Origin of the sequence: Terribacillus sp. JSM ZJ617 (genome assembly GCF_044383785.1) — a bacterium.
GTDB lineage: Bacteria > Bacillota > Bacilli > Bacillales > Amphibacillaceae > Terribacillus.
In genome coordinates, this window is sequence record NZ_JBISEQ010000001.1 from 1,094,820 (window position 1) to 1,149,900 (window position 55,081).

Here is a 55,081-nt window from a genome sequence, read left to right on the forward strand (position 1 = left end):
ATGATTTCACATTGGAATCCGGTGATAACATGATTACAATTACGGGTACTGGAACTATTGAGTTTGTGTATTACAAGGAGATGTTGTGATGTACAAAGTCACTGCAATTAATGATGGCAAGCCAACGGTTATCCATCATCCAAAAGTAAATGGCATTAAATTACCTACAGGGTCGATCGCAAAGGAACTTAATTTGATCGACTCTTTTAATTTTCAAATTTACCCAGGTAATCCCGGTTACGGAAAGATACGGCCGTTTAAAACATTGATCAATGTATTGAATCTCAAAACAGGTCAGTATGATTTTGAAGGGCGCGTACTACAACCGAATGAGGAAATGGAGGATACTGGTGTCGTCAATGCAGCCTTTACTTGCGAGGGCGAACTTGGGTATTTACATGACAGCCAGCAGAAGCACCGTGAATACCGGGGATCACCTACAGCTTTCTTGCAAGAGATACTAAACTACCATAACAGTCAGGTTGAGGATTACAAGGCCTTCCGGTTGGGTCAGGTAACTGTGACGGATCCCAACGATTACGTCTATTACTACACCAGTGCAGAACAAACCACTTTCGACACCATCAAGGATAAGCTTCTTGATCGTTTGGGTGGTGAACTGCAAATACGTAAAGTGAACGGCGTTCGGTACCTAGATTATTTAGTGCGAATTGGCGAGCTAAAAAAGAATACGCCTATCAGATTATCAAAGAATCTTAAGAACATTACGAAGCAAGTTGACCCTACAAGCATTATTACACGGCTTACTGTACTGGGAGCAAGGATTGAGTCAGAGGACGATTCTGCAACGGATGCTTCTGAAGCAAGGATTACAATTGAATCAGTAAACAACGGACTTCCTTATTTGGATGGGTACGCTCTGATTGATGAGTTTGGGATACAAGGAGGATCTGTAACTTACGACGATATATCTAACCTTACAGTTTTGAAGCGTAGAGGGCAGGAGTACCTGGAAAGTCAAAAGACGCTTTTAGCTCAATACACTCTTAGTGCGGTGGATCTATCATTGATCGGAAAAGCAATTGACAGCTTCGAAGTTGGAAACAGTCACCCAGTATTCAACCCTATAATGAATATAAACGAGGACTTGCGTATCATTGGAAAATCGATTGATATCAATGGTCCTGAAGGTAATGACCTTACCATAGGGGACAAGTTCAAACAGCTGCACCAAATCCAAGCGGATAATGCGAGAGCAGCTAGAAATATTGCTCAGATACAGTCACAGGTAGGAGCTCAGTCACAACGCATCGGTACATTGTCTGTAGAAGTGAAAGCCGTCAACGAAAGTGTTGCACAAATTAACCAAGCTATTATGGATAATGATCTGCCTGGAATGAATCAAGCTATTGTTAATCTCAACGAAGCGATTTATGACCTTAATTCTGCTATTGAGGGTATCCCAATTTATGGTGATGCTACGCCTGAAGTTTCTGGGCTTATGCCTGCCGCAGATAAAGCTAAGCTGAATCTTATATCAACAACTCAAACAATTGATCTTGATCAATTTAAAACACTCGTAGGAGAGCTGCAGAAGAAACTGCAGCTTATTTCAGTTGTGAATCCAGTTGACCTAGACCAGATGGACTCAAGGATAACAGCATTGGAAGGAGGAACAACAAATGGCAATACGTGATTTTTTCAATAGTTTAGCCAAAAAAGTTAGAAATGAAGTGTATGGTGTTAATGTTCGTGATGCTCTCGCTCAGTCAGTAGAGAAATCTGGTGAAATGGCTGAGAAGGCTGTTAACGCAGATAATCGGAGTTACGATGCCCAAGTGCGAAGCGTGGTAGCTGAACAACGAAGTATTGAATCATCTCTAGCTTCTACTGTCACTCAGAAGCAGTTAGACGAAGCTGTTAAAGCGGGAACGCCTATTGAAGAAGTGCAGCAAGCTCATGTAAATGGCATTAATGGTAAAGTGTACGATCTCTTATATCAAAGAATGGATTATGAGTATGCGGAAAAAGAAACTCAATATCAAAATACAAATCAAGAAATACTCGGCATAGGGAACAGAGCAATTGGTGTTCCTGAAAAAACTAACATAAGCATGAAGACAGCGTCGGTAATGATTGGTTTTAAAGTGGCTTCTAGTGAATCTCAAGCATACGACAATTTAGAGTGGTTCGGAAAAGTATTTGATAGATTGCTCCTACAGGGGTTAGGAGCCACTTTTATCACCATCCATAATGTAAAGAGCTCTACAGCTTCCACATTTGAACATTTGTCCAGAGACAAGATACAGGCTGTAATTGATGTGGCAAAGAGCAAAGACCTACCGATACAAATGTTGAAGCCACACATCGGAACTAATTTTGAGGATGGTCTTAACAGAGCTGACTATCTGCCTTCAGATATGAATGCCTTCTTTACGAATTGGACTAATGAACTTCTATTTATGGCTGAAATAGCCGATGCGAATGATATTGAATGGCTATGTATATCATGCGAGCATTACAGAATGACTACTGAGAACGAGTATTACGCGCAGTGGAAGCAGCTGGTTGATACAATTAGAACTCAATACCCCAAATTAAAATTAACTTTAGCTGCAACGCACGGTTTAGATGGAGAGTTACAGAATTCTATTGTGAAACTGAGGAACAACCCTACAATCCAAACCGTATTCGACTTAGTTGATGCCATAGGTGCTAACGTATACAACTCCTATTATTGGGAGTACTACGAAAATGGGAATATATCAGTTCGCGATGTGGAACGCGGCTTATATAAAACACTTCAAAACTACAGTTCGATCCAGGTGCTTACGGATACCTACGATATCTGGAGAAAACCAATTCTAATTACTGAATTTGGCTGCATGAGTAAAACCGGAGGACTTATCCGTCAGATAGCAACTGGAGAAGAGAATTATGATGTACAAGGCTTGTTGTTCAAAGCGATACTAGACAATGTTATTCCTCTGCCTTTTATTGATGGGTTTGCCATTTGGAATGTCTATTTACCATTTAAATATTTTGATTTTGAAGGTGAAACAATCTATCCCGGAGAGCGAGTACTCATTGAATACCACAGGAAGGGGATAATCTGATGTCATTAGAGTATTTCAATGAAGGAAATCACAATGAAGAACCAGGTACCCATTTACAGTATGAATCATACAAAGCTCGGACGCCTAGAAATGGAGTCGATATTGCTCCAACTCAATGGACAAAACTAATTGATCGAGTGCTTTATTTTGATTCCTATTTACAAGCAAATCCTCAGTCAGTTAGACCTCCGGCAGTTAAGAAATTTGTAACTTCATTCTTTCTGAATAGCGCTAACACTGACTCGGGATTTCTTAGTGCAATTGTTACGCTTAGGGTTAATATCTACCAGGGAGACAGTAAGTTTTCATTAGATGTAACGCCCTTAATTAACACAGTTATCAATAATAGAAAGCCTGATTATAACGATCTTTTGAGACTATACGTCCAAGATTTTGGAGACGGAAGATACAATGTGAAATTGTTCCTTAAGTATGCCTTACCATTGTCCACATATCGAATTAAGGTAATTAATACATCACTTAATGACAATGCCTATTACTACGCATATGTAGACAGATTTAATACGGAGTATGGATTAGACCTATACCCAGATACTGAATACAGGATGAATCAGTGGTTGTTCGTAAGAGATGAAGATATGACTTTGGTGCCCGAAACCACATTGCCTAGCGTAGGATCATCGATTAGCCTAATCAAGTCAAATTCAATATTAACTAATATTGATATTCCAATAAAGGATCAGCATTATGTATCAGGTGCTGCAGGCACTACAAGGGGATATCATCTTCAAACGAATGGTGTTGAACGCTTTGCCATCAGAATAGAAGACGGAGCCGAGTCAGGAAGCAATAAGGGCTCAGATTTATCAATTATCAGGAGATCAGACGACGGTTCGTTTGCTGGCCAACCCATGGCGATAAACAGACAAACAGGCGATGTAGCATTTAAAGATGGAATTACATCGGTCAATGGAAGTTATGCGAAACCATTCCTTCTTGGAAATACCTATATTTGGATTAATAATGATGGAGACATGTGGCAAAAAACAGGAAGCAAACCGTCATCCGTCATTGATGGGGAACAAATCTCAAGATTTGTAAGTGTTCCAAGTAGCTCTACTGCAGCCGGAAAACCAGGCGATTGGTCCGCAAACGGTACACACTTATTTATTTGCTATTCAAAAGATATGTGGAGACGCATAACTCTTGAAAACTGGTAAAGGGGAGATAAAATATGGCTCTACAACAAACAATAACATTGGATAACGGTTTGCAGGTGCCTAATGCCTATATTCGTATAAGTACACTAGAAGGGAACAAAGAACAATTAACCATAAAAGTTATGTCTTATGTAAGCCGTCAGGGTTATCTTGATGGAGTTATGTATGTGTTAGTTCAGACATTTACCTTCAAACCATCTGTGGCAATAGGATCTGAAAATTTTATAAGACAAGGATATGAATACATCAAGAAGTTACCTGAGTTTGAAAAATCATCAGACGTATTTGAACCGGGTCAATTAGTCGCATAAGAAGGAATGTCCTCCCAATCTGTCGAATAAAGACGCACAGGGAGGGGGTTTTTGCGTGACTTATAATGGACCGTCAGGTATCAGAGACGATGATGGAAAAAGAGGGAAGTTCGTAGGTAACAGAATTAATGGGTACGATGTAGGTATGTATTTTAATAAGTCTGAGAATCATGAAGTTATCGAAAATCTAATATCTCAATCGAATGCTGATGACCCATCACACTTTGTAAGAGAGATATTAAAAAATCCTGACATAATGGGAGAAATTCAAAAGGCTCAAGAGGGAGAGAAGAAATCAATTACATTCTTAAAGGGTTTAGCAGATAAACTGACAACCGAGAGCGTTTTGATTGCTTATAAACTACTTTTAAAGTCTTACAATATCGAAATTTAAATTTTAAATTTTAAAGTCAAAGCATCCCAATTGGGGTGCTTTTTCTTTTGTAAAGGAGGTGACAGCGGTGAAAAGAATAAAAGGGGGCGAGAAAAGAAATGGAGGAGGAAATAATGTTAAATGATCATGAGCGGAGAATTGTCAGTCTAGAGCAGGGACAAGCAGAGATAAAGCAACAGATGATTGATCTTTCTCAGCAAGTATCTGACGGCAACACGAAAGCCGAGAAAGACAACAGCTATTTACGTGAGCAGAACGATAAAATGTTTAGGACACTGATTGAAATAAACACTAGGTCGCAGGATCGTAAACATGAACTGAGGCTGCTGGATAAGCAGAACTTCTGGAAGTTGGCGATTGGCATCGGAGGTAGTGCAGGTGCCCTTGTTACTTTGGTTCAAGCTTTAATTGGATACTTGACACGTTAAGCCTGCCGGGTCTAGCTGGTGGGCTTTTATTATGCTTAAAAAAGGAGAGGTTCAAATGGAAGATGCAATGACGCAGGTGCTCATTTTGGCAACACTTATCGCACCAATAGCTGCAGCAGTAATGGAATTGGTGAAGAGAACAGTCAATTTGCCGAACAATCTTATCCCGTTGGTAACAGTAATAGTCGGTTTGGTTGTAGGTATTGTTTTCGAACCGTTCACAGAGCTTGATTTGGTATTGAGGCTGTGGGCTGGTGGACTGGCTGGACTAGCAGGTACAGGCTTGTATGAGTTGTTGGTTAAACGTTCTGGATCGTCTAAATAAGGGAGAGATGATGAATGGCTATTAAAGACAAATACTCTATCGAACAGAAATTCATTACAAACAAGGTAACTCGCCCTCGTAAGAAACTTACTGGTGGCAAACCAAGTTTCATCGTAGATCACGAAACAGCAAACAACAGTGCTGATGCCCATGACCATTATTCCTATTTTCAAGGGACTAAGATTTCTGCATCTGCACATGCATTCATCGATGCTGACACTATATTAGAGATTATTCCACTGGACGAGGTTGCATACCATGTCCAATATCAAAAGCCAATTGATAACCAGATGTTTGGTGATGATGCTAATGATGCTGCCATAGGAATCGAGCTGTGCCGTACAGGTAACTTTTCCGAAGCTTACGACCGATACGTTTGGTACAATGCTTATCTGTGTAAGAAGTTTGGTATTAGCACCAGTCGTATTGTCGCTCACAAAACACTTGATCCAGAGCGCCGGAGTGATCCAGAGAGTTGGCTAAATCCGAATGGTGTAAAGTGGTCCGAATTTATCTCTGATGTGAAAACTTACGTCAACGCTTGGGAAGGCGATGCTAACGTTAAAATCAAGCAGCCAACAAAAACAGCATCTGCAGTAGCATCTAATCCAGAGAAGGTATTGCGTAATGGAAGTACAGGCGAGGCCGTTGAGGAATTACAAAAGAAGCTTATCTCCAAAGGATTCTCGCTTCCTAAATACGGAGCAGATGGAGATTATGGCGATGAAACTGTAGCAGCAGTCAAAGTATTGCAGAAAGCAACTGGGATCAGTGTCGATGGCATCTACGGACCCGCATCTGCTAAAGCTCTTGATTCCTATACGAAGCCAACAGCCAAGGAAAGCGGTTCTGCTGTCGTTCCTTATCCAGGTAAACTAATTAGAAAAGGTTCAAAGGGCAAGGACGTTGAACGTATCCAGCGCGCCGTGAATGTGAAAGTAGACGGTATATTTGGAAGTGGTACCGAAGCAGCTGTAAAAGCTTATCAGAAGCGCAAAGGTTTATCAGCTGACGGAGTAGTTGGACCTGCTACGTGGAATAAGATGTTTTAATAAACAAGCGCCCCCTACTTAATTGGAGGGGGTGTTTTCATAATATCCTACAGACATTTCTTGTTTCATCTTTTCTTTTAACTCTTCTAGCTTATTATAAGCATCATCACCATTGTCAGAAGAATCATTGCAAGAATTTTTACTGGTAAATAGTGCCTTAATAGCAATAGAACTTTCCTGAGCTAAGCCTTCAACTTCCGAACTGAAATAAAGTTCATTTTGAAATATATAACTTTCAGCGTTATTGAAATGCACTGAGGCAGGTTCTTTATACTTAACAAGTACTAAATTATCAGTCATGGTTTTTTTAAATTGAAAGTTCTCTCTAGCGTAGATTATTTTATTTATGCTCTCTTTATCCATATCATGTATATGTAAATAATTTAAAAGACTGCGCCAATTGTTGCCGTGCATTTCTAGGTACTCATTAAGGTTTTTAATTTCTACCACTTTGAGTGCAGAAGAATAAGCAATATGTAACAATCGGAATGCCTCGCTGTACTTTTCATGTCTTTTGGTGCTGTACAGCCCAAAATCATGTATCTTTCTTTGTAAATCGTGTTCTTTCTCTCTAGCAATTTTGTCCAGCTCATATTTGTAATTGCTCAAGCTTTTTTGCGTTACAAGGTTAATATATCCTTGTATTCCTTGTCTCCCTAAAAAAGTTAAAATTGCAATAACAGTAGCAGTGCTGCCGATTAACTTAAAAATTTCTTCCCATACTCCCAAGCTTACCCTCTCCTTTCTACCAATTATACAGTACTGAAATAAACAACGCTTCCTCCAATTAAGGAGGAGGCGTTTCAAAAAGATTATCTATTTCTTGAGTTATTTATAATCACTTCCGCAATCGCTTTGTGCAAATCATCAATCTCCTTTTGGGTATCTTTTTTAATGGGAATCCCAAGTACTATGTCTCCGTGCTTACCTTTAATTTCAACTTCTTTATACTTCATATCTTTAGATTCTACATCCATATTTAGCTCTCCTTTACGCTGCTTTACTCTACTTTAACTTATTTAGGTCAGAATAAGAGCATTGAAATCATGCGGAGAGGCTTTCATTTATTTGGTAGTATAGTCACCAAAAATCAAAGCAGCATGATCCATATACATTTCCTCGAACATCTTCCGTTCTTCATCAGTAAACCTCAAAAACCTGTGATCCCATTCTAGTGCCCTTTCCAAGTCGTACCCTTCCTCATGTGCAATAAAGTCGTGAACTACCTTCTGCCGCACGAGTAAATATTCCGAATACATCTCTGGTCTAATCAATCTGATCATCTCCCTTCACCTCTATAATCGGACAAAAGGTTAGAAAGGTGTCAATCATTTTCCAAGCTTTACAATTTCTTAATGCCTTCTTTGTTTTTGAAGCCAATCCTCAAGAAAGTCTCTTGTCTCCTTAGCAGGATAGTACCACTTACTTCCCACTTTGAATTTAGGAAAAGCCTCATCGAAAAAGAATTGCTCCTGGATGAATTTCCAGCTCATCCTAGTCTTTTCGCAAAGGTCTTTCGAGTCCCAGTACACAAGATCACTTTCTAATGCAGATATATACTTTTTTATTTCATCCATAACCAATTTATGAAGTTCTTTAGAGCTTAGCTGCACGTTTATAAAATCGTCTGACATCGGTTGCCTCATCTCTTTTCTTACTAAAGTTCCCTCTTTGAAATAAAAGTATGAGGACAGTTAAGGATCGAGCTCATTGGTTTCGAAATAGTACAAGTCATCAACTTTGCAATTGAGTAGATTAGCTAATTCGAACGCTTTTTTAAGTGATGGTACAGCTTTATTGTTACACCATTTAGATACAGTCTCTCTTGATACTCCGAGCCTTTCAGCCACCAAATCATTCTTTAGTTTTCTTCGTACAATCCATTCTTTAATCCTGCTATCCATATTATCACCCTTGTACTTCTTCTCTTGCTGCCAGTTAAACACCTTTAAAAAAGTGGCTAATTAGTTCAATAAGATGTGCAATACTACAAAGTTATTGCATAGGATATACCATGGCAGCTGCAAAGGTAGATACAAAGGTTTCTACAAAAGTATTGATGCAATAGTAATTAAGTGGTGCAGCCTATGAAACATGAAATTGTAAAAGTGTTCGGAACGAGCGAAGTGAAACAGAGAGAAGTGGAGAGCTAAATCGGAGGAGAGCAACGATGATACTGACAGCATTGGGTTGTGTGATGATTGGCAGCACGGTTGTAGGTGGGGCATATCCCATGTTTGAGCGGTACTGTTTGAAAGGCAGGTATCGTAAACGGAAGCTTCGAGAGAATCTTAAAAAGGCATTTGCGAATGGTGACTTGTACAAAACCAAAGGTGATAAAAGAGAGTACCCAACCATCTTGAGAGTAGCAGAGCAGGGAGAGAAGCTGACACTTGTTTTCAGTGTTCCGAAGGGAATGAATCCTGACGATATCGAAAAGCGCTCCTACGTCCTCAGACAGCATTTTGGTAACAACATTAAATTGGATTTAGATGTGAAACGTGGCATACTGCAGGTGTTTAATGCGGGGCTTCCGGATAAGTGGACGTATCGCTATGAGGATGCCACAACAGCTATTGGAGGGTTACGCGTTCCGGTTGTATGCGGGCAGTCTTTTGACGGTGAATTGAAGGTATATGACATGGTTGAGAATCCACATCTACTTATCAGTGGTGAAACCGGCTCAGGTAAGTCCAGTGAGCTTAGAAGTATACTGACTACGTTGATTAAGAGTAAGCGACCAGAGGACTTGCAGCTTATCCTGGGTGACTTGAAGAGGTCGGAGTTTCATCTGTTCAAGCGTATAAATCATGTTCAAGGCGTGTACCACTCACCAGCAGAATTGATACCAGTATTGCAAAAGGTCAAGCGGGAGATGGAAAAGCGCGGAGATATGCTTGATCAGGAGGAAGTGAACAGCATAGATCAACTAAAAAAGAAGCCGCCCTATCTTGTGGTTTGTATCGATGAGGTAGCCTTGCTCAAAGGTGAAACAGCAGTAACAGACATATTGGAAGAGATATCATCGATTGGCCGGTCATTGGGCGTATTCTTAATTTTGTCCATGCAACGACCCGATGCGAAGCTCCTGGACGGTAAACTGAAAGTGAACCTTACAGTACGTATGGGATTTCGGACAGCTGATGCGATAAACTCTAAGATCATAGGCACTCCGGGCGCGGAGAATATCACAGTACCTGGGCGCATGATCCTAAAGGTAAACTCTGCTGCAGAAGAGATACAATGTCCATGGCTAGAGAATGACAAGGCTATAAAGCTTCTCGCACCGTATAAGAATCGTAAAGAAGAAGTACAGCAACAGGAACAAGAAGACACCTATGACGAATATGCGGGAGTGTTTACCAATGAATAAGCGTGACATGGCTATCATAAAAGACTTGGAGAGGTTTAGGGTTATGGGCAGGGATGACATAGCTGCTATTCACTTTGGTAAATTAAAGAATCCAATTACTAGTGCAAACATGGTCCTTAAACGGCTGGCCAGGGACGGGCAAATAGAAGTCAGCAAGTTCTTCAGTCCGTTTGCGTACTTTCCAGCTGGATCCACAATGAAGCGAAACTCTACTAAGATACCTCACTTTCTGAGCCTAGTCGATGTATACAAACAGATTACTAACTACTACACTCCTCGTACATTCCAGATAGAACCGAAATACAACAAAGGATTAGCGGAGCCGGACATATATACGGAATTCAATGGCACACCTTTCTTCATCGAAGTGCAGCGCAATGTGTACTCACAGAAAGTAATGAACCAGAAGATTGAGCGTTATGCTGCACTCAGATTCTCAGAAGAGTTCAGAGCAAAACCATTCCCCGTTATTCTTATGATTAGCAACACTCGGTATGAAATTAAAAACAAAGATGTTCGTGTATTTCAAATCGAATCTATTCATGAATTCATTCGAAATGTACGAAAGAGTGCGCAGCCGGCTAAGAAACCAGCTCAAGAAACTATTAGATACAAGCTAGGATGAATGTCTATCAAATGGTATGATTTAGAAAAAATGTAGGGGGATACAAGTGAAAAAGATTTTACTATTCATTTTAATCGTCTTTATAGCCGGGTGCGGTGAAATCGATAATGAAGATCTTGCAAAAGAAGCTGCAGAGAATTACATGGAGATGGTAAAGAAAGGGGAAGAGCGCTCTCAAATTTATCTTTTAACATCAGATAATTTTCATGACGTGTTTAGTTATGAATATATAGATACCCTTAATGAAAAATCTGAGAAAGACACACTGTCCCTTAGCTATTCGATGTATGAGAATGTAGGACAAGAAAAATTTTCAACGTACGAAGAGTTCAAAAACTATAATAAAAGTGATTATCAAAAAGAACACGGAAATATAGAAATACTTGAAGACAATGAAAAAAACCTTGAGTTATGGGATGGAAAGACATACAAAGATGTTTACACTCTTTTGTATAACGTTGAAATAGCGAATGAAGAAGGGCAGAAGTCTTACAAAAAGGCGGAAATTACTTTAGAACCTGGATTTATTAAACCAGAAGAAGATGACGAAGAAAAGGACAGTTATATGATATCAAACATTTTTCTTCGATGAACCCCGTGGGGTTCTTTTTAATTTAATATGGGAAATATTACATTTTACTTATGGTATATCATTCCTATATAGTTAAAACATACAAGTTGCCTGTGAGGTAACTCGGCTCCGGAGGAAGAGTGGGAATAACCACTCAATACCGCCTATCCTTCGATCCATTCGTAGAAGTCTTCTGCATGACAACTAAGTAGAAAAGCTGCTTGAACAGCGTGATCATATTTCATGTACCTTTCACCCGCAACCCACCGGGAGACAGTCGGTTTTGATACGCCCATTTTTTCTGCAAATTCTACTTGGCTCATTCTCTTCTGCTCTAAAAGATCGGATAATCGGCACCTCCCTTTACGGAGAGCCATACTGTACCTCCTTAATGAACTGTCTAAATTATAGCTTCTATGAGAATTAATGGGAAGTCGCATAACCGAAACGTGGGAAACAAAAGAGGAGGAGATTGCTGTGGATCTTGGCTGTGCAAATTCAATTGGTGTGAAACAATTTGGCGGAGGGGTCATAGATGCTGAAATGAACAGATGGTTTAACGACCATCCGGATTTAGAAATACTAGACATTAAGTATGCAGCAAGCTCCACCCCGGAAGATTGGGCAGTTGATGCACTTATTATTTATAGAAGGAGTCCTAAGACGGAGATTTTGTGGTAACATATATGGTAACAAACGAATAAATTAATATACTTACTGACACAGAACATAATAAGGAGAAACCCTTATAAATAAGTGTTTCTCCTTATTACTAAGTGCATATCTAATCAGGTTTAGCGACTCCCACCGTCTCCATCCTTACATATTGGATGGAAAAAAGGCTTTGAAATGCTGATTACAGTGTTTCGAAGCCTTTTTGTTTCTATTTAAGTTTAATTCATCATTTTCGTTTCGGTATAGAATACAATGATAAAATGACGATTTTTGTATAAAATTAAAGCGGGATAAAGAAAGTGGGGTAGAAAAAATGATTGCAAAAACAGAAGAAGACTTTAAAGCACTGAAAGAAATTGGCAGAATTGTTGCCTCGATCAGAGACGAATTGGTACAAAGAACGGTTCCAGGAATTACGACCAAAGAACTTGATAATATAGCCGGAGAGATGTTTGAAAAAGAAGGTGCAGTTTCCGCTCCGAAAAGTGAATATGATTTTCCAGGCCATACTTGCATTAGTGTGAATGATGAAGTGGCCCATGGTATTCCGGGAAGTCGCGTTATTTCTGAGGGGGATCTTGTAAATGTGGATGTTTCTGGCTCAAAGAACGGTTACTTCGCAGATACGGGAATCTCTTTTGTAGTAGGCGAAGGAGAAGAAGTATTAACGAAGATATGCGATGTGGCTAAACAAGCATTTGAAGCAGGCCTGAAGAAAGCAAAACCAGGTTCCAAAAAAAGCGGAATTGGAAGAGCAGTATTCCAAACAGCAAGACAGAATGATTTAACTGTTATCACAAACCTTACAGGACATGGTATTGGACGCACCATTCACGAAGCACCAGACCATATTTATAACTACAAGGATACATTTGATGATGAATTATTGAAGGATGGGATGGTTATCGCATTCGAGCCATTTATCTCAACTTCTGAGGAAGAAGTATTCCAAAAAGAAGACGGTTGGACATATGCTACAGAAAAAAGCTATGTTGCTCAAGTGGAGCATACGATTATCCTTACTAAGAATGGTCCGATTATTGTCACGCTATGATGCTTTCAAAAGCATTAGTTAATCCGAAGTTGAAGAGCCTGGAACATTTAAACGTTCCAGGCTCTTTTTTATGCAACAGTAGAAGTGTTACGATCGATATCTGGCTCGATTAATAGGAGAATTAGTTAGCTGTGATATATATGGATACAGCTGGGATAGGAGAAGGGGGGGGGAATTTTTTTCAGGGTCCGTTGCATTAGTTTCTGTATATAAATATGAGTAGAATATGTTTATAAGAAAGGCAATGCGATAAAATAACATTGCCTTACAACAATTTAATGAATTCACTATATGTTTTTGCTTTGATCAGTTTTTGCACAATGGATCTGTTTTCAATTATTTTTAATAGGATATCATAGAGAGACTGCAAGTCCTCCATACTCTTCTTTTTAACACAGAGTAATCCTATAAATTGTATGGGTTTATCATTCCACATGATAGCTTTTTCCAATGTACATACGGCTAAGATTGTTTCATTGGATTGAGGTGAGATAGGATGAGGTATAGCTACTAGATTTTCATATGCAGTAGGAGCGATCTTTTCTCTCTCATAAACTGCTTCGAGAAATGTATCATCAACTAACCCATCTTTCACTAATTTACTGTTTAGAAATTCAAGAACTTCTTCTTTAGATGTGAACTTTTCTCTTAAAAATACAAGATTCTCAGGAAAGTAGATTTGATGTTTTTCCTTTTTTGTGAGGAAGTGTCTCTTTATTTTTTGCAGGTCTTCCTCTCTTAATACTGCGTTAACCTCGATTACCGGGACAGCCAATTTTTGCTGAATAGGAATAGAACTGATAATAAAATCAATATCAGTTAAGTTATATTGATTTAGCTTGTAGTATTCCGTTGTACCAACAACATCAAGAGATTGGCCAAAGTAGTTATTGAGTTTATAAAATATAAGTTTTGCTGTCCCTAACCCGGAAGCACAGACAACTAAACACCGACTCGGACCCTTTTTCAACTTGTTTTTTTCTATGGCAGCTCCTATATGTAAGGCAATATATCCCAACTCATTCTCGTCTATTTTAGATTCTATGGCTGCCTCAATGGCTTTACCTGCTATTACAGCTGCTTCGTAGGATAATAGGTAATTCTTTTTTATATCGTCCAACATTGGATTTCTAATATTCATTCCATATTTAAATCGGTTAATGGCGGGTTTTAAGTGTAATGCTAAGGCCATTCTTAATTCATCATCTTCGTTTATTCCCAGGTTCAGTTCTTGTTCTACTTTTTGAAGGGCATAGTCTACTAGTTGACCGATCCCTTCTTCTATAAGCCCTTTAACTGCCTTATTTCCATGTGAATCTGCAACTATCTTTGTTCCCAGTAAGTGAATTGCAATATAGGCGATTTCCTCCTTTGGGAAAGTAACATCAAACGTATACTCAACGTCTTTTACGATTTCTTTGGCGACAATATACTCATGTTTGTCCAATATGTCATCTAGATCGTTCTTAAATATTTTAACGTAGTTATTAAAGTTAATTCTGTTAATAGCAATAGAAATATGAATCAACAGATTATGAAAGGCTATATCAGATAAAGGAATATGGTGCATATTGATTTTTTCTAAAAGGATTTTCTTAACTGTATGGAGTTCTTCCTCAGACATAAATTGCTCACTCAGTAAATAATGATTGCCTTCTGCTTTTCTGTTGAATAAATACTCAGACATACAAAACCGCATTTTCAATTCGTTTCCTGATAATTTCAAGCCATGATTTGGTCGGGACGTGAGTTGGATATTATATTTTGAAAGGGACTCCTTAACGATTTTCAAATCATTTTGAACAGTGGATTTGCTAACAAATAATAAATCCGCAATCTCGTCAAGTTTCACATAATGTTCGCTCATGAGTAGATGCTTTATTATAAAGGATACACGGTCTTCTGGCTGACTTGGCACATATTGAAGTTCTAGGTCTCCAGTTATAGAACGGATATATTTATAAAATTGCTTCTCGTGAATAATATGAAGCTGATAACCTTTACCCATAATAGATGCGATGGTTGCACCGTGGTCATTGATTAACGAGTTCAATATTTTTACATCTTCCCTTATGGTGCGGATGCTTACTTGATTATGATTGGCCAAATACTTTCCACTTATCGGTGTTTCAAGAGACATCAATTGCTTTAGTATAATTTTGCCTCTTTTTGTTAACATTTTGTAATCACCACTCCTACATTTATGAGAAAGCGCTTTCTATTTTCGTGCTGGAAAGGTTCTGGCTCAAACTGAACCAGAACCGCTTGATAGTATTATCGCTTATGATATTCTGCTTTCTTGGCTAAAATCCATTATTGCGTGAAACTTCGGTAAACCATTGAGCACTTTTCTTTAAAGTGCGTTCCTTTGTTTCAATATCTACGGAAATGAATCCATAACGGTTTTTGTAAGCATTCATCCAAGACCAATTGTCCATGAAAGTCCATAGGTGATAACCCTTTACATTACAGCCTTCTTCAATAGATTTATGCAGCCATTTTAAATGTTCACGAATAAAATCAATTCGATAATCATCTTGAATTTGCTCATTTTGTATAAATCTTTCTTCGTCTTCGACACCCATGCCATTTTCGGAGATAAAGGATTCTATGTTTCCATAGTTTTCTTTTAAGTTAATCAATATATCGAATATGCCTTTTTCATAAATTTCCCAACCGCGGTATTTATTCATTTTTCTGCCAGGCATTTCGTATCTATCAAAAAACCATTCTGGCATAAGTGGGCTTTCTGGATTAACAGTATATTCTTTTGCTTTTACACGGCGAGGTTGATAATAATTCACGCCAAGAATATCCACGGTATTATTTCTTATTAAATCTAAATCTCCATCAAGTATAGTCGGAAGCTCACTATATTCTTTGATAATCTCAATTAATTCTGGAGGATATTTTCCAAGTACTGCCGGATCCAGGAAGCAGCGATTAAAGAATAAATCTGCAATTCCTGCGGCTTTTAAATCTGCAGGATGGCTGCTTCTTGGATAGGAAGGTGTTAAATTAAGTATAATACCTATTTTTCCATTCTCAAATGGAAGGGAACGATAAACTTCGACTGCTTTTGCGCTTGCTACAACTGTATTATAGGCTACTTGTGCTGCTCGTTTGAAATCAACTACATTTGGATAATGCATATTATAGAGATAACCTGCTTCAACCGGGACAATAGGTTCGTTGAAAGTGAACCATTTTTTAACTCGATCACCGAATAAGTCAAAGCATATTTTCGCATAGTCTTTGTATGCTTCAACAACTTCTCGGCTTTCCCAGCCGCCTTCATTTTGCAAATCAAGCGGCATATCGAAATGATAGAGATTAACAAATGGCTCTATACCATTATCAATCAAGTTATCAATTACAGAGTTGTAAAAGCTAACGGCTCTTTGGTTAACTTCTCCGCGACCTGCTGGAATTAAACGTGACCACGAGATGGACATTCGGAATGAATTATGGCCAATTTGCTTCATCAAACGGATGTCTTCTTTATAGCGATGGTAAAAATCAGATGTAGATTCAGGACCGACGTTATTAAAAAAACGGTTTGATTCTAACTCATACCAATGATCCCAGATGTTTTTACCTTTTCCGTCTTTATTTGCAGCACCTTCAATTTGTGTAGAAGAAGTAGCGCTGCCCCACCAAAAGCCCTCGGGGAATGTATAGGATAATTGCATTTATAAACCTCCATCTATTGGCTTCTATTTAAAACGATAAAGTTCTATAAATTCTACTGCCAGGTCCCGAACGGTCATTGCTGTCATTAGATGGTCTTGGGAATGAATCAGCAATACACTAATAATGTTCCCATTGCCGTTTGCTTCTTCTTGTAACAGCTTTGTTTGAACACTGTGAGCTTTACTTAATTCTTCACCAGCTTCTTTGATCAATTCATCTGCACGTTCAAAGTTTCCTTGCTTTGCTTCCTGTATCGCTTCCATTGCATTTGCTTTACCGTTTCCTGCATAAAGAATGATTTGAAATGATATTTCTTCCATCGTTTCCATTCAATAACCTCCAATATAAGACTTATCTACGATGCTCATTAGACTTTAAATAGCCATATACAGCGCCTAACAAATTAGCATGTTGTGCAAATTTACATATAGCAATACTAGGTTTGATTTTAGCTAAGTCGATTTTCCCTATGATAAGATCTAGCTTTTGGTTGATTTTTTCAATCAGGTCTGCTCTTTGGCTGATCCCGCCGCCAATTAATATCACTTCAGGATCATAGATGTATTGCAGGTTATATATTCCGACTGCTAAAAGGTGATAGAAATCCTCCACAATTTTGGATACCTCAACATCACCAGATTCAGCTAATTCAAATACCTGTTCTCCAGATAAAACATACGGATCGATCTGTTTTAAAGTAGCAACTTTTTTTACTAAAGCTTTAGTGGATGCTAGCCTGCTCCAGACATCATCGCTATTTGTTATAGTGTCAGTGAGCAGCATATATCCAAATTCGCCACCATGTAAATTGGCTCCTTTATGTAAACTGCCATTCTTAAAAATAGCTCCGCCAATCCCAGTACCAATTACCATTACTAAAACATCGTTCTTTCCTTTGCCGTTTCCATCCCAAATCTCAGCATAGCCCGCACAATTTGCATCATTCTCGAGATAGACATGCAAACCTGTTTTTTCTTCTATAAGCTGTTTCATATTGGGGCCATGGATGTAAGGAACAGCGCTGGATCCGTAAATGATTCCATCATCAGAAACAGCGCCAGGACAACTAACGGCTATAGCTGAAATATTACTTAATGATTGACTTAAATGCTGGATAAAATCTAATAGAGATTGGAGGGACTCTGGTGTTTTCACTTTATTTATGCGAGAGATTACAGCGTTTTCTGAAACTTCTCCATATTTGACGAATGTTCCACCTATATCAATAGCCAAAAAATTCTTCATAATATCTTCCTTCTTGCATGGAGTCTGTCCGTCACTTATTTATATTCTTCTTCTAAAACTTCAAGCTGTCTCGACTCGATCAGCTCTTTATACCAATAACCCGATTTTTTTAGGCTGCGGTTACGATTTTCATTTAAATTGATTTCTACTAGACCATAACGATTTTTAAATGCATTCATTGGTGAAACATTATCTGTAAATGCCCAGAGCATATAACCTGTGCAGTTGGCTCCTTCATCAACGGCTTTTAATAACCATTGTAAATGTTCATTGATAAACTCAATGCGATAATCATCTTGAATTATATTATCTTCGTTTTTAAAGCGATGTTCATTTTCAACACCCATACCATTTTCAGCAACGAACCATTCGATGTTGCCATATTCCTCTTTCATTCGAAGTGCGATATCATACATTATTTGCGGATAAATTTCCCAACCGCGATATGGGTTCATTTTTTTCCCTGTTAATTCGTGCTTGTCATAATAATATTCCGGATGGAAAGGTGTATCCTCGTTCCATGCTGCAGTTCTTGCTTTCACCCTGTGAGGGAAGTAAAGGTTCAAACCAACATAGTCTACTGTGTTTTCTTTAATAAGTCTTAATTCATCTTCCGTATAATCAAACGTGATATCATGTTTCTCCATTAGTTCAAATAATTCTGATGGAAACTCTCCCTTAATAGAAGGATCTAAAAATACACGATTAAAGAATAAGTCATAGATGCGTGCAGCTTTTTGATCATGTTCTGCAGAAGATCTTGCATATGTTACTTCAGGATTAATGATATTACCAATCTTCGCACCGAATTTCTCTTTTAACTGCATTTGCTTGAATAGCCTTACAACTTTTGCTGTAGCTAAAGATTTATTGTAATTCCATTGCATCCATTTTCTTGTATTTTGCTCAAAGGGCCAGCGAATGGCATCTAAATGAACACGGGTCTGTACAACTATTGGTTCATTGAATGTAAACCAATGTTTGACCCGGCTGCCGTATCGGTTGAAAACCTTTTCTGCATACTTCTCAAATAATTCCACAACATGTTTCGAACCCCAGCCACCGTATTTTTCAAAAAGAACAGCTGGAAGCTCATAATGTTCCAGGCAAATCATCGGTTCAATGCCATTGTTGAGTAATTCATCTATTACGTTTTCATAATGGGAAGCATATTCTTCATCAACTATGGCATTTTCATAATCTGTTAAAAACCTGGCCCAATTTATAGAAGTTCGATAATGAGTAAGCCCAATTTGTTTCATCAATTGAATATCTTCTTTGTAGCGGTTATAAAAATCGGTTGCTACAGCGGGGCCATAGCCATTATGCCAGACATTCTTATTGTTTTTATACCAAAGGTCCAAATAGGAGTCCTGAAAATCCTTTTTACCGGTCCAACCTTCTGTTTGCCAGGCAGAGGAAGCTGCACCAATAATGAAGTTATCAGGTACTTTGATTACTTTGTTAGACAATTTTATCATCCCGTCCTTGTTTTTGATCTTTAGCAGTTGTTTGCTCAGTCTGGAAATATTGTTTATCGAGAATTCTTAAGAATGGCAGCCAGATCAGTACAACAATTACTAGGTTCACTAATTGCATGATTGCGCCGGCAATGGAATTCGTAACCAACATACCGCTAATGAAAATTGGTGTTGTCCAAGGTACATGTACTCCAGTTGAAACCGGAACTAGTCCAGTTGACATTGCAAAGTAAGTGACGATAGTAACAACTACTGGAGAAAGCAGCCAAGGAATGATCACCATAGGATTCATGACAATTGGCAAACCAAAGATGAGAGGTTCGTTTACATTGAAAATTGCTGCTGGTCCACCAAGCTTACCAAGGTTTTTTAATTGTCTGCTCTTGGTGAATAGGAAAATACCTAAAATTACTGCCATTGTCATACCAGTTCCGCCCATTCCTACAATGAATGTATCTATAAACTGGTTGTTAACAATATTTGGACGTTCTAGACCAGCATTAAATGCTTCTAAATTTTCAAGGGATAATGTCATCCATATCGGATCCATGATGGAATTGACAATAATCTGTCCATGAAGTCCAAAGAACCAAAATACCTGTATTAAAAGAACGGCGATAATTGTTGCCACCAAACCGCTTCCTAAAGAAGTTAAGGGTTGTTGAATAAGAGTATAAATAAAATTCTGTAATGTTTCGTAAGGCGTGTAGCTCAAGATAGCGCGGATTGCTAAAAAGAAAGTTAATGTCAAAGTTAGTGGAATTAAGGAACTGAAAGATTTCGACACAGCATCAGGCACACCCTGAGGCATTTTGATAGTCCAATTTCTCTTAACAAAAAATCTGTATAGTTCTACTGATACAAAGGCCGTGAAAATCCCTAAGAATAAACCTTGAGCACCTAACGCTGAAGCAGGAATAACCCCTGCAACCCCTTCTAAAACTTGAGGTGTTAAAATTATGAATGAAGCCAGAGCAGCGAAGCCGCCATACAAAGCTTCCAACTCATAATGCTGAGTCAATTTGTAGGCGATGCCGAAGATGACAAAAAGACCCATAATACTTAAAGTAGAGGCAGAAGCAGGTCCTAAGATACTTTGATATTCTGCTAGAGCATTTTCACTAATTATTTTCTCCAGGAAAGGAATGTTCGCTAATACTACAAATAGAGAACCGAAAATAATAAAAGGTAAAGCAACCATAAAACCATCGCGCAGTGCGCCAAGATACCGGTTATTATTTAACTTATCTGCAATAGGTAATAATATATTTTCTAAAGTCTCGGTAAATTTACTTCCCATAATGGTTCCCCCTCATTACACCTTTTTTTGGATCAATTCTAATGCCTTATCCAAAACAGCTTCACCATCGATGCGTCCATAAGAAATAGGGTCGATCACATCGACTGGTACACCTTTCTCACCAGCAACTTTTGAAATTTTTTTGAAGAGGAACCTCATTTGAGGTCCGATTAACAGTACATCCGCTTTTTCCATGTCGGATTCAGCCTTATCCTGTGCCACTGCCCAAATCTCTGCCTCGATTCCTTTTTCTTGAGCGGCATCTCTCATTTTGGATACTAATAGACTTGTGGACATTCCAGAAGAGCAAGCAAGTAGAATTCTCATCAATATTTCCCCCTGTCACAATAAATGATATCGCTTACAAATTTGATTATATATATTGTTTAGATGAAACTGCACATATTATTTTGCCTCTTTAAGGGTGAAATCTTTAAAATCTATCCGAAGCTAGTTCTTTCATGACTTAGTTTTAAGTAAGGTGAGTTGACTTAATGAATGGAGAAGGGATTTAGTACAGATATAAAAAAAAGGTGGTGCTGAGAAAAATCCCGGCACCACCTTATATTTCTTCGTGTTTCCATGTTGTTTCCTCGCCCTTAGCTGGGCATACAGGAAACACATCATTTTCTTTTATTTCGACTCTTTCACCGGACTGACAGATGTATACACCTGTTTGCGGTACACCTTGTCCTGTACGGTATTCGCGCGTATCATTATTCAACTTGTACACCTCCAGATTTACATATATAGTTTATCCCTTCCCTTTTAAGCTTACTCTAAACAGTTCTGGGAGGTTATCTTATTGTTTGCGAATGCGAAAACAGGCCATATAGTTTCCTTGAGTACCCGTATCGCGATACAATTAAGGCAGCTGTATTATAACGGAGGAAAAGAACGGAGTGACGACTGATGAATGAAACAATTATAACGTTATCAACAGGTGAGAAAATTCGAACTGAAGCACCTGAACAGCAAATACTGGAGCATATAACGAATAACCAAGGCATGATGAATAAAGCTTTTGTCGTGATTGGGGACGTACATATTGCCACTGCGCACATAGTTAAGATTGAATCCACTCTAGATGAATTCGAGAGACCTATACGGTTTGAACGTGCAGATGATGGAGAGGGTCAAGAAGAGCTTGAACAGACGGAAGAGGTATTGAATCCGGATCAGTTTGAACTTTTGGAACAGCAATTCAGGGAAGCTATGCAGACGAGAGATATATTTGCATTGGATACTTTCCTGCATGATGATCTTGTTTTTATCAATCATGAGGGCAGCTATGTGACCAAGGATATGGACTTGGAGGCGCATCGAACACTTGCTGTGCGCTTCACGCAAGTATCTTGTTCCGATTTGCAAATCAAACCGACAAAGGATGGAGCAGTAACAATTTCCCGTATCCACCTGGAAGGACAGGAAGGGGACGAAAAGATCAGCGGTGACTATATTTATACACGTGTGTGGCAGCTGATCGGTGATCAATACCAAGTGATTGCGGGACACTGTTCTAAACTGTAATTGATGCGCAATTGGTCATTTTTTTGCATAAACTATAGGTGTCTGGCCCAACAGGTAAATAAGGGCATTGTCACGTGTGCGAAAAGTGGTATACAATACAGGTTGGGGCACGCTCATTTGCAGCGGCTAATACAGTAATGAGGGATTATATGATGAATGTGAATGCATTGGAGAGAGACATAAAGCAATTTTTAGAGGCTACAGATGTACTTATAGAAGCACCGCTTGCGGATTATACGTATACAAAAGTGGGCGGAAAAGCGGATGTACTTGTTTTCCCGAGAAGTTACACAGAAATTGAACAGGTTGTTGCTTATACAAAAGAAAATGGAGTGCCGCTGACAATCCTCGGTAATGCATCGAATGTGATCATTCAGGATGGCGGATTGCGCGGAGTGGTCATGATACTGACGAAACTCGATGAAGTGAAGGTAGAGGGAAACAGGATCACAGCGCAATCAGGTGCAGCGATAATCGATGTGTCCAGAATTGCGCTGGATGCGGGTTTGACTGGATTAGAATTCGCTTGTGGCATTCCTGGTTCCATCGGCGGGGCATTGTATATGAATGCTGGTGCGTATGGCGGAGAAGTCAAGGATGTTCTGGAGCAAGTAGTGGTCATAACTGATACTGGTGAGCGTAAGGTGATGACAAGTGAAGAATTAGAGCTTAGTTACCGTACCAGCATTCTGCAGAAGAATAATTACATCGCTGTGGAAGCAACATTCGTATTGGAAGATGGTGACCAAACATCGATTAAAGCGAAAATGGATGAACTAACATACCTTCGTGAGTCGAAGCAGCCGCTGGAATATCCATCATGCGGCAGTGTCTTCCAGCGCCCTCCAGGTCACTTTGCCGGTAAGCTGATCATGGATGCAGGGCTGCAGCTGACTCGAATCGGCGGGGTAGAGGTATCAGGTAAGCATGCAGGCTTCATGGTGAATGTAGCCAACGGTACAGCATCAGATTATATCAATCTTATCAAACACGTCCAAGAGACAGTCAAAGAGCAGTTCGGTGTAAGTCTTCACCGGGAAGTGCGAATCATAGGAGATGCTCCTGATAAATGAGGAAAAGTACATCACTTAAGAGTGGTGTACTTTTTTGGTGTTTAATGTAAATCCATAGCCGAATCGAATAAGGCGTAACACAAAAGAAAAAGGATAGATGAACATAATTGTTCATCTATCCTTTGTTTTATCTTTTAGGATTAAACTTCTTGTGGAAGTGCAATGCCTAGACCGTCAGCGACGCGCTGGCCCCATTCTTTATCTGCTTTGTAGATATGACCTACTTGGCGTTCTAGAATGTCTTTTCTTGTAACTGGCTTCATTGCATCAACAAAGTTCTGTACAAGACGAGCTTTTTCATCATCAGTCATAAGACGGTAAAGATCTCCAGGCTGTGTGTAGTGGTCGTTTTCATCGTAACCAACACTGTCAGCTTGTCCGGATACTTCGAATGGTGCCATCTTGCTTGCTGGATCTTCTTTCGGACCGTTGAAGCTGTTCGGCTCATAGTAAACGCTGCTTCCGCCATTGTTATCGAAACGCATTTGTCCATCACGCTGATAGTTGTTCACTTCGTTACGCGCACGGTTGATTGGAAGTGCTTGGTGGTTAGCACCTACACGATAACGGTGTGCATCATGATAAGCGAACAGACGACCTTGAAGCATCTTGTCAGGAGATACTTCGATACCAGGTACAAGAGTTCCTGGAGAGAATGTAGCTTGTTCTACTTCAGCGAAGTAGTTCTCTGGGTTGCGGTTCAATACCATGCGGCCAACTTCGATTAGCGGGTAATCCTTTTGGGACCATACTTTTGTTACATCGAATGGATCAAAGCGGTATGTGTTCGCATCTTCAAGCGGCATGATTTGAACATAAAGCTTCCATTCAGGGAAATCGCCATTTTCGATTGCGTTGAATAAATCTTCTGTATGATAATCTGGATGCTCACCAGCAACTTTCGCTGCAACGGCCGGATCCATGTTTTTAACACCTTGCTGCGTCTTGAAGTGATATTTCACCCAAACGCCTTCGCCTTGTTCGTTCACCCATTTGAATGTGTGGGAACCGAAACCGTGCATATTACGCAATGTTGCCGGAATACCGCGGTCAGACATAAGAATCGTAACTTGGTGCAGGCTCTCAGGAGAAAGAGACCAGAAATCCCAAACCGCGTCAGGGTTTTTCAAATGCGTCTGCGGATGTCTTTTTTGAGTATGGATAAAGTCAGGGAACTTGATTGCATCGCGGATGAAGAATACAGGTGTATTGTTACCGACTAGATCATAGTTGCCTTCTTCTGTATAAAACTTAACAGCGAAACCGCGAGGGTCACGTACTGTGTCAGCAGAACCAAGCTCACCAGCTACAGTAGAGAAACGGATGAACATATCTGTTTTTTTGCCTACTTCAGAAAGGAAGTTTGCTTTTGTATATTTGGAAACATCATTAGTGACTTCAAAGTAACCATGTGCACCGGCACCTTTTGCGTGTACAACACGTTCAGGAACACGTTCACGGTTAAAGTGTGCTAGTTTTTCAAGAAGATGCACATCCTGGATCAGTGTAGGTCCACGTGAGCCAGCAGTTTGGGAATTTTGGTTATCTCCAACTGGAGCACCCCAGCTAGTAGTAAGTTTTTTATCTGCCAAGAAAATCACCTCAGAGTATGTAGTGTTTGTAAATCTATAAACATAGTAACATCTTTTTATTAAAAATCAATACTTATTTATAATAATTATAAAGTTATTATAAGGATAATTAGAAAAAGGGTAGACCAGCCTGAAAGCCAGTTTACCCTCTAATATAGATGATATCGTTTTCAATAAATTTTAAAAAGAAGCAACCCATGTGACTAAAGCACATCCTACTATGCTGCCGCTGATCAATAAGTTTGTTTTCCACATTGGCACCCCTCCTCCTTCGATAAATTAAGTCTATCAAATTATGAAAGGGTTTTCAATATACAAAGAAGCCCAATTATTGGAATGGAGCTTCTTTGTGCTGTTGTTTGGATTTGTACATTTCCTGATCAGCAATATCTATCATTTCTGAAAGAGTCAGCGTAGAGCCTGGGGCATAGTCATGGGTTCCGAAGCTTGCTGCGATCGGGTATCGTTTTATCTTATCTCCATCTAAATAGGTTAATTTGTCCTGTGGTTTTTTAGGCAGCAGAATAATGAATTCGTCGCCGCCATGTCGGAAAAGACATCCATCTCCAGTTAAGGTTGATGCTATAGTGGAGGCAATCAGTTGGATAATCTGATCCCCTTCATTGTGACCGAACTTGTCCTTTACATGCTTCAGGTTATTCGCGTCTACGAAACAGAGGCAGAAGGGATGTTTCCCCTGTTGGAGCAAATCCTCGATAAATTGAATGCCCGCACGGCGGTTGAATAATCCAGTTAGGACATCACGGCTGGCATGCTCCTGCAGTTCCTTTTCAATCCTTTTGAAGCTCGTCACATCCGTCATGCTGATTAAAAGTGCATCTTTTTTATTATAACTGAGCTGCTCAAAATTCAGCATCATACAGGTTGCATGATGTACCAGATTATGGTGATATAATTCTCGATTTTCACTTCGTTCTTTAGCTGTCCTAGCAGTATTTCTTGCTCTTTTTGGTCAGGTAAGAAGGAGGTGAGGGAAAAGCTGCTGACTGTATGTTGACTTATACCAAAAAAGTGTCCAGCTTGTTTATTGTACAGAATAATATTTTTACTATGAAAATCAATAAGTACTATTGGCTGCGGATTGGCAAAGAACAGGCTCTCGAAGTTACGTTTTTCTTCCTCCAGCTGCACTTGGCTTCCGTCGTCTTTTCTCAAGTAGTGATAGAAACTGAGATTGATCACTGCGCTTACTACCAATCCGCCTGTGAAATTGATAAGCATGATAAGCGAAACAGAGCCAGGATGAAAGTCCGAGTAGCATGATATGCGCAATACCTGATATAAGGACATAGAGTATCGGTTGTATTGGTAAAAGTGAAGTGCAGGCAAGCAAGATGATGAGGTATGCATACATATTCCTTCTTGCTGAAAACGATTAAAAGAAGAGAATGCACCTTGGGCAATATACAGACCTATATAACAGCTGCTGAGTATCCTGGAATGAAATGATTTGAGAAAGATAAGGTAAAAGGCAGACATCAGCATGCCAGTCAGGTGGGCAAGTGCGGGAGGAAGTACATAAATTTGGATTCGAAGAAAGTGGAGCAGGAGAGACGCATAATGGTTTTCATTACAAACAAAAAAAGCTGCAATAGCAGCTCTTTACAAATGGTTGTTATAAGCGGTTGTGAGATTTTCCACGATTTCTTCCACGTCATATCCTTCGATTTGTTCGCGAGGGATGAAATGAACCAGTTTACCGTCTTGCATCAATGCGACAGAAGGGGAGGATGGCGGTTGATCTGTGAAGTATTCCCGCATCTTTTCTGTAGCCTCTTTATCCTGTCCTGCAAATACTGTTACAAGATGATCTGGTTTTTTAGCGTTCTGTAAGGATTCGCGAACTGCTGGTCGTGCAAGACCTGCCGCACAGCCGCAAACAGAATTGACAACTATCAGCGTACTGCCTTTTGTCTGTTCTACATAGTTTTCAACCTGCTCGGCGTCAGTCAGTTCCTGGAATCCTGCTTGTGTCAGCTCATCCCGCATTGGCTGGACGATGCCGCGCATATATTCTTCGTATGCGTTCATTTTTCTTATTCCTCCTTTTGTTTGGCTGCTTCCGTCATTTGTTTCCAGACGGAGCCTTTTGCTGCTTCGCCTCCGGCAATCCTCTCGATTGCCATGTTCAGCTGCAGCTTCACTTCGAATTCAGTTTCCTGTCTTGCTGCTTTTTCAAGCATCGGCAGGCTTTCGCTATCCCCAAGTTCATATAGAAACATTGCAGCCCGCCACCTGACTATCCGACTCGGATCGGCAAGTGTTGCTTCCATCGCCGGTGTTGCTTCTTTAAACCCAAGATCGGATAGGCAGTCACCAGCTGTGCGTCTGACTGTTACTACCTTATCCTGCAAAGCACGGTATAACAACGGCAAGACAGCCTTATCTTCTATCATACCGAGATAAGCAGTTGCCAGCCGGCGAATGGAGGCTTTCGGGTCTTGCAGAGCTTTATCCAGGAAAGAAAGATGCTCTTTTTCAGGCTCCAACGCATCAAGGGCACGATAACGTACACGCCAATCATCTTCATCCCACACATCCATTGTAGGCTGTTCTCGCTTTACCGGCGGAGCTTGGGGATTCCTGGCACGTGCTACGAGTTCTTGCAGCCTTTCTGAACTATAGCTTGCGAGCAATTCTTCATATATATCCTGTCCTACCTGATTTGGATCACCGTATCGGGGGTACTGTTCTTCCCATTTACGGGCAAATACAATATTGTCGTCCCCGGCGGCTTCCATTGCTGCTTCCGTAAACAGAGCAGGAAGCCCGATCCGCTTCTCTTGTTCATCAAAAAGAAGCTTGATTTGCATCGGTACACCATAAATCGTCTGAATCTGGACATCTACTTGTCCGTAATGCGGCTCTTGGATGCCAGCTTCTGCAGTCGTATCCTGGCTTTTTTCTCCGAATGCTTCCCGTACAGCAGGAAGTATCGTCTCCCAAGCTGTTTTCGGACTCCGTTCCAGGGCTAGGAAGTCTGCTACACGATAAATCCCTTTGACACCTTCTATTTTGAATAAAGCTTGGATGTAGTCTGGATCGGCAGACGATTGAGCTTCTCGTTTGTAATCGTAACTGCTGCCCATTGGCAGCATGTCATCCACCACGATTTTCATCGAATATGGACTCGGGGTAGGCTCGATAGTCACGATTTTCATCGTATTCCCCCTTACTACATTAATCATTTTTCTTCTATAGACTATATCACAAATAACGTTAAAGGTGCGACAATGTGAACCTAGGACTTCAGCCCAATGAAAACTAAGTCTCTGTTTCTATTAACCTCTTGGGTGTTGTCTGCTAGAATGTTAATTATCCGTAAAAAATTCCACCTTTTCGAGTACAGGATGCTATAATGATTTGGTAAATAATTTACGTTTGGAGTTGTAAAATGGATAATTGGATAACGCAGTTTATGGAACAATTCGGTTACTTTGCAATCGTATTGCTGATGGCAGGCGAAAACGTATTCCCGCCGATCCCCTCAGAGATCATCCTGCTGTTCGGCGGCTTCCTGACAACCACCTCTGATAGTGTCACAGCAGTTGGTGTTATTATCGCGGCGACAATCGGTGCCGTTATTGGAGCTATTATCCTTTATGGCATCGGGCTTCTCTTGGATGTAGAACGTCTGGAGAAAATCGTGGACCGCTGGGGACATATTTTGCGAATAAAAAAAGAAGACATACATAAAGCGGATGCTTGGTTCGATAAGTATGGGGTATGGACAATATTCCTTTGCCGATTTGTACCTGTGATTCGGAGTTTGATTTCCATACCGGCTGGGATGTCCAATATGAATTTCCCGCTGTTCCTCATTTTCACGACATTAGGAACACTCATTTGGAATACAGTATTAGTATTACTCGGTCTATGGCTAGGTGAATCCTGGACAACAGTGGAAACATATCTTGGTTACTACCAGGATGTCGTCATCGTAGTACTGGCGATTCTTATCGTCTTGTTCGTCATTTGGTTCATCAGACGGAATAAAAAGAAAAAAAGTAGCTAGAGGAGTAGAGGCATGAGTATCATTGAATTCTTTTCGGCCTTGATCATGGGGCTGGTCGAAGGGTTGACAGAGTTTGCCCCGGTTTCATCTACAGGCCACTTGATCATCGTCGATGATATGTGGCTGAAGATCCACGAATTATTCAACGATGAAGTAGCAAATACTTTCATTATTGTCATTCAGCTTGGCAGTATTTTGGCTTCTGTTATTGTATTTTGGGACAAGTTCATGCAGATTCTTGGTATTCGCAAGCTGCAGGGAAAAACAGAGTCGATGCCAGGAAAACAAAACAAGTTCAACCTAGGAATCGTTATTGTTGGCTTGCTGCCGGCAGGGATCCTTGGACTATTGTTTGATGATCTGATTGATGAGTATCTGTTTTCCGTATGGTATGTTATCGTAGCATTGGTCGTTGGGGCATTTTTCATGATCTTTGCAGATAAAGTATCATCCAAAAAGACAGAAACAATCGATTCATTAGATGGTCTTACGTATAAAAAAGCTTTTCTGATTGGGTTATTCCAGTGTATCTCTTTATGGCCTGGTTTCTCCCGCTCCGGAGCAACGATTTCCGGCGGTGTCATTCTTGGATTGAATCACCGCGTTGCATCTGACTTCACTTTCATCATGGCAGTGCCTATCATGGCTGGTGCGAGTCTTGTGTCGCTGCGTAATCACTTGCATGCTTTTACACCGGATGTGATTCCATTCTTCATCGTCGGATTCATCAGCGCGTTTATCTTTGCACTGATTGCTATCCGGACGTTCTTGAAAATCATTTCCAAATACAAACTCGTTCCCTTCGCCTACTATCGTATCGCTTTGGCGATTGTGATCGTAATCTTCTTGATCATCAATAACTGATCCCTGTCTTGTACAGGGGTCTTTTTTTTGGCTAGAAGTGCCTTTCATATTATGGCGCCAAAGACAGAAACTAATGCAGAAAGGAGGAGAAGCATCATGAAGAAGAATCGTGTGGATGGCGGTATCTGGATTGACGATACGTATCAGCCAGGCATGGAGGAAGGGCTTACAGCCAATAGGGATGAACAGGATCCAAACAAGAAGCACGTGCGCGCCGACTATGAGGGCGAGACCGGTGATGCACATACGCTTGGTCATTATCGATGACAAGGCGCAATAAAATACTCGTACCTGAGGCGCGGGAAGGTCTTGATCAGTTGAAACATAAAATCATTCAGGATGCCAACCAGTCATACCAGACAGAGCATGCTGATGATTTAGGGAATAGAACGAGCAGAGAAAATGGCAAAACAGGCGGCAGCATTGGCGGTAATATGGTCCGTGAACTTGTACGGATGGCGGAAGAAAATCTGAAGCATCGTTAAGGAGGAAAAGCCCGTGAACGACAAGGATAAATCATTGGAAGAATATTATATGCGTTATACCGATCTTGATGGAGATGGGAGAGATATCTCCTTTTCGCAGGAGGAAGCGGATATCGATGATTTGGAAGCACAGGCACGTTCCGATAAAGCAGATGCGCGTGTCGCGAAAAGGCATAAATAACCGTTCATAAGTCCTCTTATGATACAGCATACTAACAAGGCACGATATTTTATAGGGGGTTATCACATTGGAAAATCAGATGCAGACTGCACAGATGAATCAGCCGACAACTTTGCATGGCAAGCAAAACCATGGTGGTCATGAAATTTTTGATACACATGAAATCCTTACGGGGATGATCAGTGTGATTGATCAATATAAAATTTTTGACCAGTTCATTCAAGATCCAGAACTAAAGACGGTTGCTCAGCGCCAAGGTGATTTCCTTACTCAAACGTATAACACGATGGTGGAAACATTTAAGACTGGCCAGGATCCAACAGTTCCAACCACTTCTTACAGCATGCAGCAAGGAAATGATGTTGTATATGGAATAAAGCCTTCCCAGCCTAAAAAGCCGATTACATCCGTTAACGAACTAACGGACGAATGTGTTTCCACTTATATGCTCACGCAGACAAAGAGTCTTGCTACCATGAGCACACGCGGGGCTTGTGAAATCACTAACCCTGTCTTAAGAAGGATTGTTGCTGATTCGGTACCGAATTTGATCGAAATGAGCTACGAAATCTTCTTGTATCAAAACAAACACCATTATTATCAGGTGGCACAATTACAGCCAAGCGATATGGCTGCCATGATGCAAAGTTACGATTCAGCTCCAATGAATCAAACGCATTAAACAGAAGGTCCGCCACGTGGCGGACCTTCTTATTTATTCTTATTCTGTTGGTAATTTGCTTCTTCTTTTAACTCGTGACGAAGACTATCTACGCTTGCAGCGCGTCGCTCGTTCTTCTCTTTCAAAAATGAGATTTCTTCATCCGTCAAATGCTCACTGTTCGCTTTGACGAAGTCCTCTGTTTGATGCACATTCTGCAGGGTATGCTGGATTGTATCCTCAATCCGTTCGGCATTGTCTGCACGGTTGTCCGGGTTTGGCATAGTAGACCTCCTTTCGAAGCAGATATAAGGTAGTATCCGCTACTGGAAGGAAGTTTATGTATACTTCAGTTCCCTGTGATGGAAAGGACAACCTCCTTGTATTGGCTCCGCATCATCTCCAATGAAATATTGCTTCCATTCATGGTGACTATGATCACCAAAATGACCGATATCCGGATGTTTGGGGAGCTTGTCCCATTTTTCTACCCGATCCCGGACGGAACCCCGTGATTTTGTCCCCGCGGGCTTGTCTCCTTCCAGCCCGTCGAAGATACTGCGTGGCTGCAGTCCAATGACAAGGGAAGGACCCAGGTCGCGTGTGATACGCTGCTTATATGCTGGCGCATTACCAAAAAGGAAGTAAGCCTCACCGCCAATATGATAGTCAAAGAGGAAATGATCCGGATCCCGCGGGCGTTCTGCTGGCCACGGTATGTCGTCCACTTCATGCAGCCGCTGAAGGAAGCGCCAGAAGTAATCGCGGTAATATTCGAGATTTTGTTCCGTTTCTTCAGGCTCAAAGAAAAGGAACAAACCCCGACGCACAGCTTTTTCCTGCGTATGCATCAGTTTTGTGAATTCATTGATAATCTTGAGTGCGTCATCCCAGTTGTCGTGTGGTACGAAGCCATATCGCAAGTCGCCTTTCTTTTGAGCCGCAATTCCGAAGTAGCAGGGGAAATCTCGTCTAGTGACTGTTTCAGCAAAAGGCTTATAGGCATCAAGAGCCCAATTAGGAAGCTGTTGATTTGAGGTGCTGATGTCTTCTTTCTTTAAAAGCGGAAGCATGGATACACTCCTTATGTAGGTTAAATATTGTTATATTTCTTTGTCAGTCCAAAACTCCTATTGACGAGTCTTTTTCCATTTACTATACTAAAGCTAGAATCTAATTGATAATGAATATCAGTATCACTGATGCTGCTGAAGAGGTTTGACGCTTATGAAGTTGTTTTATTTGCTTGTTATTACTTTTATATTAGCTGTCTGTTCCCTGTTTGTCGGGGTGGAAAACGTGTCATTTTCTGCATTGTGGAAGATGGATGAGGAAGCCTGGAATATCGTTATGATCAGCCGGCTGCCGCGCATGCTCAGCATTGTCATGGCTGGTGTAAGTCTCAGCATATGCGGTCTTATCATGCAGCAGCTTACCCAAAATAAATTCGTATCTCCAACAACTGCTGGGACGATGGATTGGGCAAGATTAGGAATTCTTGTTTCCTTGCTGTTCTTCACGGATGCCAGCCCGATATGGAAGATGTGTATCGCTGCAGCTTTTGCTTTATTCGGCACCTTGCTTTTCATGGGAATTCTGCAGAGGCTGAAGCAGAAGGACACAATTTTTATACCGCTGGTTGGAATTATGCTGGGGAATGTGGTCAGTTCGATCGCAACATTTTTTGCTTTAAAGTTTGACTTGGTTCAAAATATGTCCTCATGGCTTCAAGGAGACTTTTCTTTGATCATGGAAGGGCGCTATGAGCTTCTTTACATAAGTGTACCGCTGCTGATCATCGCTTTTCTGTTTGCCAATATGTTCACAGTTGCTGGCATGGGAGAAGACTTCGCAACGAATCTCGGTCTTCCTTATAAATATGTCGTGAATGTAGGATTGATTATTGTCGCAATCATAACTGCAGTTGTCATTTTGACGGTCGGTGTCATTCCGTTTCTCGGTTTGATCGTACCGAATATCGTCAGTATGTACAGGGGCGACAATTTAAAGAACAGTATCTGGCATACAGGTGTGCTTGGTGCAGCATTCCTGCTCATATGTGATATAGCAGGACGTTTGATCATCTATCCATATGAAATCTCGGTAGGTCTCATGGTTGGCGTCATAGGCACAGGTATCTTCCTTTATATGCTGTTAAGGAGAAACGCCTATGCTTAAACGAAAAATCATCTTACTGATTATTATCGCCTTGTCATTGGCTGGCTTGTACCTTTTCATCCATATGAACTTTCAAGCAATGGAGTACCTGCTGCGCACGCGGCTGGAAAAAATCCTGGCTATGATCTTATGTGCTGTTTCGATTGGTATTTCGACTGTCGTGTTCCAGACCATTACGCATAATAGAATCCTGACGCCAAGCATCATGGGACTGGATAGTGTTTATATGTTCATTCAAACCATCGTGGTCTTCCTATTCGGTTCTGGAACATTTGTGATCCTGCAGAGTGATGCGTATTTCTTCCTTACTATCCTATTGATGGTCGGTTTCGCTTTTGGGCTTTATCAGCTGCTGTTCCGCAAGGGACAAAGTAATCTGTTTCTGCTGCTGCTTGTCGGGTTGGTACTGGGGACATTTTTTAGCAGCTTGTCCTCTTTCATGCAGATGATTATCGATCCGAATGAGTTTCTTCTGATTCAGGACAGCATGTTCGCAAGCTTCACGGATGTAAACACGGATCTACTGCTCATTTCAGCAGTAATCATTATAGTGCTTTGTATATACATCTTCCGTTATCGTCACTACTTTGATGTCATGTCCATCGGTCGTGACCATGCAGTGAATCTAGGTGTGCCGTATGAGAAAATCGTCAAACGGATGTTCTTGGTCATTGCAGTACTTGTTGCCGTGTCGACTGCATTAGTTGGACCTATCACTTTCCTAGGATTGCTGACTGCCAATCTGGCACGGGAATTCCTCCAGACATTCCGGCATACGTACCTGCTGATTGCAGCGAGTCTGCTCAGCGTGATTGCATTGCTCGGCGGACAATTAGTTGTCGAAAGGATCTTCTCCTTCTCAACACCAATCAGTGTCATCATCAATTTCGTCGGTGGTATTTACTTCATTTATTTATTAGTAAAGGAGAGTAAGAAGATATGATCGTTGCAGAAAAGCTTTCCAAGTATTTCGGATCCAAGAAAGTCATTCAGGATGTTTCCATAGAGGTGAAACGCGGTGCGATCACTAGCTTCATCGGGCCAAACGGCGCAGGGAAGAGTACCTTGCTTTCCATGGTGAGCCGCTTGTTAAAACAGGATGATGGTATTGTCTATCTTGACGGGAAAGACGTTCATAAACAAAAGAGTAAGGATTTGGCGAAGACAATCGCCATTCTGCGTCAGTCCAATGTCGTCCAAATGAGACTGACTGTCCGTGAGTTAGTAAGCTTTGGCCGTTTTCCTTACTCCAGCGGGCGTCTTACTGCCGAAGACGAACAAAAGGTTAGTGAAGCTATTGCATACGTGGACTTGGAGGAAATGGAAGATAAATATTTGAACGAGCTCAGCGGCGGTCAGAAGCAGCGGGCTTTCATTGCTATGGTGCTGGCGCAGGATACAGATTATATCCTGCTTGATGAACCGCTTAATAACCTCGATATGAAACATGCTGTTCAGATGATGAAGCTGCTGCGGAAGCTGGTGGAGGACTTTGGCAAGACAATTCTTCTGGTTATTCATGATATCAATTTCGCTTCTGTTTATTCCGATCGTATCGTGGCAATGAAGGATGGCCAGATTGTAGCAGAAGGTCCTACTGAAGATATTATCCAATCCGACGTTCTCAAATCCATTTATGATTTGGATATAGACGTCCATAATATCAGCTGTAATCGTATATGTGTCTATTTCTAAAACCCGTACAGGTTAAAGGGGTGATGCCGTTATGAAGCTAACTGCCTTTATTGGCCAGCATGTCATACATCAAACAGAAAAAGGAGACAAGATAAAATGAAGAAACTTACATTATTGATGACAGGTCTATTATTCGTACTTCTGCTAGCAGCATGCGGAAGCAACTCCGATAGTGCAAGCGGTGCAGATAAAGACGAAGAGAAGCTTACAATCGAGCATGAGCTTGGTAAAACAGAAGTTGCAAAAAATCCAGAAAAGATTGTTGCGTTTGATATGGGCGCATTAGACACATTGGATAAACTCGGTGTCGATGTAGCTGGTGTTCCACAAGAGAACCTTCCTGATTATCTTTCCAAATACAGCAGTAACGACTATGAAAATGTCGGCGGTCTGAAAGAGCCGGATTTAGAAAAAATAGCTGAAATGCAGCCGGATGTCATTTTTATCTCTGGCCGTCAAAGCGACTATTATGAACAGCTTAGTGAGTTAGCACCGACTATTTACATCGGCGTTGATACGACAGATTATATGAACTCATTCAAGAAAAACACAGAAACGATTGCACAAATCGTAGGTAAGGAAACAGAAGCGGAAACAGCGCTGGGTGAAATTGATGATGCTATTGCTGATCTGAAGACGAAAACAGAAAGCATGGATGAAAAAGCATTGATCACACTCGTGAATGACGGCAGTGTAAGTGCATACGGCAAAGCTTCCCGTTTCGGAGTCATCCATGATGTTTACGGAGTGCCTGCAGTGGATGATACAATCGAATCTTCTACGCATGGTCAGTCCATCGGCTTTGAATATATTTCTGAGAAGAATCCAGATTATTTGTTTGTAGTGGATCGAGGCGCTGTCGTTGAAGGCGGTTCATCTTCAGCTGAAAAAGTATTGGACAATGAATTAGTTAATGGTACAAATGCAGCCAAGGAAAACCACATCACTTACTTAAGTCCGGATTATTGGTATCTATCTGGTGGCGGACTAGAGTCTGAAATGGAAAAAGTGAAAGAAGTATCCGATGCATTAAATTAAGAAAGAAAAAAAGCGCAGATGCTGAGATGCATTTGCGCTTTTTTAATACATATCTTCTTGATGGAAGTAATTTGGCTTGAGGATTTCATTCTTATAAGGTTTATGGAAGATATGAGTTGCTGCAGGTGACATTGGAGGAATGAGCCAGCTCCACATACCTGTCACATCACGTCCAGCTTTTTGCTCCTGCTTCTCGAAATGGGCGAATTGCTTAGCGGCAGTGTGATGATCTACAATCGTAACACCTGATTTTTGGAAAGATTGAAGCACAGCGATATTCAATTCAACCAATGCGCGATCCTTCCAAAGTGTAGATGCCTTGCTTTGATCAAGTTCAAGAACCTCTGCAACTTTCGGCAGCATATGGTAGCGGTCCTCATCGGCCAGGTTCCGTGCACCGATTTCGGTTCCCATATACCAGCCGTTGAAAGGTGCTGCGTGATAGGTTATACCGCCGATTTCCAATTTCATATCTGATATGATCGGAACTGCATACCAGCGTATATCTAAATCAGCTAGTTTAGGATACTCCTCATGCTCGATTTGGACCTCCTTCACTATATCTGCAGGTATTTCTTGAAGTACAGGCGGTTGGTCACCCACTTGTACGACGAGCGGAAGAATGTCGTGCATCGTTCCTTTGCCTTCCCAGCCAAGGTTTCTGCAAACATTGGTGAAACGTACAGAAGCAGGGTCACCGATTATGCCATGCTCTGACTCGTACCCAGCATACCGAAGTAATTGATGATTCCAAATCCGGATATTAGCATCCGGTGAGAAGATAGTGATCATCGGCTTGACTTTTCCATCATTTGTAGCTTGTTCAATATGATCGAACAGCTTCTCCATTACCTCCTCTGCATTCGTGGCTTCCCGTGCATCTTTTACATGAAGGCCATTCCAGAACAAGCGGCCGATACAGCGGTTCGAATTCCGCCATGCCATTCTAGCTCCGTGCTCAAGCTCTTCAGCCGTATGGTTATATGTAGAGTTTTGGTTTATTTCATTTTCGATCTCGGACAGGCGCAGTTGTATTTCTTTATCTGATTTCCCGAGTTCTTGATAGCTTATCTGGATGAATTCTGTTGCTTCTTCCAATAGTTCTGGCATAGCAGCAGGCCTCCTTTAGTCAGCTTGTAGTATAGCATGTGGGGAGTAAAAAGGCGTTATCAGGCAGAAATTGTAGAAAAAGGTTCATGAACGGCACATATTAGCCGATAAATAAAAAAGAGAGGAAGGGGGAATTATGATGAAAAAAAGACATGCCATTAATGTGCTGAGTGCAGCATATCTTTATGCGATTTTGCTGTTTCTGCAAAATGAAAGGGTTTTCTTGTTCGAGTGGTGGGTAAATCTAATAATCGGACTTATTTTGGCCGGGGGAAGCTTTACTTATGTTTTGCTATCCAATAAAGAAACAGAAGAAACAGCAGCTGAAGCTGCCGCAGAGATTCCATTTCCACAGGAGACAGCAGCGACGGTTGAGCCGGATGTAGAACCAGAAAGAGATTCGGCATCTGATAAGCTGGAACAGACAGGTGAAGCGCTGAATCAAATTGTAATCGCTTTAGAAGAAGTTACGATCGGTTCAGAGAATCAATCCCATGCTTCAGCTGAGTTAGCTGGAACAATGCAGAAGTTCGCTGAGAATGTCATGATGGTGGCGTTAAAAGGGGAAGAAGCCAAGCAGGTTGCTGGTGAGATGGATGCATTGACTAAAGAAGGTGCATCTCATATGGATGATTCCGTCAATCATATGGACACGATAACAAGCAAAATTACATTCTCCTATGAAAAAGTAATCGGCTTGAATGGGAAGACAGATCAAATCAGTGCATTGCTCCAGGCAATCAAGGATATTGCGGAACAGACGAATCTGCTTGCGCTGAATGCTGCCATCGAAGCGGCACGTGCAGGTGACCAGGGTCGCGGATTTGCAGTGGTGGCAGATGAAGTGCGCAAGCTTTCCGATCAAGTCCGTGTTGCTGTAACGGACATAACAGGTGTATTCCAAGCCATCCAGACAGAATCAAAGGAAGCTGTCGATGCTCTTGGTGCAGGAAAGGAAGCAGTTGTTGCCGGATCTGATAAGATCACAACGACCCAAAGCACGTTTGAACAGCTGCAAGCAGAGGTCACCATAACGAGCAATCAAATTGAAGCGATTTCAGCAGCTATGTATGAGGTTCTTGATAACACCCGCGGGGTAACTGACAGTATCAATAGCATCGTATCTGTCGCGGAACAGAATGCAGCAAGTATGCAGGAAGTGACTGCTATTACACAGGATATACAACAAAACTTCACAAAGTAATTCTAAAAGCGGCCAGCGGGTCGCTTTTTTTTATCCCAGCTGATTGCCCTCCTAGCTTTTAAATACTATTTACCTCCTGAAATTACCCCTTCTGCAAAGCGTTAAAACCTGTTAAATTATTTGGATGCGCTTCCTATAATTTTTTTGTTAAATGACCAGGTTATGGTTTGAATAGAGGGCTTTTCTGTTGTATCGTTAGCGGATATTATGTCAGAAAAAAGGAGGAGTTAACATGTCTCTAGCAGGCAGACAATTTAAACCTACGACAGTGATTGCCGTCTTGATGATTTGCGCTTTTTCCATCGGAACAACGGAATATGTTGTCACTGGCGTACTTACCCATATCGCGTCGGATCTCGGTGTGACAATTGCATCAGCGGGTCTTGTTGTCAGCATGTATGCACTTGGTGTGGCAATATTCGGTCCGCTTATGACAACCTTATCTGTCAAATTGCCAAGGAAGCCGATGCTGCTTCTGTTTATGCTGATCTTCATCATCAGTAATATTATTAGCGCGACAGCACCGAATTTTACAGTGCTGCTTGTTTCGCGTGTCGCTTCCGCTTTTATGCACGGTCCATTTTTCGCGCTCGCTTTTGTCATGGCAAGTGACCTTGTGGAACCGCGTAAACGTGTTCAGGCGATTGCCGCCGTCAATGGCGGACTTACTATAGCCATCATGATCGGTGTCCCATTCGGCGCTTATCTTGGCTCACTGATAGAATGGCGTCTCGTATTCTGGCTAATTGCAGTTCTCGGAGTGTTAGGATTAATCGGGCTGCTTATTTGTGCACCGAATACAAAGCCGGCAGAAACGCCGCGTATCAAGCAGGAGCTTAGTGTATTCAAACATAAACAGGTGCTGCTGACGATAGCTATCATCATCTTTGGCTACTCAGGTGTATTTACTGCCTACACGTTCATTGAACCGCTGCTGCGGTCGGTTACTGGCTTCGGAGGAGTCGGAATCATGATCAGTCTCTTCTTCTTCGGAATGGGGAGCGTAATTGGTAATTTTTCAACGCCGCGGCTAGCTGCTGGCAATGTGACTAGAACGTTAATCTATGTATTTGCAACGCTGACTGCCATTCTCCTATTGTTCCCGCTGGCAACACCATATGCGATCACTGCTGTTTTAATTATTGGCCTGTTTGGTGCCGGTGCTTTTGGAACAACCCCTTTATTGCAGTCAAAAATCGTTATGGCAGCAAAAGAGGGCCCGACAATTGCAGCAGCAGCAAGTGTGTCAGCATTCAATCTGGCGAATGCTGGCGGAGCTTATATAGGCGGACTTGTGCTGGATGCAAATCTTGGCTATACATGGCTTTCAGTTATCGGAGCCGGTATTTCTATCATTGGAATTCTATTATCCGCAATATCTTATCGAGAAGAGAAAAAGCAACCAGAAGCAGCCTGAATAGTATTGCAAGGTCCAATACCTTCCTTCATACTAGAATAAATTTCTAGGAGGGGGAGCAGCGATGAATCCAATATTAAGAGATTTCAAGACTACTATTGAGACAGAGCGTCTTATCATCAGGCAGCCTAAAATCGGTGATGGCAAAGCTATGAACGAAGCTATCAAAGCATCTCTGCCGGAGCTGCAGCGCTGGATGCCATTTGCGCAGGAACTGCCGACTCCGGAAGAAACGGAGGAAAATATCCGGCAGTCGGTCGCAAATTGGATCAATCGGACCAATCTGCGGATGCTCATTTTCCGTAAGGATACTGGAGAATTCATTGCATCCAGCGGTTTTCACGGGATAGATTGGGATGTTCCAAAAGTAGAAATCGGATATTGGATGGATACTCGCCATACCGGCCAGGGATTTATGACGGAAGCCGTTGAAGCTCAAACGGAGTATGCCTTTACAGAGCTTGGTGTCCGGCGGGTTCAGATACTATGCGATGAAGAAAACAGTGCAAGCCGGGCTGTTCCGGAACGGCTCGGCTATAAGCTGGAGGGGATACATTATTCTGACAGCCTGCATGTAGATGGTAAGACTGTTCGCAATACGGTGTATTACAGCAAAACCAGATAATGGCTGGTAAACCACAAATAGTTGCAGATTTACATGAAACGTTCAAATTTTGTTCACTACTTATTCTTATTCTCTCTTTTTGCCGGTGTTAGAATGAAAAATGAACTGTTTACTTACCAGGCAAGTCTGGTCTTTTTGGCTGCTTTGTATTACACTAGTTTCTGGATTGTTGTCAGACACTGTCTATTCGACAGTGTGATTGTGTGTTTCCAGCTGAGTTTCTGCTACTCCTGCGGGAATGCGGAAGTTTCATTGTGAAATACTTATCAAAACCCTATTATAGCGGATATGGTTGTTTTCCTATGCAGAGGGAAAACAAGCGTTTCTGTGAATTCAGGTAAAGAAAGGAAGGGAAGCAGGCGCATGCTTAAAAAATTGAAACCCTTAAGTCTTCTATTGTTCCTTGCCCTGCCGCTAATGCTCGCCGGCTGTTCTACACCGGAAGTGCTTGATCCGAAAGGACCAGTGGCAAGTCAGCAGAGTGACCTTATTATTCTATCAATCATCTTTATGCTTACAATCGTTGCGGTTGTATTCGTACTTTTGACGATTATCCTTGTCAAGTACAGAGAAAGAAAGGATCACGACAAGTACAGCCCTGAACTACACGGCAGCATGCTGCTCGAGACTATCTGGACGATCATCCCGATTATCATCGTAGTAATTTTGGCTGTCCCTACTGTCAGAACGATCTATTCACTGGAGGAAGCGCCTCAGCCTAAGACGGCTGAAGCAGCGCAAGAAGACCCTCTAGTAGTACATGCAACATCCATCAACTGGAAATGGGTATTCACCTATCCAGAAGAAGACATCGAAACAGTGAACTATCTGCATATTCCGATTCACCGTCCAGTGGAATTCAAATTGACATCTGCCGATTCCATGGCTGCTCTATGGATACCAAGCCTAGGTGGTCAGAAATATAACATGGCAGGCATGCAGACAACTCTTTATCTGCAAGCAGACCACGTTGGCACGTACGATGGGCGAAACGCTAACTTCACAGGTGAAGGCTTCAACGAACAACGATTCAAAGTCTACGCCGATGAAGAAGCTGATTACCAACAGTGGGTGGAAGACGTACAAAACTCCGCTCCAGAACTGACACAATACGAGTATGACAATCTTCTGATTCCTGGTGTCTACGATAAAACAGATGACGGAACAGCTGAATTCAATGGTACGCACTTGCAATGGATCGACCATTCAAAAAATGCGGACTACACATTGGAAGCATGGGATCGCTTAGGCTATGAGCCGAAGAATCCGCATGCGAAAGACAAATCTCAAAACATCTTGCCTGAAGACGAAATTCCGTACTATCAGCAAGACAATACTGTAGACAACTCGGATGAAGACATGGACTCTGAAGAACATGCACATGCGGGTCATGAGTAACAGAGAGAGGGGGAAGAGTTTTGGACTTAAAATGGAATGAGTTTATCATTACCGGCGATCCATTGATTCTGGGCGCACAGATCAGCATCTTGCTCGGTGGAATCGCCGTTGTAGCTGCCCTTACTTACTTTAAAAAATGGAGTTGGCTATGGAAAGAATGGCTGACTTCCGTTGACCATAAGAAACTGGGTATCATGTATATCCTTAGTGCCCTATTAATGCTTTTCCGCGGCGGTATCGATGGTTTGATGATCCGTACGCAGCTTGCGAAGCCAGGGATGGAATTCCTGGATCCGCAGCATTATAACGAGGTATTCTCGACACACGGTGTTATCATGATCCTTTTCATGGCGATGCCATTCTTGATCGGTTTGATCAACTACATCGTACCGTTGCAAATCGGTGCACGTGACGTTGCATTCCCGTACTTGAACAACTTGAGCTTCTGGACATTCTTTGTCGGTATGGCTCTATTCAATATTTCCTTCATCATCGGTGGTTCACCTGATGCCGGTTGGACTGGTTATACGCCGCTTGCGACGAATGAATTCAGCCCAGGCCCTGGTCAGAACTACTACTTGCTAGCAATCCAGATTGCTGGTATCGGTACATTGATGACAGGTATCAACTTCTTCGTTACCATCCTTAAGATGCGTACGAAAGGTATGACACTAATGAAAATGTCCATGTTCACTTGGACATCATTGATCACAATGCTGATCATCATCTTTGCATTCCCAGTGCTTACAGTTGCATTGGCTATGCAGACATTTGACCGTTTATTCGGTTCCGTGCTCTTCACCTTGCAAGGTGATGGTAACCCGATGCTTTGGGTCAACCTATTCTGGGTATGGGGTCACCCTGAAGTATATATCGTTATCCTTCCTGCGTTCGGGATCTTCTCTGAGATCATCTCGACATTTGCAAGAAAACAGCTATTCGCTTACAAAGCGATGGTTGTGTCCATTGTGACGATTTCTGTATTGAGCTTCCTTGTATGGGTTCACCACTTCTTCACAATGGGTAATAGTGCTGAAGCAAACAGTTTCTTCTCTATTACAACAATGGCTATCTCTATCCCGACCGGGGTTAAGATATTCAACTGGTTATTCACGATGTATCGAGGACGTATTACCTTTACGACTCCGATGCTTTGGTCCCTTGCTTTCATCCCGAACTTCGTAATTGGTGGGGTAACAGGGGTAATGCTTGCGATGGCAGCAGCTGACTATCAGTATCATAATACGTACTTCCTAGTATCTCACTTCCACTATGTGTTGATCTCGGGTACTGTATTTGCTTGTTTCGCAGGTTTGATTTACTGGTATCCAAAAATGTTCGGACATAAATTGAACGAAAAAATCGGTAAATGGGCTTTCTGGATTTTCGTTATCGGCTTCAACGTATGTTTCTTCCCTCAGTATTTCCTAGGGTTGGACGGTATGCCAAGACGTATTTCCACTTATTTGCCAGAAGATGGCTGGACAGGATTGAACATGATTTCCACAATCGGTGCGTTCCTGATGGGTCTTGCATTCCTCATCTTCGTATACAATATCTACTATAGTTGGAGATATTCACCAAGAGAGAAAACTGGTGACGCTTGGGGTCTTGGACGTAACTTGGAATGGGCGACTACATCGTCTATCCCACCGCATTACAACTTCGCTGTCCTTCCTGAAGTAACAGGTCTTGATCCTTACTGGGATATGAAGGAAAAAGGTCTTGATCAACAGAAGAACACGGATTATAAACCAATTCACATGCCTAGTAACTCATCTACACCGGCAATCATGTCTGCATTGATGGGTATGGCAGCATTCGGGCTTGTATTCCATTGGTACTGGATCGGAATCGTAGGTGCTGTCGGTATCTTCATCACTATGATTGTTCGTTCATTCGATTACAATGATGGTTACTATGTCAGCGTGGAAGAAATAAAAGAAACAGAAGCGAAAGCGAATAAATAAAGGAGGTTGTGAAGAAATGGCACATGATCACAATGTGAACCCCAACGCGCCATTGGAATACCAATCAGAAGCCGGCCGGTTGAACATCACCGGTTTCTGGACCTTCCTTGGTGCAGAGATCGCTTTGTTCTCGACACTATTCGCGTCTTATTTCGCGTTACAATCACGTGTAGGCGACGGACCAACATCCATCGAGATGTTCGAAGCCGGCCTAGTCATGATTATGACAATGCTGCTTCTTACAAGTAGCTTCACTTGCGGACTCGCGATTCACGAAATGCGTGCGAACAATGTAAAAGGTGTTATTGGCTGGATGATCATTACACTTATCCTAGGTGCAGGATTCATCGGCTATGAGCTATACGAATTCGTACATTATGTACACGAAGGTGTTACACTGGGAACTAGTGCACACTGGTCTATGTTCTTTATCTTGCTTGGTACACACGGTCTACACGTATCGATCGGTATCGGCTGGATCATTCTTCTTCTGATCCAACTAGCAAGAAGAGGGCTTACACCAAAAACGGCATCAAAGGTCTTTATCTCTAGTCTCTATTGGCACTTCTTAGATGTTGTGTGGATCTTTATCTTCACATGCGTTTACTTGATGGGGATGGTGAATTAATATGAGTCAACAAACGAAAAAAGGACATTTCCCTTGGAAGCACATCATCGGATTTTTGATCTCAATCGCGTTGACACTTGTAGCCTTCGCAACAGCGCTATGGACAGACTGGTCATCAACAACGATTTTCATCATCATCTTGATTTTCGCTGTGATTCAGGCTGCCTTGCAGCTCGTTATGTTCATGCACATGACGGAAGGAGAAGACGGCGGTTTGATTTCCGGGAATACACTTTTCGGATTCTTCATCGCTATCGTTATCATCGTCGGCACATACTGGCTGATGACTTCCGGTCACATGCACATGGGTATGAGTATGTAACACATAAAACCCGCTCACCTGAGCGGGTTTTTTTGTATTCTTTTTTTCTTTTCACTAAAATAGAGAAGATAGATGAGGAGGTTCGTTCGGCATGATAATTGCAAATGATGAACATATTCTTTTAAAAGCGAAACAAGTAGCGAAAGTGGCAAAAGAATTCAAACGGCTTGGTGATGAACAGGCGCAGCTCAGTTCACAAGTGGTAGATGCTTTTCGAACGACAGCGTATACATTGCTTACTGTACCGAAAGCTCAAGGAGGAGACGGAGCAAATCTGCATGATTTCTTAATGGCTCAGGAGATAGTTGCCGCCGGCGATGGAGCAGCTGCCCTATCGATAGGGTGGCACTTGAGTACCATGCAGGACTTATGCGAAAATGCAGATTGGCCAAAGGATATGTTCGAAAAGTTTCTGGAAGAAGTTGTTCAGGAGCGTAAAATTGTCAATCGCGCAGCATCTGAACCGAATACAGGAAGTCCCACAAGAGGGGGGATGCCTGAAACGAAAGCTGTGCGGGAAGGCAATGATTATATACTGACTGGCCGCAAGACATTCACATCCATGGCAGCTGACCTGGATTACTATTTAGTGACTGCTTATGTAGAAGAAGATAAGACGATCGGAAGCTTTTTAATTGCCAGGGAAATAAACGGGGTGCGTGTCGAAAAGACTTGGAACCCGATGGGAATGCGTGCAACTGGCAGTGACGATCTAATTCTGGAACAAGTAAGAGTACCAGTAGATTGCTATGTAGAAAAGACCCGGAAGAAAGCCGGACCGAAGGGATCATTACTGCATATTCCAGCGTGTTACTTAGGTATTGCCAAAAGTGCACGTGATGAAGCTGTTTCATTTGCTAAAACGTTTCAGCCAAACACATTGGATAATCCGATTATCAGTGTGCCTCATATCCGGGAGAAGATAGGTGAAATGGACTTGGAGCTAATGCAAGCAAGACATTTTATGTATCATGTTGCCAGCTTGTGGGATAGCTATCCTGAGAAGCGGCATATGATGGGACCGGAGCTTGCAGCAGTTAAAGTGAATGCAACAAAAGCTGCAGCTAAAGTAGTCGACTTGGCAATGCGGATTGCTGGAGGCCGAGGTCTCTCCAAGAAGCAAGCTTTTGAGCAGCATTATCGGGACGTGCGTGCCGGCTTGCATAACCCGCCGATGGACGATGCTGTTTTAGAGCTGTTAGCTTCCCATGCCGAGAAAAAAGATAATTAAATTTCTCTTTTTAGTACCAGGTATTAAAACTAGATGGTATAATGGAGGCAGATGTGAAGGAGGCAGATAATATGGAATCCAAAGCACGTATAACAGCAATTGGAACATATATCCCGGAAAAGGTATTGACCAATGCAGATTTTGAAAAAATGGTCGATACTTCCGATGAATGGATTGTACAGCGAACTGGAATCAAAGAAAGAAGAATCGCTGCTGAAGATGAGTATGTAACAGATCTATGTGAAAATGCTGCAAGAAATCTTGCAAAGAACTTCAACAAGTCATTGGATGATGTGGACTTGATTCTGGTAGCTACGGTTACAGGTGAATACAAATTCCCTAGTGTATCCAGTCAGCTGCAAGCAAGACTTGGATTGAAAAACACAGGTGCACTCGATTTGGGAGGCGCATGTGCAGGCTTTGTTTACGGGCTGCATATGGCAAACGGATTGGTTTCATCTGGTTTGCATAAGAAAGTGCTTGTTTTGGGCGGAGAAACTTTGTCCAAAATCACCGACTATACGGATCGTACGAGCTGTATTCTATTTGGTGACGGTGCAGGAGCTGCATTAGTCGAGTATGATGCTGAAAATCCGGGCTTCTTTGGTTTCCATATGGGAACTAAAGGTGAAGGCGGACGTCATCTTTACCAAACTGGTCTGTCCACAAAACTGAACGGTGAAGAGCTTACTAACCCAGGTAAATTGGTTCAAAACGGACGCGAAGTTTACAAATGGGCCGTTTCCGGTGTGCCAAAGGGCGTTAAGAAACTAGTTGAAGAAGCAAATATGTCACTCGATGATATAGATTGGTTCATCCCGCATAGCGCCAATATGCGAATGGTAGAATCTATCTGTGATCGTTTGGATTATCCAGTCGAAAAAACACTGACAAGCATGGCATATGCAGGTAATACATCTTCTGCGACAATTCCGCTTGCATTTGATTTCGCTTTACAGGAAAACAAAGTCAAAGATGGCGATACAATGCTGCTATACGGATTCGGCGGCGGTCTAACCGAATGCGGTATCATCATCAAATGGGATCCAAAAGCATAAGAAAAGCCCGTGGAGTTATCTCCACGGGTTTTCTTATGCATTGGCTTCAGGAATCCTTATGTGGACCTCTTATCGGCAGATCCCCGGCAATTTTTGCACGAAACTGATCCAGGAAAATGACATTATAATATTGATCTTTGCCATTTCGAATCACATATTTCCGTACGTAAGCATGCAAAAACGTCCCGTCCAACCATGCAAGAATCAAGCTTGCTGGTATCGCGCTTACCAATGGATGTACAGGACCATCAGTCGCTAGGACAATAAGCATCCAGCTGACAATGGAGAAGAATATACAATCAAGCCATCCTGTTGTCTTATTTGCTTTGCTGGGCAGTAATAGCATGTCGATCAAATAGCCTATTACAGTGAGGATCATCGTAAGCTGGAATACCTTGGTAAAGGATAATTGATAGATTAAACCTGCGAAAAGATAAAGGATCGCGAAGGCGAATATCCCTTTCAGAAGTATGGCTTTGACATGTTTCATCATTGTTCACCTGCTGCTTTTTTTATACAATATGTCCAGTTTTGATTACTGGTATACACTGCTGCAACAGTTCTAGAGAATATGGTATAATAACCTGCTGTATTGTTAAGAGATAGGAGTTTATGTCGTACATGATTACAACTATAAAAGAAGCATGGTTTTCTAATGTACCGAAGGATGTATTATCAGGAGTTTTAGTAGCCTTAGCACTTATACCGGAAGCAATTGCTTTTTCTATTATTGCAGGCGTTGATCCGATGGTCGGATTATATGCTTCCTTCTGTATTGCCGTTGTCATCGCGTTTGCAGGCGGACGGCCAGCGATGATATCTGCTGCCACTGGTGCGATGGCACTTGTAATGGGAAGTCTTGTCGCTGATCATGGGTTGCAGTATCTCTTCGCTACAACCATATTGACCGGAGTGATTCAAATTTTCTTCGGTGTCTTTAAAGTAGCGAGATTGATGATATTTATTCCAAGACCAGTCATGATAGGTTTCGTCAACAGTTTGGCAATTTTAATCTTCATCGCGCAGCTCGTTCATTTCGAGGGCGAGTCATGGCAAATCTATGCTTTCGTGGCTGGTGCACTAGTGATTATTTATGTGCTGCCGCGTTTTGTGAAAGCTATCCCATCTCCGCTTGTTGCGATTGTCGTTATGACCATAATTGCAGCTCTAACGCATAGTTCGACAAAAACAGTCGGTGATATGGGTGAGCTGAAGCAGGCTTTGCCTTCCTTCTTCATACCGGATGTTCCGTTCAATATGGAAACACTGCAAATCATTTTTCCATATGCTATTGCTTTAGCCATCGTTGGTCTGATGGAGACATTCCTGACGGCACAGTTGCTGGATGACTATACAGATACAAACAGTAATAAAAATCGTGAAGCGCGCGGCCAGGGGATTGCCAATATTGCTGCCGGATTTTTCGGCGGGATGGCTGGCTGTGCCATGATCGGACAATCTGTCATCAATGTTAAAGCTGGCGGACGGACCCGTCTGTCTACCTTTATTGCTGGTGCGTTTCTCATGCTGCTTATAATCGTCTTCAACGATGTTTTGGTCCAAATCCCGATGGGAGCACTTGTCGCGGTCATGTTCATGGTGAGTATCGGAACGTTTGACTGGTCCTCAGTGCGCAACCTGCATCGTATGCCTCTGACGGATGCTGCAGTCATGATTGTGACAGTTGCGGCTGTGCTGTGGACGCACAACCTGTCTGTCGGTGTCATTATCGGAGTACTGATGAGCGCAGTGTTCTTTGCAGCCAAGATATCAAAAGTGGATGTCAAAGGAACGAAGCAAGAAGGACAGAAAGTCTATATGGTCAAAGGACAGCTGTTCTTCGTTTCGGTAACCGACTTTCTAGCTTCATTTGATCCGAAACGGGAGGATACGCAGCAAATCATCTTGGATTTTCAGGAAGCGAGATTGTGGGATGATTCAGCAGTAGGAGCATTGGACAAGCTAGTGCTGAAATATAGGGAATATGACATTCAGGTGGATGTCCGTAATCTCGACCATGCTAGTCAAGCACTCGTCAATCGACGTGCGGCTTATATCCAGGCATGAAAATAGGCGTATACCGCATGGTATACGCCTATTTTTTTCTCTTGAACACAATGTACTTCATGAATAGGAAGCTGCTGGCCGAAGAGAGGAACATGGCTGCTCCTTTGGCTATATTATTATCAATATATGCCGGGAAGGATACAAACGTAATTGCTCGGAGGACAGCTAGACCCGCGATGAAAACAAGATTGCTGATCACTAATGCAACTAAAGCTTGCGCAAAGAACAGACTTTTCTCTGCTTTGCTTGATTTTTTCTGCTTGCGGAACGTAAATCTCGTATTCCAATAATAACTGTTCCAAATACATACCAAATAACTGATGGTATTGAAAAGGAGCAGCAGGAGATTATTCTTCGTCGGCCAGATAAGTAGTAATATATTGAGTACGACTAGGTCAACTGCTGCGTTAAGTACGCCAATAGACGTAAATTGCAGGATTTGTGTGCGGGTCCTTTTTAACATGATTTATCACAGCCTTCAGGTAACATAGTTCGATCTTAACATCATTCCCTTATTTCCTTCCTTTTTAACGTTTCAATCAGCTTGTATGTGGTATGTAGTGCTATATGCTAGTTTTACTTTACTAAGCAAATTTGTAAGAGGAGTGATTGCAGTTTGTGTTACGCAAAGGACATGGAGAAACTCGCACAAAAAGCCAAGCGCCATCCTCAGAAAGTACTTAGCATGTATGTGAATACGGATCCCGCCAACCGTGATCAGACAGGTGGCGAATGGAAGATTCACGTAAAGAATGGATTGAAGAACTTCGAAACATATCTCAAGAACGACCCCCAGGAGCTGGAGCAATTCTTGAAAGTGAAGGATAAGGTGAAAGCGTTCCTGGAGAATAACGGTCAAAGCATGAAAAAAAGCTGTGTCGTGTTTGCATCTGCGGATGATATTTGGTTTGCGGAATGCCTCCAAATGCCAGTCACGACAGAATTTCACTGGGAAGATGAGCCGAAGCTGGATCAATTTCAGGCTCTGTATGAAAAATTCCCAGAGTCAGGCGTCATTCTGGTGCAAAGAAATCAAGTCAAAGTAATCGATGCCGTCCTAGGGAAGATAAATGACACAAAGATATATGAGATGGATATAGACACCGAGAAATGGAAGGTGCAGGCTAGCCCGCAGCGGGCATTGTCCATTAAAGGGAAAGGCGGAAAAGGATCGAAGAAGGACACGATCGAGAATCGCTTGGAAGCTAACCAGAAGCGCTGGTACAAATCTCTTGCACCTGACCTTGATAAGCTCGCAAAAGATAGAGAATGGAAAAGCATCCACCTCGTCGGTAATAAAGAAGAAGCCAAATTGATAGAGAGTTATATGCAGAAGCAGGTCCAGCAGACGGAAGGTAAAAACCTCTTCGAGCAGGAGGAACGGAAAGTGCTGGAGGAAGTGATACTATAAAAAAAGCAGCATGCCAAACTGGCATGCTGCTTTTTCATTAGGATAGGCGCTTTCCTGCGACACCATAATTTGATTTGTTCATTTCCTCAATGATGATGGAAACTGCTTCTGCGCGAGCGCCAGTTGTCTCGACCATCACGTCGGTCATTTTCTTTATCATTTGTTCTTTTTGTTCATCCGTTCGGCCTTCCAGCATTTTAACTGTAATGATTGGCATATATATCGACTCCTTAGCGATTGTGACACGTCGGGCAAAGACCATAAAGCTCGAAAGCGTGTGTATTTACATGATAATCCGCAAGTTCTTCTGTGTAAACTGGCAGCGGACATTTCTGGAGCGGTTTGGTCAGTCCGCAGCTTTCACAAATGAAATGATGGTGATGCGTGCCGCTTCTGCAAGCAATTTTAAACAGCTTTTCTCCGTTTTTTTCACGGGATTCGAGCAGCTCCAGCTGTTCGAAAAGACGGAGATTGCGATAGATCGTATCCAAGCTGATACCAGCATAGCTAGTTTCCATGAAAGCAAGCAGTGCTTTTGCACTTCGATATCCTTTGGCATGGATAAAATAAGCTAGGATATCTGCGCGTTTATCTGTATATTTATGACCATTTTCCTTCAGAATCGCAATACCTTTGTCCACTTGCATATCAGGAAACTCCTTTCTCGAAAGCCGCTTTTCGTTTGTTCGCAAGCAGCAGCTTTTGAATGATGAAACTCAACAGAAGAATCAGGATCGATACGACAACAATGGTACCCCCTGGCGGTATTTCAAAATAATAACCAGAGAAGAGGCCGACAATAACGGATGTCTCTCCGAAGAGGATAGCCAGTATCATTGCCCATTTGAAGCCTTTTGCCAGACGGATGGCTGCTGCTACAGGTATTGTCATCAAGGCAGAGACGAGCAGCACACCAACGATCCGGATGCTCGCTGCAATGACAAGGGCAGTCAGCAGCATGAAGATGAAATGGATTGCTCTTGCATGCAAGCCGCTGACACGCGCATGCTCTTCATCAAAGGAAAGCACCAGCAGCTGCTTGTACAAGAATCCGATGACTAGCAGGACAATGATCGAGATGATCACAATAACACGCAGGTCTTCACTGCTGACAGCAGATACAGATCCGAATAAATAAGAAAACAAATCTGTTGTAAAACCGTTAGCCAAAGATATGAAAATAACACTCAAGCCGACTCCTCCGGAAAGGATGATCGGAATAGCGATTTCTTGGAAGTTACGGAACATGCTGCGAAGCTTCTCGATTAGCAGTGATGCTGCAACCGAGAAACCAAGACCCGCATAAAACGGTGTTATCACAGGAGTTGCCAGCTTTTTCTCCAGTAACAGTCCGAATGCAATACCGGCTAAGGTAACATGCGATAGGGCATCCGCAATCAGAGACAGTCTGCGTACGACGATGAAGCAGCCGAGTAATGGAGCAATCAAGCCGATTAGCAGACCGGTATATAGTGTATTTCGTAAAAATTCAAATTGAAGAAAATCAGCAATCATGCATGAATACCTCGCAATACATGTAAATCGGTTTCAGGCAGGCTGAATTGTTCTGGGCTGCCTTCGTATTGGACTTGCTGATCCAAATAAACAAGTTTGGATGCATAATGCGCAATCCCAGCCAGATCATGCGTGATCATCACTAAGGTAAGTCCTTTTTCCTCATTCAGCCGCTGCAATAATTCATAGAAGCCTTTCACATTGGCGTGGTCGATTCCGACAGTTGGCTCATCGAGTATGATCAATTCCGGCTGGCTTACAAGCGCTCTGGCGATGAAAACGCGCTGCTGCTGGCCTCCGGACAAACTACTGATATTTTCGTGCAGATAATCGCTCATATCCACTTGGGCAACAGCTTGCTTTACAGCGGCCCGGTGCTTGGCGGTAAATCTGCGGAAATAACCGATCTTCGGGGTAAGCCCCATTGCGACTACTTCGAAAACAGTAGCTGGGAAACCTTTATTGAAGGCATTCGCCTTTTGGGATACAAAGCTGACTTTATTCCAGTCCTTAAAGGAAGAAACAGACTGTCCAAAAAGCTGGATGGAGCCATTATTAGGCTGCAGCATTCCAAGTGCCAGCTTGATCAATGTTGTTTTACCCCCGCCGTTTGGACCGATCAATCCGAGGAAGTCACCTTTTTTTACTTGAAGGGATACCTCGCGCAAGGCAGCCTTCTGTTCATATGAGAAATTAATAGTATCTATTTGAAGGATAGATGTCATTTTCTATCACCTTTCTAATCACGTACTTCTTCACAAAGACTTATTCTATCGTAATCATTTCGATTTGTAAATCATAATCGTTTCGATTTAAAATCAATTATTGACATATACCTGGTGGGGGTATATTATATTTATATACCTGTAGGGGGTATAAAGGAGGTGTGCTATGGAACATTCAGATAAAAAGCCAGTCAAGTCAAGGACTACGACAGAGAAGCAAGCGCTTGTTAATCGGCTCAAACGAATCGAGGGACAAGTTAGAGGACTTCAGAACATGGTCGAGGAAGATAGATATTGTGTGGATATCCTTGTTCAAATATCAGCTATTCAGGCGGCACTGAAAAAAACCGGAGCCGCAGTAACCGAAAGACATATGAAGCATTGTGTTTCCCATGCAATTCAGCATGGAGATGGGGAAGAGGCCATCGATGAATTGATGAAAGTACTGCAGCAATTCGGCAAATAGGAGGCGGTCCATATGGATAAGAAGCAAGTAACAGTACCCATTACCGGTATGACTTGTGCTGCATGTGCCACCCGTATCGAAAAAGTGCTGAACAAGATGGATACGGTAGAGGCCAATGTCAATCTGGCAACAGAAAAGGCAGCAATCTCTTTTGATCCGAACCAGGTGGATGAAACAGATTTAACAGGTAAGATTGAAAAGTTAGGCTACGGAGTGGAACCTGATGAAGTTTATCTAGATATAAAAGGAATGACTTGCGCTGCTTGTTCAGCAAGAATCGAGAAGGTGCTGAACAAGCAGGAGGGCATCCATCAAGCTGTTGTCAACCTGGCTGGAGAGACGGCAGCCATCCGCTATAATCCGCTGCTTACAGGTACAGATGAATTTATCGAGCGTATCCGGAAATTAGGCTATGATGCAAGCCCGCGTAAATCCAGGGAAGAAAATGAGCAAGCCAGAGACAAAGGAATCCGGTTGATGCAAATGAAACTACTGCTATCCGCTTTGCTATCTTTGCCGCTGCTCGCTACAATGGGCGGACATTTGGGCTTGTATGAAGTACCGCATATCCTTATGAATCCGTGGGTGCAGCTATTATTGGCTACACCGGTTCAATTTTTGATCGGCTGGCAATTTTACAGAGGAGCTTATCATAGCTTACGCAGCGGGTCCGCTAATATGGATGTGCTTGTTGCGCTTGGCACAAGTGCAGCATATTTCTACAGTTTATATGAAGTAATCCGTTTTCAAGGTAGCGGACATATGCCTGCGCTTTATTTCGAGACGAGTGCCATTTTGATCACCTTGATTCTTCTTGGTAAATATATGGAAAAGGTGGCGAAAGGGCGAACTACTACAGCAATCACTTCCCTCGTCGGCTTACAGGCGAAAGAAGCGACCGTATTGCGTGGGGAACAGGAAGAGAAAATTGCGGCTGCAGAGCTGGTGCAGGGTGATATCGTTATTGTACGCCCTGGAGAGAAACTTCCTGCAGATGGCATCATTGTGAAAGGCAGTACCCATGTTGACGAATCGATGCTCACTGGAGAAAGCATTCCAGTCAGCAAAGATATTGATGATAAGGTAGCAGGTGCTACAGTCAATGGAAATGGAACAATCCAAGTAAAAGTGACACATTCGAATGAAGAGTCGGTTCTTGCGGAAATCATTCGTGCAGTAGAACGTGCTCAAGGATCCAAAGCACCTATCCAGCGCTTTGCCGATCGCGTTTCTTCGTTTTTCGTCCCGGCAGTTATAGTAATTAGTATACTTACATTTGCGGTATGGATCCTCCTGGTGAATCCAGGGGAGATGGCTCCAGCTTTGACAGCAGCTATCGCTGTATTGGTAATCGCATGCCCTTGTGCACTGGGGCTCGCTACTCCGACGAGCATCATGGTCGGCACAGGCAAAGCGGCAGAAGCGGGCATCTTGTTCAAGGGCGGCGAACAGCTGGAGACAGCATATAAAGTAGATGCTGTCGTCTTCGATAAAACTGGCACAATCACCCAAGGAAGACCGCAGGTGACAGATATTTTTGGTGACGCGCACCATTTGCCTGAAGCGATTGCGCTCGAAAAACAATCAGAGCATCCGCTTGCCCAATCTTTTGCTCAATACGGGGAAGAGCATAGTCTTCCAGTCAAGGAAGTGGAAACGTTTGAGAATATACCTGGCAGGGGTATCAAAGGAATAGTTGGAGGGACTGCTATTCTGATTGGGAATAGTGCACTGATGTCAGAAAATAATGTGCCGCTTGAAGACTTTAAGCTCCAGGCTGATGCGTTAGAGAAAGACGGAAAGACTGTCATGTACC

67 protein-coding genes (2 of these 67 only partly in view) are annotated in these 55,081 nt (G+C 42.0%); 39 read left to right on the plus strand and 28 right to left on the minus strand.

Annotated features, from left to right (window positions below):
• The 9 genes from ACH6C1_RS05355 to ACH6C1_RS05395 all read left to right on the plus strand — a co-directional run.
• A protein-coding gene (locus ACH6C1_RS05355) for a phage tail protein (RefSeq protein ID WP_374075255.1) crosses the window boundary here: on the plus strand, window positions 1–89 show its end. 628 nt of this gene lie to the left of the window's left edge; only the last 89 of its 717 coding nucleotides appear in the window; its start codon lies off the left edge, out of view; it ends in the stop codon at window positions 87–89.
• Window positions 89–1,657 carry a phage tail spike protein gene (locus ACH6C1_RS05360; protein ID WP_374075257.1) on the plus strand — a complete coding sequence of 523 codons (1,569 nt, stop codon included), beginning with the start codon at window positions 89–91 and terminating at the stop codon, window positions 1,655–1,657. Before ACH6C1_RS05355 ends, ACH6C1_RS05360 begins: the two co-directional genes overlap by 1 nt.
• Entirely contained in the window at window positions 1,644–3,077 is a 1,434-nt protein-coding gene (locus ACH6C1_RS05365) for a glycoside hydrolase family 113 (RefSeq protein WP_374075259.1), read from the plus strand. The genes ACH6C1_RS05360 and ACH6C1_RS05365 overlap by 14 nt, the downstream gene beginning before the upstream one ends.
• On the plus strand, window positions 3,077–4,258 hold the full coding sequence (locus ACH6C1_RS05370) for a hypothetical protein (RefSeq protein WP_374075261.1): 1,182 nt from the start codon (window positions 3,077–3,079) through the stop codon (window positions 4,256–4,258). The genes ACH6C1_RS05365 and ACH6C1_RS05370 overlap by 1 nt, the downstream gene beginning before the upstream one ends.
• A 14-nt stretch (window positions 4,259–4,272) precedes the next feature.
• Complete coding sequence (locus ACH6C1_RS05375; RefSeq protein WP_374075263.1) at window positions 4,273–4,569, plus strand: hypothetical protein; 297 nt, start codon at window positions 4,273–4,275, stop codon at window positions 4,567–4,569.
• Between the two features lie 55 nt (window positions 4,570–4,624).
• Entirely contained in the window at window positions 4,625–4,963 is a 339-nt protein-coding gene (locus ACH6C1_RS05380; protein WP_374075265.1) for a hypothetical protein, read from the plus strand.
• A gap of 113 nt (window positions 4,964–5,076) precedes the next feature.
• On the plus strand, window positions 5,077–5,391 hold the full coding sequence (locus tag ACH6C1_RS05385) for a hypothetical protein (protein WP_374075267.1): 315 nt from the start codon (window positions 5,077–5,079) through the stop codon (window positions 5,389–5,391).
• A 67-nt stretch (window positions 5,392–5,458) separates the two neighbouring features.
• Window positions 5,459–5,716, plus strand: a complete 258-nt coding sequence (locus tag ACH6C1_RS05390) for a holin (protein ID WP_374075579.1) — start codon at window positions 5,459–5,461, stop codon at window positions 5,714–5,716.
• Between the two features lie 14 nt (window positions 5,717–5,730).
• Window positions 5,731–6,768, plus strand: coding sequence for a peptidoglycan recognition protein family protein (locus ACH6C1_RS05395; RefSeq protein WP_374075269.1), 1,038 nt, complete (start codon window positions 5,731–5,733; stop codon window positions 6,766–6,768).
• Window positions 6,769–6,786: 18 nt separating this feature from the next.
• Here the strand turns inward: ACH6C1_RS05395 and ACH6C1_RS05400 are convergent, their stop codons facing one another.
• The 5 genes from ACH6C1_RS05400 to ACH6C1_RS05420 form a co-directional block, all read right to left on the minus strand.
• Window positions 6,787–7,497 carry a hypothetical protein gene (locus tag ACH6C1_RS05400; RefSeq protein ID WP_374075271.1) on the minus strand — a complete coding sequence of 237 codons (711 nt, stop codon included), beginning with the start codon at window positions 7,495–7,497 and terminating at the stop codon, window positions 6,787–6,789.
• 83 nt (window positions 7,498–7,580) lie between these two features.
• Entirely contained in the window at window positions 7,581–7,745 is a 165-nt protein-coding gene (locus ACH6C1_RS05405) for a hypothetical protein (RefSeq protein WP_374075273.1), read from the minus strand.
• A gap of 87 nt (window positions 7,746–7,832) precedes the next feature.
• Window positions 7,833–8,051, minus strand: a complete 219-nt coding sequence (locus ACH6C1_RS05410; RefSeq protein WP_374075275.1) for a hypothetical protein — start codon at window positions 8,049–8,051, stop codon at window positions 7,833–7,835.
• A gap of 69 nt (window positions 8,052–8,120) precedes the next feature.
• Window positions 8,121–8,402 carry a group-specific protein gene (locus ACH6C1_RS05415; RefSeq protein ID WP_374075277.1) on the minus strand — a complete coding sequence of 94 codons (282 nt, stop codon included), beginning with the start codon at window positions 8,400–8,402 and terminating at the stop codon, window positions 8,121–8,123.
• 60 nt (window positions 8,403–8,462) lie between these two features.
• Window positions 8,463–8,672: a helix-turn-helix transcriptional regulator gene (locus tag ACH6C1_RS05420; RefSeq protein ID WP_374075279.1), complete on the minus strand. Its 210-nt coding sequence runs from the start codon at window positions 8,670–8,672 to the stop codon at window positions 8,463–8,465.
• A gap of 266 nt (window positions 8,673–8,938) precedes the next feature.
• On the opposite strand from ACH6C1_RS05420, the gene ACH6C1_RS05425 reads away from it, so the two are divergent.
• From ACH6C1_RS05425 to ACH6C1_RS05435, 3 genes are read left to right on the plus strand one after another with little or no spacing between them, the layout of a single operon-like run.
• On the plus strand, window positions 8,939–10,141 hold the full coding sequence (locus tag ACH6C1_RS05425) for an FtsK/SpoIIIE domain-containing protein (protein WP_374075281.1): 1,203 nt from the start codon (window positions 8,939–8,941) through the stop codon (window positions 10,139–10,141).
• On the plus strand, window positions 10,134–10,766 hold the full coding sequence (locus tag ACH6C1_RS05430; RefSeq protein ID WP_374075284.1) for a hypothetical protein: 633 nt from the start codon (window positions 10,134–10,136) through the stop codon (window positions 10,764–10,766). The genes ACH6C1_RS05425 and ACH6C1_RS05430 overlap by 8 nt, the downstream gene beginning before the upstream one ends.
• 46 nt (window positions 10,767–10,812) lie before the next feature.
• Window positions 10,813–11,358 (plus strand): hypothetical protein, encoded by a 546-nt coding sequence (locus ACH6C1_RS05435; protein ID WP_374075286.1) that lies wholly within the window; start codon window positions 10,813–10,815, stop codon window positions 11,356–11,358.
• Window positions 11,359–11,501: 143 nt separating this feature from the next.
• Here the strand turns inward: ACH6C1_RS05435 and ACH6C1_RS05440 are convergent, their stop codons facing one another.
• Window positions 11,502–11,714: a helix-turn-helix domain-containing protein gene (locus ACH6C1_RS05440; protein WP_374075288.1), complete on the minus strand. Its 213-nt coding sequence runs from the start codon at window positions 11,712–11,714 to the stop codon at window positions 11,502–11,504.
• A 49-nt stretch (window positions 11,715–11,763) separates the two neighbouring features.
• Here ACH6C1_RS05440 and ACH6C1_RS05445 point away from each other — a divergent pair, with 49 nt between their 5' ends.
• Both ACH6C1_RS05445 and map read left to right on the plus strand, forming a co-directional pair.
• Entirely contained in the window at window positions 11,764–12,018 is a 255-nt protein-coding gene (locus tag ACH6C1_RS05445; RefSeq protein WP_374075290.1) for a hypothetical protein, read from the plus strand.
• A 307-nt stretch (window positions 12,019–12,325) separates the two neighbouring features.
• Window positions 12,326–13,066 (plus strand): type I methionyl aminopeptidase, encoded by a 741-nt coding sequence (gene map, locus ACH6C1_RS05450; protein WP_095224393.1) that lies wholly within the window; start codon window positions 12,326–12,328, stop codon window positions 13,064–13,066.
• A gap of 265 nt (window positions 13,067–13,331) precedes the next feature.
• Here the strand turns inward: map and ACH6C1_RS05455 are convergent, their stop codons facing one another.
• The 8 genes from ACH6C1_RS05455 to ACH6C1_RS05490 all read right to left on the minus strand — a co-directional run bounded on the left by ACH6C1_RS05455 (window position 13,332) and on the right by ACH6C1_RS05490 (window position 21,509).
• Window positions 13,332–15,245, minus strand: coding sequence for a BglG family transcription antiterminator (locus ACH6C1_RS05455; protein ID WP_374075293.1), 1,914 nt, complete (start codon window positions 15,243–15,245; stop codon window positions 13,332–13,334).
• Between the two features lie 124 nt (window positions 15,246–15,369).
• Entirely contained in the window at window positions 15,370–16,758 is a 1,389-nt protein-coding gene (locus ACH6C1_RS05460) for a glycoside hydrolase family 1 protein (RefSeq protein ID WP_374075295.1), read from the minus strand.
• A gap of 24 nt (window positions 16,759–16,782) precedes the next feature.
• Window positions 16,783–17,088 carry a PTS sugar transporter subunit IIA gene (locus ACH6C1_RS05465; RefSeq protein WP_095224390.1) on the minus strand — a complete coding sequence of 102 codons (306 nt, stop codon included), beginning with the start codon at window positions 17,086–17,088 and terminating at the stop codon, window positions 16,783–16,785.
• 22 nt (window positions 17,089–17,110) lie between these two features.
• Entirely contained in the window at window positions 17,111–18,004 is an 894-nt protein-coding gene (locus ACH6C1_RS05470; RefSeq protein WP_374075298.1) for an ROK family protein, read from the minus strand.
• A 35-nt stretch (window positions 18,005–18,039) separates the two neighbouring features.
• Entirely contained in the window at window positions 18,040–19,476 is a 1,437-nt protein-coding gene (locus tag ACH6C1_RS05475) for a glycoside hydrolase family 1 protein (protein WP_374075300.1), read from the minus strand.
• On the minus strand, window positions 19,469–20,785 hold the full coding sequence (gene celB / locus ACH6C1_RS05480) for a PTS cellobiose transporter subunit IIC (protein ID WP_374075302.1): 1,317 nt from the start codon (window positions 20,783–20,785) through the stop codon (window positions 19,469–19,471). The genes ACH6C1_RS05475 and celB overlap by 8 nt, the downstream gene beginning before the upstream one ends.
• A gap of 15 nt (window positions 20,786–20,800) precedes the next feature.
• On the minus strand, window positions 20,801–21,115 hold the full coding sequence (locus ACH6C1_RS05485; protein WP_374075304.1) for a PTS sugar transporter subunit IIB: 315 nt from the start codon (window positions 21,113–21,115) through the stop codon (window positions 20,801–20,803).
• A gap of 232 nt (window positions 21,116–21,347) precedes the next feature.
• Window positions 21,348–21,509 (minus strand): hypothetical protein, encoded by a 162-nt coding sequence (locus ACH6C1_RS05490; protein WP_374075307.1) that lies wholly within the window; start codon window positions 21,507–21,509, stop codon window positions 21,348–21,350.
• A gap of 188 nt (window positions 21,510–21,697) precedes the next feature.
• On the opposite strand from ACH6C1_RS05490, the gene ACH6C1_RS05495 reads away from it, so the two are divergent.
• Window positions 21,698–22,315 carry a nuclear transport factor 2 family protein gene (locus ACH6C1_RS05495; RefSeq protein ID WP_374075309.1) on the plus strand — a complete coding sequence of 206 codons (618 nt, stop codon included), beginning with the start codon at window positions 21,698–21,700 and terminating at the stop codon, window positions 22,313–22,315.
• Between the two features lie 152 nt (window positions 22,316–22,467).
• The gene (murB, locus tag ACH6C1_RS05500) at window positions 22,468–23,388 is read left to right on the plus strand and encodes a UDP-N-acetylmuramate dehydrogenase (protein WP_374075581.1); all 921 of its coding nucleotides are present in this window, start codon (window positions 22,468–22,470) and stop codon (window positions 23,386–23,388) included.
• Window positions 23,389–23,528: 140 nt separating this feature from the next.
• Here murB and katA read toward each other — a convergent pair whose 3' ends face one another.
• The 5 genes from katA to ACH6C1_RS05525 all read right to left on the minus strand — a co-directional run bounded on the left by katA (window position 23,529) and on the right by ACH6C1_RS05525 (window position 28,162).
• Window positions 23,529–24,980 carry a catalase KatA gene (katA, locus tag ACH6C1_RS05505; RefSeq protein WP_374075311.1) on the minus strand — a complete coding sequence of 484 codons (1,452 nt, stop codon included), beginning with the start codon at window positions 24,978–24,980 and terminating at the stop codon, window positions 23,529–23,531.
• 328 nt (window positions 24,981–25,308) lie between these two features.
• Complete coding sequence (locus tag ACH6C1_RS05510) at window positions 25,309–25,860, minus strand: GGDEF domain-containing protein (protein WP_374075314.1); 552 nt, start codon at window positions 25,858–25,860, stop codon at window positions 25,309–25,311.
• Window positions 25,857–26,351 (minus strand): hypothetical protein, encoded by a 495-nt coding sequence (locus ACH6C1_RS05515; RefSeq protein WP_374075316.1) that lies wholly within the window; start codon window positions 26,349–26,351, stop codon window positions 25,857–25,859. The genes ACH6C1_RS05510 and ACH6C1_RS05515 overlap by 4 nt, the downstream gene beginning before the upstream one ends.
• 252 nt (window positions 26,352–26,603) lie before the next feature.
• Complete coding sequence (locus ACH6C1_RS05520) at window positions 26,604–27,032, minus strand: BrxA/BrxB family bacilliredoxin (protein WP_374075318.1); 429 nt, start codon at window positions 27,030–27,032, stop codon at window positions 26,604–26,606.
• Between the two features lie 5 nt (window positions 27,033–27,037).
• A complete protein-coding gene (locus ACH6C1_RS05525; RefSeq protein WP_374075321.1) occupies window positions 27,038–28,162 on the minus strand; it encodes a conserved virulence factor C family protein in 1,125 nt (374 codons plus the stop codon).
• Between the two features lie 233 nt (window positions 28,163–28,395).
• On the opposite strand from ACH6C1_RS05525, the gene ACH6C1_RS05530 reads away from it, so the two are divergent.
• The 6 genes from ACH6C1_RS05530 to ACH6C1_RS05555 all read left to right on the plus strand — a co-directional run bounded on the left by ACH6C1_RS05530 (window position 28,396) and on the right by ACH6C1_RS05555 (window position 31,228).
• Window positions 28,396–29,016, plus strand: coding sequence for a DedA family protein (locus ACH6C1_RS05530; protein WP_095224379.1), 621 nt, complete (start codon window positions 28,396–28,398; stop codon window positions 29,014–29,016).
• A 12-nt stretch (window positions 29,017–29,028) separates the two neighbouring features.
• On the plus strand, window positions 29,029–29,880 hold the full coding sequence (locus tag ACH6C1_RS05535; protein ID WP_095224378.1) for an undecaprenyl-diphosphate phosphatase: 852 nt from the start codon (window positions 29,029–29,031) through the stop codon (window positions 29,878–29,880).
• A 96-nt stretch (window positions 29,881–29,976) separates the two neighbouring features.
• Window positions 29,977–30,147: a hypothetical protein gene (locus tag ACH6C1_RS05540; RefSeq protein WP_176465816.1), complete on the plus strand. Its 171-nt coding sequence runs from the start codon at window positions 29,977–29,979 to the stop codon at window positions 30,145–30,147.
• Window positions 30,144–30,365 carry an alpha/beta-type small acid-soluble spore protein gene (locus ACH6C1_RS05545; protein ID WP_374075325.1) on the plus strand — a complete coding sequence of 74 codons (222 nt, stop codon included), beginning with the start codon at window positions 30,144–30,146 and terminating at the stop codon, window positions 30,363–30,365. Before ACH6C1_RS05540 ends, ACH6C1_RS05545 begins: the two co-directional genes overlap by 4 nt.
• A gap of 13 nt (window positions 30,366–30,378) precedes the next feature.
• Window positions 30,379–30,546: a YfhD family protein gene (locus tag ACH6C1_RS05550; protein WP_353615331.1), complete on the plus strand. Its 168-nt coding sequence runs from the start codon at window positions 30,379–30,381 to the stop codon at window positions 30,544–30,546.
• A 67-nt stretch (window positions 30,547–30,613) separates the two neighbouring features.
• Window positions 30,614–31,228, plus strand: coding sequence for a spore coat protein (locus tag ACH6C1_RS05555; protein WP_366247514.1), 615 nt, complete (start codon window positions 30,614–30,616; stop codon window positions 31,226–31,228).
• 29 nt (window positions 31,229–31,257) lie between these two features.
• On the opposite strand, the gene tlp is transcribed toward ACH6C1_RS05555, so the two are convergent.
• Entirely contained in the window at window positions 31,258–31,491 is a 234-nt protein-coding gene (gene tlp, locus ACH6C1_RS05560) for a small acid-soluble spore protein Tlp (protein WP_095224376.1), read from the minus strand.
• Between the two features lie 54 nt (window positions 31,492–31,545).
• The gene (locus ACH6C1_RS05565) at window positions 31,546–32,280 is read right to left on the minus strand and encodes a YqcI/YcgG family protein (RefSeq protein WP_374075328.1); all 735 of its coding nucleotides are present in this window, start codon (window positions 32,278–32,280) and stop codon (window positions 31,546–31,548) included.
• 154 nt (window positions 32,281–32,434) lie between these two features.
• Between ACH6C1_RS05565 and ACH6C1_RS05570 the strand changes: the two genes are divergently transcribed.
• The 4 genes from ACH6C1_RS05570 to ACH6C1_RS05585 all read left to right on the plus strand — a co-directional run bounded on the left by ACH6C1_RS05570 (window position 32,435) and on the right by ACH6C1_RS05585 (window position 36,118).
• Window positions 32,435–33,385 (plus strand): ABC transporter permease, encoded by a 951-nt coding sequence (locus ACH6C1_RS05570; RefSeq protein ID WP_374075330.1) that lies wholly within the window; start codon window positions 32,435–32,437, stop codon window positions 33,383–33,385.
• A complete protein-coding gene (locus ACH6C1_RS05575) occupies window positions 33,378–34,328 on the plus strand; it encodes an iron chelate uptake ABC transporter family permease subunit (protein WP_374075332.1) in 951 nt (316 codons plus the stop codon). The genes ACH6C1_RS05570 and ACH6C1_RS05575 overlap by 8 nt, the downstream gene beginning before the upstream one ends.
• A complete protein-coding gene (locus ACH6C1_RS05580) occupies window positions 34,325–35,080 on the plus strand; it encodes an iron ABC transporter ATP-binding protein (protein ID WP_095224372.1) in 756 nt (251 codons plus the stop codon). The genes ACH6C1_RS05575 and ACH6C1_RS05580 overlap by 4 nt, the downstream gene beginning before the upstream one ends.
• 96 nt (window positions 35,081–35,176) lie before the next feature.
• A complete protein-coding gene (locus tag ACH6C1_RS05585) occupies window positions 35,177–36,118 on the plus strand; it encodes a siderophore ABC transporter substrate-binding protein (RefSeq protein ID WP_374075335.1) in 942 nt (313 codons plus the stop codon).
• Window positions 36,119–36,160: 42 nt separating this feature from the next.
• Here the strand turns inward: ACH6C1_RS05585 and ACH6C1_RS05590 are convergent, their stop codons facing one another.
• Window positions 36,161–37,228: a nitric oxide synthase oxygenase gene (locus ACH6C1_RS05590; protein WP_374075337.1), complete on the minus strand. Its 1,068-nt coding sequence runs from the start codon at window positions 37,226–37,228 to the stop codon at window positions 36,161–36,163.
• Between the two features lie 136 nt (window positions 37,229–37,364).
• Between ACH6C1_RS05590 and ACH6C1_RS05595 the strand changes: the two genes are divergently transcribed.
• The 9 genes from ACH6C1_RS05595 to ACH6C1_RS05635 all read left to right on the plus strand — a co-directional run bounded on the left by ACH6C1_RS05595 (window position 37,365) and on the right by ACH6C1_RS05635 (window position 47,081).
• Window positions 37,365–38,432 (plus strand): methyl-accepting chemotaxis protein, encoded by a 1,068-nt coding sequence (locus ACH6C1_RS05595; RefSeq protein WP_374075339.1) that lies wholly within the window; start codon window positions 37,365–37,367, stop codon window positions 38,430–38,432.
• Window positions 38,433–38,664: 232 nt separating this feature from the next.
• Window positions 38,665–39,849, plus strand: a complete 1,185-nt coding sequence (locus tag ACH6C1_RS05600; RefSeq protein WP_374075341.1) for an MFS transporter — start codon at window positions 38,665–38,667, stop codon at window positions 39,847–39,849.
• A gap of 64 nt (window positions 39,850–39,913) precedes the next feature.
• On the plus strand, window positions 39,914–40,474 hold the full coding sequence (locus tag ACH6C1_RS05605; protein WP_374075343.1) for a GNAT family N-acetyltransferase: 561 nt from the start codon (window positions 39,914–39,916) through the stop codon (window positions 40,472–40,474).
• Window positions 40,475–40,837: 363 nt separating this feature from the next.
• Window positions 40,838–41,872: a cytochrome aa3 quinol oxidase subunit II gene (qoxA, locus tag ACH6C1_RS05610; RefSeq protein WP_374075345.1), complete on the plus strand. Its 1,035-nt coding sequence runs from the start codon at window positions 40,838–40,840 to the stop codon at window positions 41,870–41,872.
• A 20-nt stretch (window positions 41,873–41,892) separates the two neighbouring features.
• A complete protein-coding gene (gene qoxB / locus ACH6C1_RS05615) occupies window positions 41,893–43,842 on the plus strand; it encodes a cytochrome aa3 quinol oxidase subunit I (RefSeq protein ID WP_374075347.1) in 1,950 nt (649 codons plus the stop codon).
• 16 nt (window positions 43,843–43,858) lie between these two features.
• Window positions 43,859–44,470 (plus strand): cytochrome aa3 quinol oxidase subunit III, encoded by a 612-nt coding sequence (gene qoxC, locus ACH6C1_RS05620; protein WP_095218366.1) that lies wholly within the window; start codon window positions 43,859–43,861, stop codon window positions 44,468–44,470.
• Between the two features lies 1 nt (window position 44,471).
• Window positions 44,472–44,792 (plus strand): cytochrome aa3 quinol oxidase subunit IV, encoded by a 321-nt coding sequence (gene qoxD, locus ACH6C1_RS05625; RefSeq protein ID WP_038564835.1) that lies wholly within the window; start codon window positions 44,472–44,474, stop codon window positions 44,790–44,792.
• A gap of 91 nt (window positions 44,793–44,883) precedes the next feature.
• Entirely contained in the window at window positions 44,884–46,023 is a 1,140-nt protein-coding gene (locus ACH6C1_RS05630) for an acyl-CoA dehydrogenase family protein (protein WP_374075350.1), read from the plus strand.
• A gap of 71 nt (window positions 46,024–46,094) precedes the next feature.
• Complete coding sequence (locus ACH6C1_RS05635; RefSeq protein WP_095224363.1) at window positions 46,095–47,081, plus strand: ketoacyl-ACP synthase III; 987 nt, start codon at window positions 46,095–46,097, stop codon at window positions 47,079–47,081.
• A gap of 46 nt (window positions 47,082–47,127) precedes the next feature.
• On the opposite strand, the gene ACH6C1_RS05640 is transcribed toward ACH6C1_RS05635, so the two are convergent.
• Complete coding sequence (locus ACH6C1_RS05640; RefSeq protein WP_374075352.1) at window positions 47,128–47,574, minus strand: DUF2512 family protein; 447 nt, start codon at window positions 47,572–47,574, stop codon at window positions 47,128–47,130.
• 128 nt (window positions 47,575–47,702) lie between these two features.
• Between ACH6C1_RS05640 and ACH6C1_RS05645 the strand changes: the two genes are divergently transcribed.
• On the plus strand, window positions 47,703–49,148 hold the full coding sequence (locus tag ACH6C1_RS05645; RefSeq protein ID WP_374075354.1) for a SulP family inorganic anion transporter: 1,446 nt from the start codon (window positions 47,703–47,705) through the stop codon (window positions 49,146–49,148).
• A gap of 28 nt (window positions 49,149–49,176) precedes the next feature.
• Here the strand turns inward: ACH6C1_RS05645 and ACH6C1_RS05650 are convergent, their stop codons facing one another.
• A complete protein-coding gene (locus ACH6C1_RS05650; protein WP_095224360.1) occupies window positions 49,177–49,611 on the minus strand; it encodes a GtrA family protein in 435 nt (144 codons plus the stop codon).
• Window positions 49,612–49,764: 153 nt separating this feature from the next.
• On the opposite strand from ACH6C1_RS05650, the gene ACH6C1_RS05655 reads away from it, so the two are divergent.
• Entirely contained in the window at window positions 49,765–50,559 is a 795-nt protein-coding gene (locus tag ACH6C1_RS05655; RefSeq protein ID WP_374075357.1) for a VLRF1 family aeRF1-type release factor, read from the plus strand.
• Between the two features lie 37 nt (window positions 50,560–50,596).
• Here ACH6C1_RS05655 and ACH6C1_RS05660 read toward each other — a convergent pair whose 3' ends face one another.
• From ACH6C1_RS05660 to ACH6C1_RS05675, 4 genes are read right to left on the minus strand one after another with little or no spacing between them, the layout of a single operon-like run.
• Window positions 50,597–50,776, minus strand: a complete 180-nt coding sequence (locus ACH6C1_RS05660) for a 2-hydroxymuconate tautomerase (RefSeq protein WP_366247498.1) — start codon at window positions 50,774–50,776, stop codon at window positions 50,597–50,599.
• Between the two features lie 13 nt (window positions 50,777–50,789).
• Complete coding sequence (locus tag ACH6C1_RS05665; protein WP_374075359.1) at window positions 50,790–51,206, minus strand: Fur family transcriptional regulator; 417 nt, start codon at window positions 51,204–51,206, stop codon at window positions 50,790–50,792.
• Between the two features lies 1 nt (window position 51,207).
• A complete protein-coding gene (locus tag ACH6C1_RS05670; protein ID WP_095224353.1) occupies window positions 51,208–52,074 on the minus strand; it encodes a metal ABC transporter permease in 867 nt (288 codons plus the stop codon).
• Window positions 52,071–52,799 carry a metal ABC transporter ATP-binding protein gene (locus tag ACH6C1_RS05675; protein WP_374075361.1) on the minus strand — a complete coding sequence of 243 codons (729 nt, stop codon included), beginning with the start codon at window positions 52,797–52,799 and terminating at the stop codon, window positions 52,071–52,073. Before ACH6C1_RS05675 ends, ACH6C1_RS05670 begins: the two co-directional genes overlap by 4 nt.
• 166 nt (window positions 52,800–52,965) lie before the next feature.
• Between ACH6C1_RS05675 and ACH6C1_RS05680 the strand changes: the two genes are divergently transcribed.
• Together ACH6C1_RS05680 and ACH6C1_RS05685 are read left to right on the plus strand one after the other, a co-directional pair.
• Entirely contained in the window at window positions 52,966–53,265 is a 300-nt protein-coding gene (locus tag ACH6C1_RS05680) for a metal-sensing transcriptional repressor (RefSeq protein WP_366247496.1), read from the plus strand.
• A 12-nt stretch (window positions 53,266–53,277) separates the two neighbouring features.
• On the plus strand, window positions 53,278–55,081 hold the 5' portion of the coding sequence (locus ACH6C1_RS05685; RefSeq protein WP_374075364.1) for a heavy metal translocating P-type ATPase. 581 nt of this gene lie beyond the right edge of the window; only the first 1,804 of its 2,385 coding nucleotides appear in the window; its start codon is at window positions 53,278–53,280; its stop codon lies off the right edge, out of view.

What these genes read in the sequence shown, in the direction of transcription:
- tlp (WP_095224376.1), bottom strand. Translation starts at nt 31,491, where the DNA reads ATGCCAAACCCGGACAACCGTGCAGACAATGCCGAACGGATTGAGGAT.
- ACH6C1_RS05670 (WP_095224353.1), bottom strand. Translation starts at nt 52,074, where the DNA reads ATGATTGCTGATTTTCTTCAATTTGAATTTTTACGAAATACACTATAT.
- ACH6C1_RS05405 (WP_374075273.1), bottom strand. Translation starts at nt 7,745, where the DNA reads ATGGATGTAGAATCTAAAGATATGAAGTATAAAGAAGTTGAAATTAAA.
- ACH6C1_RS05515 (WP_374075316.1), bottom strand. Translation starts at nt 26,351, where the DNA reads ATGCATACCTCATCATCTTGCTTGCCTGCACTTCACTTTTACCAATAC.
- qoxA (WP_374075345.1), top strand. Translation starts at nt 40,838, where the DNA reads ATGCTTAAAAAATTGAAACCCTTAAGTCTTCTATTGTTCCTTGCCCTG.
- ACH6C1_RS05605 (WP_374075343.1), top strand. Translation starts at nt 39,914, where the DNA reads ATGAATCCAATATTAAGAGATTTCAAGACTACTATTGAGACAGAGCGT.
- ACH6C1_RS05665 (WP_374075359.1), bottom strand. Translation starts at nt 51,206, where the DNA reads ATGCAAGTGGACAAAGGTATTGCGATTCTGAAGGAAAATGGTCATAAA.
- ACH6C1_RS05420 (WP_374075279.1), bottom strand. Translation starts at nt 8,672, where the DNA reads ATGGATAGCAGGATTAAAGAATGGATTGTACGAAGAAAACTAAAGAAT.
- ACH6C1_RS05440 (WP_374075288.1), bottom strand. Translation starts at nt 11,714, where the DNA reads ATGGCTCTCCGTAAAGGGAGGTGCCGATTATCCGATCTTTTAGAGCAG.
- ACH6C1_RS05470 (WP_374075298.1), bottom strand. Translation starts at nt 18,004, where the DNA reads ATGAAGAATTTTTTGGCTATTGATATAGGTGGAACATTCGTCAAATAT.
- ACH6C1_RS05535 (WP_095224378.1), top strand. Translation starts at nt 29,029, where the DNA reads ATGAGTATCATTGAATTCTTTTCGGCCTTGATCATGGGGCTGGTCGAA.
- ACH6C1_RS05630 (WP_374075350.1), top strand. Translation starts at nt 44,884, where the DNA reads ATGATAATTGCAAATGATGAACATATTCTTTTAAAAGCGAAACAAGTA.
- ACH6C1_RS05680 (WP_366247496.1), top strand. Translation starts at nt 52,966, where the DNA reads ATGGAACATTCAGATAAAAAGCCAGTCAAGTCAAGGACTACGACAGAG.
- ACH6C1_RS05360 (WP_374075257.1), top strand. Translation starts at nt 89, where the DNA reads ATGTACAAAGTCACTGCAATTAATGATGGCAAGCCAACGGTTATCCAT.
- ACH6C1_RS05370 (WP_374075261.1), top strand. Translation starts at nt 3,077, where the DNA reads ATGTCATTAGAGTATTTCAATGAAGGAAATCACAATGAAGAACCAGGT.
- qoxC (WP_095218366.1), top strand. Translation starts at nt 43,859, where the DNA reads ATGGCACATGATCACAATGTGAACCCCAACGCGCCATTGGAATACCAA.
- ACH6C1_RS05410 (WP_374075275.1), bottom strand. Translation starts at nt 8,051, where the DNA reads ATGATCAGATTGATTAGACCAGAGATGTATTCGGAATATTTACTCGTG.
- qoxD (WP_038564835.1), top strand. Translation starts at nt 44,472, where the DNA reads ATGAGTCAACAAACGAAAAAAGGACATTTCCCTTGGAAGCACATCATC.
- ACH6C1_RS05445 (WP_374075290.1), top strand. Translation starts at nt 11,764, where the DNA reads ATGGGAAGTCGCATAACCGAAACGTGGGAAACAAAAGAGGAGGAGATT.
- ACH6C1_RS05520 (WP_374075318.1), bottom strand. Translation starts at nt 27,032, where the DNA reads ATGAACGCATACGAAGAATATATGCGCGGCATCGTCCAGCCAATGCGG.
- ACH6C1_RS05465 (WP_095224390.1), bottom strand. Translation starts at nt 17,088, where the DNA reads ATGGAAACGATGGAAGAAATATCATTTCAAATCATTCTTTATGCAGGA.
- ACH6C1_RS05650 (WP_095224360.1), bottom strand. Translation starts at nt 49,611, where the DNA reads ATGTTAAAAAGGACCCGCACACAAATCCTGCAATTTACGTCTATTGGC.
- ACH6C1_RS05390 (WP_374075579.1), top strand. Translation starts at nt 5,459, where the DNA reads ATGACGCAGGTGCTCATTTTGGCAACACTTATCGCACCAATAGCTGCA.
- ACH6C1_RS05595 (WP_374075339.1), top strand. Translation starts at nt 37,365, where the DNA reads ATGATGAAAAAAAGACATGCCATTAATGTGCTGAGTGCAGCATATCTT.
- ACH6C1_RS05530 (WP_095224379.1), top strand. Translation starts at nt 28,396, where the DNA reads ATGGATAATTGGATAACGCAGTTTATGGAACAATTCGGTTACTTTGCA.
- ACH6C1_RS05455 (WP_374075293.1), bottom strand. Translation starts at nt 15,245, where the DNA reads ATGTTAACAAAAAGAGGCAAAATTATACTAAAGCAATTGATGTCTCTT.
- murB (WP_374075581.1), top strand. Translation starts at nt 22,468, where the DNA reads ATGAATGTGAATGCATTGGAGAGAGACATAAAGCAATTTTTAGAGGCT.
- ACH6C1_RS05565 (WP_374075328.1), bottom strand. Translation starts at nt 32,280, where the DNA reads ATGCTTCCGCTTTTAAAGAAAGAAGACATCAGCACCTCAAATCAACAG.
- ACH6C1_RS05635 (WP_095224363.1), top strand. Translation starts at nt 46,095, where the DNA reads ATGGAATCCAAAGCACGTATAACAGCAATTGGAACATATATCCCGGAA.
- ACH6C1_RS05645 (WP_374075354.1), top strand. Translation starts at nt 47,703, where the DNA reads ATGATTACAACTATAAAAGAAGCATGGTTTTCTAATGTACCGAAGGAT.
- ACH6C1_RS05365 (WP_374075259.1), top strand. Translation starts at nt 1,644, where the DNA reads ATGGCAATACGTGATTTTTTCAATAGTTTAGCCAAAAAAGTTAGAAAT.
- ACH6C1_RS05580 (WP_095224372.1), top strand. Translation starts at nt 34,325, where the DNA reads ATGATCGTTGCAGAAAAGCTTTCCAAGTATTTCGGATCCAAGAAAGTC.
- ACH6C1_RS05395 (WP_374075269.1), top strand. Translation starts at nt 5,731, where the DNA reads ATGGCTATTAAAGACAAATACTCTATCGAACAGAAATTCATTACAAAC.
- ACH6C1_RS05415 (WP_374075277.1), bottom strand. Translation starts at nt 8,402, where the DNA reads ATGTCAGACGATTTTATAAACGTGCAGCTAAGCTCTAAAGAACTTCAT.
- celB (WP_374075302.1), bottom strand. Translation starts at nt 20,785, where the DNA reads ATGGGAAGTAAATTTACCGAGACTTTAGAAAATATATTATTACCTATT.
- ACH6C1_RS05430 (WP_374075284.1), top strand. Translation starts at nt 10,134, where the DNA reads ATGAATAAGCGTGACATGGCTATCATAAAAGACTTGGAGAGGTTTAGG.
- ACH6C1_RS05540 (WP_176465816.1), top strand. Translation starts at nt 29,977, where the DNA reads ATGAAGAAGAATCGTGTGGATGGCGGTATCTGGATTGACGATACGTAT.
- ACH6C1_RS05425 (WP_374075281.1), top strand. Translation starts at nt 8,939, where the DNA reads ATGATACTGACAGCATTGGGTTGTGTGATGATTGGCAGCACGGTTGTA.
- ACH6C1_RS05575 (WP_374075332.1), top strand. Translation starts at nt 33,378, where the DNA reads ATGCTTAAACGAAAAATCATCTTACTGATTATTATCGCCTTGTCATTG.
- ACH6C1_RS05675 (WP_374075361.1), bottom strand. Translation starts at nt 52,799, where the DNA reads ATGACATCTATCCTTCAAATAGATACTATTAATTTCTCATATGAACAG.
- ACH6C1_RS05385 (WP_374075267.1), top strand. Translation starts at nt 5,077, where the DNA reads ATGTTAAATGATCATGAGCGGAGAATTGTCAGTCTAGAGCAGGGACAA.
- ACH6C1_RS05600 (WP_374075341.1), top strand. Translation starts at nt 38,665, where the DNA reads ATGTCTCTAGCAGGCAGACAATTTAAACCTACGACAGTGATTGCCGTC.
- ACH6C1_RS05590 (WP_374075337.1), bottom strand. Translation starts at nt 37,228, where the DNA reads ATGCCAGAACTATTGGAAGAAGCAACAGAATTCATCCAGATAAGCTAT.
- ACH6C1_RS05495 (WP_374075309.1), top strand. Translation starts at nt 21,698, where the DNA reads ATGAATGAAACAATTATAACGTTATCAACAGGTGAGAAAATTCGAACT.
- ACH6C1_RS05525 (WP_374075321.1), bottom strand. Translation starts at nt 28,162, where the DNA reads ATGAAAATCGTGACTATCGAGCCTACCCCGAGTCCATATTCGATGAAA.
- ACH6C1_RS05545 (WP_374075325.1), top strand. Translation starts at nt 30,144, where the DNA reads ATGACAAGGCGCAATAAAATACTCGTACCTGAGGCGCGGGAAGGTCTT.
- ACH6C1_RS05640 (WP_374075352.1), bottom strand. Translation starts at nt 47,574, where the DNA reads ATGATGAAACATGTCAAAGCCATACTTCTGAAAGGGATATTCGCCTTC.
- ACH6C1_RS05570 (WP_374075330.1), top strand. Translation starts at nt 32,435, where the DNA reads ATGAAGTTGTTTTATTTGCTTGTTATTACTTTTATATTAGCTGTCTGT.
- ACH6C1_RS05460 (WP_374075295.1), bottom strand. Translation starts at nt 16,758, where the DNA reads ATGCAATTATCCTATACATTCCCCGAGGGCTTTTGGTGGGGCAGCGCT.
- ACH6C1_RS05585 (WP_374075335.1), top strand. Translation starts at nt 35,177, where the DNA reads ATGAAGAAACTTACATTATTGATGACAGGTCTATTATTCGTACTTCTG.
- ACH6C1_RS05375 (WP_374075263.1), top strand. Translation starts at nt 4,273, where the DNA reads ATGGCTCTACAACAAACAATAACATTGGATAACGGTTTGCAGGTGCCT.
- ACH6C1_RS05510 (WP_374075314.1), bottom strand. Translation starts at nt 25,860, where the DNA reads ATGATGCTGAATTTTGAGCAGCTCAGTTATAATAAAAAAGATGCACTT.
- map (WP_095224393.1), top strand. Translation starts at nt 12,326, where the DNA reads ATGATTGCAAAAACAGAAGAAGACTTTAAAGCACTGAAAGAAATTGGC.
- ACH6C1_RS05660 (WP_366247498.1), bottom strand. Translation starts at nt 50,776, where the DNA reads ATGCCAATCATTACAGTTAAAATGCTGGAAGGCCGAACGGATGAACAA.